The sequence below is a fragment of the Paenibacillus caseinilyticus genome, from assembly GCF_027533645.1.
GTDB lineage: Bacteria > Bacillota > Bacilli > Paenibacillales > NBRC-103111 > Paenibacillus_G > Paenibacillus_G caseinilyticus.
Genome location: NZ_JAQAGY010000006.1, coordinates 173014 through 227972, shown reverse-complemented (window position 1 = coordinate 227972; position 54959 = coordinate 173014). Strand labels below are relative to the sequence as shown.

The window sequence follows — 54959 nt, the reverse complement described above, 5'->3', positions numbered from 1 at the left end:
AGGGAAGCGCAGAAGACCGGTCCGGGGCCTTGTGCTGGCGGTGGAGGGAGGTCTTGTCTTCCGGTCTATGAGGAGTGTCAAGCGGCTGCTCCCGCTAGATTCCGCAGAGCTGGAGCAGAGAGGTGATGTGCCTTTTCTACCGGCCCCCGGAGCAGAGGAGCCCTGCCGGGGTGCCGCCACCGCAAACTTAGCCGGCGTACGGATCCCGTGCACCTACCGCTCCCAAGGTATTCCGGCAACGTAAAAAAGCACCTGATTGCTCAGGTGCTTTTTGTTTGCTGACGCGAAAATTAAACGCGAGTAACTTTGCCGGATTTCAGTGCCTTTGCGCTAACCCAAACGCGCTTCGGCTTACCGTTTACCAGAATACGAACTTTCTGAACGTTGACGCCCCAAGTGCGTCTTGTCTTGTTGTTCGCGTGGGATACGTTGTTGCCGGTACCCGGACCTTTACCAGTGATAAAACATTTGCGGGACATTGCTTACACCTCCTTAAAACCAACCGCTTTCAAAAACACACTCAAATATCATAGCACACGAAGATAAAGCCCGTCAACGTGGAACGCCTGATTTTCTTCCTCTATTGCCCAAGCCGGGATTGGGAGCCTGAGACCGCCCCCATTTTGCAGCGCATAGACCCTGCCTTCCGAGCCTTGGCGGGCCCGGGCCCGGGGGGATTGTCCGTTCTCCGTCCCCTGCCGGATGCGCTTCTTCATTTCTTCCAAAAGATATAGTACAATGGAACGTAGTCCATCCTAATCTGGGTGATAAAGGAGCTGTATGGAGATGGCTGTCGAATTGGCTACACAATATGGCAAGGTTTATGTGACGGATGAAGTGATCTCCGTGCTTGCAGGATCCGCTGCTTTGGATTGTTATGGACTCGTCGGGATGGCGTCCCGAAACCAGTTCAAGGACGGGATCGCCGAATTGCTGCGCCGTGACAATCTGAGCCGCGGTGTGGAAGTCCACCGTGACGAAGATGGCGTACTGACTATAGATTTGTATATCGTTGTCAGCTACGGCACCAAGATCTCGGTCGTGGCCCACAATGTTCAAACCAAAGTAAAGTATATGCTGGGGGAAGTGGCGGGTCTGCAGGTCGATTCCGTCAATATCTTCGTGCAAGGCGTACGGATTGCAGAGTAAGAACGGGACGGTCATGCAGCAGTTGTCAGACGAGCCAGGTGACTGACGCGCCGGGCAGGGTAATCGCAGGAAGGGGAATGGTTTTTTTGAGTAAGCGCTTAAACGAAATGAACGGGCAAGACTTTATACGGATGGTAGAGGCGGGGGCTTACCGGCTCCGGACGAACGTCGACCGCGTGAACGCACTGAACGTGTTCCCGGTGCCGGACGGCGATACGGGGACGAATATGAACCTGACGCTGACCTCCGGGGTGGAGGAGCTTCGGCGCCGGCCTTCGGACCATCTCGGCAAGGCGGCCGAAGCCCTCGCGAAGGGGCTGCTCATGGGGGCCCGCGGCAACTCGGGCGTGATCCTGTCGCAGCTCTTCCGCGGCTTCTCCAAGGCGGTGTCCGATCTGCCTGCGGCCAGCAGCCAGCAGGTGGCTGCAGCGTTCCAGAACGGCGTGGATATGGCTTATAAGGCCGTGGTCAAGCCGGTGGAAGGCACGATCCTTACCGTAGCGAAGGAGGCCGGGAAACAGGGACTGCTGTCGGCCAAACGCCAGCCGAGCGTGGCCGCTGTGATGGCTGACATCCTGAACAAAGCCCAGGACGCACTCGACCGCACACCGGACATGCTGCCTGTACTGAAACAGGTCGGCGTGGTCGACTCCGGCGGGCAGGGCCTGGTCCTGATCTACGAAGGCTTCCTCGCGGCCCTGGAATCCGATGAGCCCGGTATCATTGAAGAGCCGGCCGATATGCCGTATGCGGCCTTCGGCGCGGTCCAGCCGCTCGACGAGGCGGCGGAGCCGTTCGGTTTCGCTGCGGGACGTACGGCGGGCGGCGTTTATGCGAACGCTCATGACTTCACCAGCGCCCAGTCGAAGCTGGCGACGGAAGACATCGAATTCGGTTACTGTACCGAATTCATGGTCACGCTGAACGCCGGCAAGGCGGCCAGCCGCGAGTTCGAAGAGGGCGTGTTCCGGGAAGAGCTGTCCGCCTTCGGCGATTCGCTGCTTGTCGTGGCCGACGAAGATCTCGTCAAGGTGCATATTCATGCCGAGTACCCGGGCACCGTCATGAACCTGGCGCAGAAATACGGCGATCTCAGCCGGATCAAGATCGAGAACATGCGGGACCAGCATACCCATATCCTCAGCGGGGAAGCCGGCCATATGGCGGCGGAGGAGCGGAAGGCGGAGCGGCAGATCGCCGAAGCGCAGGGGCAGGGGGCTGCCGATACGCGCAGCGAAGCCGAATGGAAGAAGTACGGCTTCGTGGCGGTGTCTGTCGGCGAAGGCATCTCCGGCATCTTCCGAAGCCTGGGCGTCGACCGTGTGCTTCATGGCGGACAGACCATGAACCCGAGCACCGAAGATATCGTGAAGGCGGTAGCCGAGGTGGAGGCCCGTACGATCTATGTACTGCCGAACAATTCCAACATCATCCTTGCCGCCCAGCAGGCGGTGGAGCTCGTTGAGGATAAGCAGCTTATCGTGATTCCGAGCAAATCGATTCCGCAGGGCATTGCTGCCGTGCTCGCCTTCAATGAAGAAGCGGCGGCGGAAGAGAATGCGGAGGATATGGGCCAAGCACTGCAGGGCGTGCAAGCCGGTCAAGTGACGTATGCCGTCCGGGATACGCAGATGGATGGGATAGACATCAAGCAGGGCGACTATATCGGCATCCATAACTCCCGCATTGTATCAGCGGAGCCTGACATGCTGGAGTCCTGCCGCAGGCTGATTGACAGCCTGCTCGGCGGCGGAGCCGAGATTCTCACGCTTTACAGCGGCGAGGATGCCGTAGAGAGCCAGACGGCGGAGCTCGTGGACTATGTGCAGCAAACGTATGCCGATGTGGAAGTGGAAGTGCATACCGGCGGCCAGCCGCTGTACTATTACATCATTTCGGCTGAATAGGATAGAGCAGGACAAAGAGCCCCCTCCGGATGACCGGCTGCCGTGCAGCCGGCCCGGAGGGGCTTTGGGTTTGAAACCGGCATTTGGATGCCGGTCTTATGATTGTTGATGAAGAGGGGGAGGCTTTTTTGGGCAGAGTTCGGATTGTAACGGACAGTACGGCGGATCTTCCCGCCGATATCCGCAGGGAGCTCGGCATCGAGATGGTGCCGCTCAAGGTGCTCTTCGGCTCCGAGGCGTTCGCCGACGGCGTCGATCTCGGCCCCGAGCAGTTCTACGGCAAGCTGGAGGGGGCAAGCAGCCTGCCGACGACTTCCCAGCCTTCGCCGGCCGAGTTTCTGGAAGTCTATGAGCGTCTGGCGCAGGAAGGGGACGGGCCGATCATCTCGATCCATCTCGCTTCGGTGCTCAGCGGTACTTACCAATCTGCCGTGCTCGCCGGCACTATGGTCGAGAGCGGGGCGGATATCACTGTCATTGACAGCAGGTCGGCTTCCTGGGGCATCGGCATGATGGTCATCTCGGCTGCAGAGGCAGCGCGTGAAGGCAAGAGCAAGGAAGAGATTCTGGAGATCGTCCGCAAGCTGCAGGAGGAGACGAAGATCTACTTCCTCGTCGATACGCTGGAGTACCTGCAGAAGGGCGGAAGGATTGGCCGGGCTGCGGCGCTGGTGGGCTCGCTGCTCAACATCAAGCCCATTCTGTCGCTGAATCCCGGCGGCGAGGTGTATTCCCTCGACAAAGTGCGGGGACAGAAGAAGGCGATGGGGCGCATCGTGGAGCTCATCCGCCAAGATTTTGGCGACCGGCCTTTCCGGCTGATTCCGGGCTACACGACCAACCAAGAGACGGCAGCCGACCTTCAGGCGCTGATCTCGCAGCATTTTGATGTGACTGAAGTGCAGTACGGACCGATCGGTCCGGTCATCGGCACCCATGTAGGACCAGGAACCGTAGCGGCGTTCGTCTTTCCGCGGTAGGGCCGTATGCTTGATCTATACTCCCTTCCGGTGACGAAAGTGGCCGGCGTCAAAGGCAAGAAGCCCGAAGAGCTGCTCGGACTCGGTATTTCGAGTGTCGGGCAGCTTCTCGATTATTATCCTTTCCGCTACGAGGATTACACGCTTCGCGATTTGACGCAGGTCAAGGATGGGGACAAGATTACCGTACAGGGCACCATCGTTGGCGTACCTCTGGTGCAGATGTACGGGAGGACCAAATCCAGGCTGACCTGCAAAGTGGTGGTCGACCCTTTGTTCGTAACGGCGGTCTGGTTCAACCGGCACTATCTGAGGGACAAACTGACCGCGGGCGCCGAGGTGGTGCTCACCGGCAAATGGGATCAGAAGCGGCTGCAGCTGACCGTCACGGAAGTGGAGTTCCCGGGACAGGGGACCTCCCAGATCGGAACGCTTCAGCCGGTATACTCGCTGACGGCCGCTCTCACGCAGAAGTGGTTCCGCCAGACGATGAAGCAGGCGATGGTGCAGTACGGCGAGCTGATTCCCGAGGTGCTGCCGCAAGACCTCCTGCAGAAGTACGCTCTGCTGCCGAGAAAGCAGGCTGTCCACCTGCTGCATCTGCCGGGAAGCATGGAGCAGGGCCAGCGGGCGAGGCGCCGCATGGTGTACGAGGAGCTGTTCCTCTTCCAGCTGAAGATGCAGGCGTACCGGGCGCTGAACCACGAGCGGGCCGACGGGGTGGCGCATCCGGTCGATCTGCCCGCCGTGCGGGCCTTCGTGCGCTCGCTGCCGTTCACGCTGACCGACTCGCAGAAGAACGTGCTCGCAGAGATTCTGCAGGATCTGCAGCATCCGCACTGCATGAACCGGCTGCTGCAGGGCGATGTCGGCGCCGGGAAGACGGTCGTCGCAGCCTCCGCGCTGTTCGCCGTCGTGAAGGCCGGCTACCAGGGAGCTCTCATGGTGCCGACCGAGATCCTGGCCGAGCAGCACAAGCGCTCCCTCGACCGGCTCTTCGAGCCGTACGGCATCCAGACCGCCCTGCTGACGGGCAGCCTGACCGACCGCCAGCGCCGGGAGGTGCTCGCTTCGCTGCAGATGGGCATGATCGACGTTATCGTCGGCACCCATGCTCTCATCCAGGAGGACGTGTTCTTCCGGCGGCTCGGGCTGGTCGTGACCGATGAGCAGCACCGCTTCGGGGTCAACCAGCGCAGCATTCTGCGCCGCAAGGGGATGAACCCCGACGTGCTGACGATGACGGCGACGCCGATTCCGCGGACGCTGGCGATTACGGCCTTCGGCGACATGGACGTCTCGACGCTGCGCGAGCTGCCGAAGGGCCGCAAGCCCATCAAGACGTATTCGGTGACGCATGGGATGCTGGAGCGCGTGCTCGGCTTCATCCGGCGCGAGGTGGCCGCCGGCCGGCAGGCTTATGTGATCTGCCCGCTCATCGAAGAGTCGGAGAAGCTCGACGTGCAGAACGCGATTGACGTGCACGCCCAGCTGCAGTTCGAGTTCCCGGACTACAAGGTCGGCCTGCTGCACGGGCGGATGACACCGGGCGAGAAGGATGAGATTATGCGGGAGTTCAGCGAAGGCCGGGTGCAGGTGCTCGTCTCGACCACGGTCATCGAGGTCGGCGTGGATGTGCCTAACTCGACGCTGATGGTCGTCTATGACGCGGACCGCTTCGGCCTATCGCAGCTTCATCAGCTCCGCGGGCGCGTCGGGCGGGGGGAGCACCAGTCGTACTGCGTGCTCATCGCCGATCCGAAGAACGAAGTCGGCAAGGAGCGGATGAAGGCGATGACCGACACGAACGACGGCTTTGAGATCGCCAGGCGTGACCTTGAGCTGCGGGGGCCTGGGGACTTTTTCGGGACGAAGCAGAGCGGGGTGCCGGATTTCCGGCTCGCCGACATGGTGACGGACTTCGAAGTGATGGAACAGGCCCGCGATGATGCGGCGGAGCTGGTGAAGCGTCCGGAGTTCTGGACCGGCGCCGAGTACGGCCCGCTGAGGGAGTTCCTGCAGCGGGAGCAGATTCTCAGCAGCGAGATGTTGGACTAATTTATACGCTTGTTGTAAACATGGCCGGGCCCTCCGTCATAAACTTACTGTGGGATGAAAGTCAGCGCACAGGAAGCACATCAAACGGAGGTGCACGGCATGAGCTATACGAAGCATGGCTTCGATCCGGCCCAAGTGGAGCGGATCAAGCTGAAGATGAAGAACCCGGACACGAAGGAACGGGTCAAGATGATTCTGCAGGGCGTCACCAAGTACGATCTTCAGGACCGGACGAAGGTGCGCCGGTTCGTGGGCCTGCTGACCAAGACGCTCGGGGAGCGGGTAACCGACCAGCAGACGGAGCATCTCGTGAATTTCGTGCTGAGCCAGAAGATTGATCCGAGCAACACCTTTCATCTGATCAAATTGTGGAGTATGTTCCGCTGACGCGGAGCATGCTTTTTTCTATGGCATGGTGCGTTCATGGGATGGTGTGCATGGTGTGAATGGTGTATGGGTGTGCATGTGATGTGCGTGGTGTGAATGGCGTGCGTGATGTGCATGGTCCGTGCATCGGGTGTACGGTGTGCATGGTCTGGTGTGCTTGTCGTGAACAGTGGGCATAGCGTGGCAAGGCGGGGCGCTCTTGTTCACTGGTCCGGCACGGAGCGGAAGCAGGTGTGCTCCCAGAGAGGACAGACGGATACTCCGGCTTGCAGGGAGCGCGGGAATGCGGTATGCTTAATTATATACTGATCGGTACATAATGGAGGAGGGACAGCAAGATGGCGCGGCCAAGGGAATTTAACGAAGAAGAGGCGCTGGCAGCGGCCCTGGATGTGTTCTGGGATCTGGGGTACGAGGCGGCGTCCTTGACCCACCTCACCGAGCGGATGGGGATTAACCGTCCCAGTCTGTATGCCGTGTTCGGGGGGAAGAGGCAGCTGTTCCTGCGGTGTCTGGCCCTGTATGAGGAAACGTATTACGACGGGCTCCGGCTTCTGATAACGGAGGGCGGTCCGGGGGTGGACGGAATCCGTGCCGTATTGCGGCATGTGGTGGAGATGGGAAGGGATCCGAAGGCGCGCCGCGGTTGTCTGTTCGTCAATACGATGGCGGAGCTGGCGGGCCGGGATTCGGAGCTGGCGGAGGACGCGCGGCGCTTTCAGGAGCGCCTGACAGACTTGTTCGCGGGAGCCTTGGCAGCAGCTGCGGCGCCGGATCAGCTCCATGCGGACCCGAAGGTACGGGCGAACGCCCGCTTTCTTACGATGGCGCTGGCCGGCTTCTCCGTTCTGCTCAAGAGCGGTCCGCCCCCCGGGCTGCTCGAGGATGCGGTAGAGAGAACACTTGCGGCCATGACGGAATGAAGGAGTGGGAGAAGATGAGACTGCAGCAGCTAACACCGCGGGTATGGGCCGGATCGGTATGGCTTCCGGTCCCGGTGATGATCTGGTTTGTGAAGGACGAAGACGGCCTTACGCTGGTGGATGGAGGCGTTCTCCCGATGTGGGACGGTGTGCGGCAGGCTCTCCAAGGCAGCTTCGCGGGCGTCCCGCTGCGGCGCGTGCTGCTGACGCACGGGCATCAGGATCACATCGGCATCCTCCCTCCCCTCATGGAGGCCTATCCGGAGGTTCCGATTCTCGTTCATGGGGAGGAGATTCCCTTCCTGACCGGAGAGCGTTCCTATCGCTCCCTGCGGGAGGGCGTCTGGTCGCGGTATGCTCCGCCGGTGCCGGAGAAGAGGCTGGAAGCTTTGGATGTGGAGAGGAGCTGCGGGAGCTTGCGGCCTTACTATACTCCGGGCCACAGTCCCGGACATACGGTGTTCTACCACGAAGAGGACGATATCCTGCTGGCCGGGGACCTGTTCACACGCTACTTCGGCCGGCTGCAGCGTCCGCTTGGGGTCTTCACGGCGGATATGGAGCTTTCGCTGTGCAGCGGAGAGATCGTGGAGCAGCTGAAGCCCCGCTATACGGCCTGCGCTCACATGGGCGTTGTGCAGGATGCCCATAAGCAGTACCCCCGTCTGCTGGGCCGGAGGTAAATTCATGCAAGTCCCCTCCATCCGTATGCTTGGGCGGCGTCTCTATGATAGAATACTAGAAGAGAATAGGATCACGACTTCAAGAAGACGACGACGAACCACAACCATATAAGACAGCCCTGCTGCCGGGGCTGGATCCAGGGGGGACTAAAGATGTCCGATTCGAATCATCAAAAAGGGGCGATGTCCCGTCGCAAGCTGCTCACGGTAATGAGTACGGCTGCGGCCGGGTGGATGATCGCGGGTACGCCGCGGCTGGAGGCGGCCGCTGTGCCGGCTGCGGCCGGGAGCCAGACGCCCGTCTGGCTGAATGTTAAGACCTACGGAGCGCAGGGGAATGGCTACCAGGATGATCTGCAGGCGTTCCGTTCGGTGATAGAGGCGGCGAACCGGGCGGGAGGCGGCGTGGTGTACGTGCCTCCGGGCAGGTATATGTTGTCGGGGCCGATACCCCTGGGTTCGAATATCCGCCTCGTCGGCGACGGGCCTGGGTCTTCCGTGCTCAAGGGCATCAGATATGCGCTTCCGCTGCTGAGTTCGACTGGCGGCAAACGCATGGGGGTCCAAGGCATCGGCTTCGAGGGCATCGGCACGCTGGCGGAGGCGAAGACGTTCGAAGCGGCGGAGAAGGCCATTCACCTGGCAGACTGCGAAGAAGTGCTGATCGAGAACTGTGCGTTCTCTGCAATTGCGAATGGCATATGGCTGGCGGGCAGCCGGCATGTGACGGTCCGCGGCTGTTTCTTTCATGATATTCTGGCCTCCTCCAGCTTCTATGAAGGGTATGGGATTGCAGCCGAGGGCGGCGCCCACCTCACGATCAGCGCGAACCGGTTCCGTACGCTGCAGAAGCCGGCCGTGTATCTGTATGCGGGCTGTTCGTCCAGCACGGTGGAGGGCAATCTGCTGGAGGAGAGCCGGGATGCATTCATCGTGCTGTCCTCCTCGAGCAAAGCCTGCTCGCACAACCGGATAGCGGACAATACGGTCACGGCGGCCGGGCTCACGAAGGACCAGAGTTCGTGCACGCAGGGCATTGTGCTCCGCGGCTACTGTATGGACAACACGGTGACCGGCAACGATATCGCCAAGGCATCGGAGGCCGGCATTGTGCTCGAAGGGGACGGCAAGTCGCTCGACAGCCGCTTGTCGGGCACGATTCTCTCCGGCAACCGGATTGACTCGGTGCCGCGCGGCCTCATACTGTCCAATGCCGACGGCACGGTCGTCACCGGCAATGTGGTGCGCCGGGCGGAGGTCGGCATCCTGCTGGAGCCTTCCGCCTCCGGCGACGGGGCGCTCTGCCGCTATAATCTCGTAACAGGCAATATGCTCATGGCTTGCACGAAGGCGGGCATACAGCTTGCCGCCGGCTGCGAGGACACCGTGGTTGCCGGCAATAACGGCACGGGCAATGCGGAAGCGGTGAAGATCCACGAGCAGGTGAAGGTGCAGCCGGGCTTTTGACGGCCATTCATTCGGCGACGGCCGAGGAGGCAGAAGGGCGGCGAATGCGACGGGACGAACGGACGGCCCGCCAGCTTTCGAGCCGGCGGCAAGAGAAGCGCCTGCAGCCCTTTACGGATGTAATATCTATCACGTATCTCATATGAGCCCCTTGTTCCTTTTGGAGCAGGGGGCTTTGCTGTGCCCTTGCGATTTGCCGATTAGAGAATTGTAATTTGTGATTCCCGGCGGCGCCAGCCCATTTTCAAATTATTTCCTGTTGAAATGCGAATATTTGTTCGGTATCCTGTATACAATACATACGAACGTATATTCCCGTTTGGAGGGGTTGTTCCATGCAGCGTGTCATCCTGCTTGCAGATTGTCAGTCATTCTATGCCTCCGTGGAGAAAACCGCTAATCCCCAGTACAAGGACCGGCCCGTCGTCGTGGCGGGCGATCCGGCCCGGCGGTCCGGCATCATTCTCGCGGCCTGTCCGCTCGCGAAGAAGTACGGGGTAACGACCGCCGAGCGGCTGGGGGAAGCGCTGGGCAAGTGTCCGGAGCTCGTCGTCCTCCGGCCGCGAATGCAGACCTATATTGATGTTTCCATACAGATTACCGAAATATTCGAATCGTTCACGGATCTTGTCGAGCCCTTCTCTATCGACGAGCAGTTCCTCGATGTGACCGGTTCGCTGTCCTATTTCGGCTCGGCCGAGGAGATCGCCCGTCAGATCCAGAACAAGATTGAGGTCACGACGGGCGTGTGGGTCCGGGTGGGGATCGGACCGAACAAGATACTCGCGAAGATGGCTACCGATATCTGGGCGAAGAAGAACGATAGCGGGATCTTCCGGCTGGACGAAGACGGGCTCGAGCTGCTGTGGGAGCAGCCGGTACAGAAAATGTACGGCGTCGGCTCGCGGATGACGGCGCACTTCGCACGCATGAACATCCACACGATCGGCGATATCGCGAAGCTCCCGCTGGCGGAGCTCAAGCGGCGGATGCGGGTGCGTATGGGGAGGAACAGCGATATCCAGGCCGAGCTGTATTGGCAGACGGCAAGGGGCATCGATCCGAGCCCTGTGCGGCCGCGCACCTTCTTCGACGACCAGCAGGCGCTGGGGCACCAGATGACCCTGCCGCGGGATTACGGGCGCAAGGAGGACATCGACGTCATCCTGCTGGAGCTCAGCGAGGAGGTAGGGCGGCGCTGCCGGGCCAAGGGCTATATGGGCCGGGTCGTATCGGCGGGAGCCCGAGGGGCGGATTATGAGCGGGGAACGGGATTCTACCGGCAGACCACGCTGCCGGACCCGACGAATATCACCAAGGAAATCTACGACTCGGCGCGGAGCCTGTTCCATCTCCACTGGGACGGCCAGCCGGTGCGGCGGATCGGTGTGACGCTGGCCGGGCTGTGCAGCGACAAGGAGTATCAGCTCACGCTCTTCGACAATAAGGAGAAGACCCGCCGCCTGGAGCGGGTGACCGATGCCATCAACGACCGGTTCGGACGCACGGCGATCCTGCGCGCTTCCTCCGGGCTCCAGTCCGCCCAGGCACACGAACGCAGTGCCAAGATTGGGGGGCATTACAAATGAGCAAGAAGCTGCAGGGCAACGGCCGCTGGGAATCTTCGCGCATGATGCTGCCGGAGCACCGGGCCCAGCTCATCGAGCGGCAGCGCATCCAGTCAGGAGAGGCGCCGGCCGTACGGGCGCAGATGCCGACGAAGGAGGAGCTGGAGCTCATCCGCGACTATACGCTGCTGCCCATGATGCTGACGATCGTGGAGAAGAACCGGATCCAGATGGAGCTGTCCACCGTATCCATGAAGAAGCTGTACGTAACGGCGCTGCATGCCCTGATGCGGCAGATTCACATGGATCTCGTACTCGTGAAGAAGTCGCTGCGCGAGCGCAGCATCAAGGTGTACGACGACGAGGCGGTGGACAGCGCGATCCACTACCGTTACGTCTGCCGCGGATACGAGGACCGGCTGGCCATGACGCGCGATGTGGTGCGTTCGGAGATCAGCGTGCGGCTGGCCCGGTATGTGGCGGGCCTCTTCCGGCAGGAAGAGGGAGGGGTCTAGCCTGGCGTAAGGGAGGAGCGATGTGCAGCCGCCTAACCAGCGGCCTATGCTGCGGGGAGGCCTGAAGCTCTCCTGCCGGCAGGCTATCTTTTGGCCTTTTGGGGCCGCCCGGGCTGCCGGGGCGCCATCCGTCCGTACAATCTTTTGGGGCAAAAGGGATATGCTATACGTATCCTTTGACTCTCCTGGGGAGGCTGCTGCCCTGTTGAACTTCGCTTTCCATCTCGGATCGTATATGCACGTCAAGTGGTTCGTTCCCCACGGCAAAGAAATGCCCGCGGGGATGGCTGAGGTAATTACACCTTCGTTTCTCTTTTGGCTGGGCGTGACCCTGGCGGGTCTGCTGCTATCGGCGGTCTTCAACGAACCGCTGGAGCGGGTGCCCTTCATCCGGCGCATTCATGCCGTTCTCGACCGCTGGAGGCCCTATGAGACGCTGATTCTGCGGATCGGTCTTGGGGCGGGCCTGCTGCTGCAGCTCGTCACCGGAACCTACCTGGCCCCCGAGTTGGCGGCGGACGGCATCTGGGTCACCGCGCTGCTCGTCGCCGCCTTCGCCGGCCTGCTGTACCGCCAAGGGCTGGCGGTGAGCGGCGCGGCGCTGGCCGTCCTCTACGTGCACGCGCTGGCCGATTACGGGCTGTTCCACGCGCTCGATTACATGTTCTACGTCGGCATTATATACTACCTCCTTGTGGCGGAGAACCACCGGTGGCGGCCCACGGCGACCCCGGTACTATACTTGTTCACAGGGCTGTCGCTCGCTTGGGTGGGTCTCGAGAAGATGACGCTCCCCCAGCTCGCTTACGGGATTATGGAAGAGTACGGTATTCCGACCTTCGGCTTCAGCCTCGAGGACTTCGTGCTCATCAGCGCATTCATCGAGCTGGGGCTGGCTTGGACCTTCATCGTTGGCATCCTGAACCGGTTCATCTCGATCCTCGTCACCCTCGTATTCATTACGACGACCACCGTGTTCGGCTTCCGCGAGATTGTGGGCCACACGATCGTCCATACGCTCTTGATCATGTTCCTGATCGAAGGGCAGGGGGTATTCAAATCGCCCTTCCAGTTCCACCGTTCGCCAGTGCTGCGCTGCCTGTTCGTTCTAGTGAATTTCGTCGTGCTGCTGTTCGGCTTGATGGCGGTATATATTGCGATGGGGACCGCCGCAGCTCATGCCCACTAGAAGAGAGCCGTACGGCCAAACGACTGTACGGCTGTTTGGCGTACGCCCCGTATGGGCGGCCATGCTGCTTGGGCCAGCGGCCAGCGCAAGAAAGGAGAGGTTCACAGCCAAAACCACAAAAATGGTGTAGCAATTCTCGCGGGTTCCGGTTAACATAGAGATATGTTGTTCACGTGAACATTAACCGAGGAATGGGTGGAAATCATATGAAAAAGTTTCTGGATGAGAACTTCCTACTGTCGAATGAAACCGCTGTCCGTCTGTATCACGATTATGCCAAAGAGATGCCGATCATCGATTACCACTGCCATCTCAGCCCGCAGGAGATCTACGAGAACAAGACGTTCAAGAACATTACGGACGCCTGGCTGTACGGCGATCATTATAAATGGAGAGCGATGCGCTCGAACGGCGCCGAAGAGAATCTGGTGACCGGCGGCGAAGGCACGACGGATTACGACCGCTTCCTGGCTTGGGCGAAGACCGTGCCGCATACGATCGGCAACCCGCTCTACCACTGGTCGCACCTGGAGCTGCAGCGCTTTTTCGGCGTCTCCGACCTCATTAATGAGAAGAGCGCTCCCGAGCTGTGGGAGAAGCTGAACAGCCAGCTCACCGGCGAAGGCTTCGGTGCCCGGGACCTCATCAAGAAATCGAACGTGCGCGTAATCTGTACAACAGACGATCCGACCGATTCGCTCGAATATCATGTGAAAATCAAGGAGCTTCCGGATTTCGATGTGCAGGTGCTGCCTTCGTTCCGTCCGGACAAGAGTCTGGAGATCAACCGCCCTACATTCCTGCCGTGGGTACAGAAGCTGGCGGAAGTCGCCGGCCAGCCGGTAAGGGACTATGATGGCCTTCTCTCGGCGCTGGAGTCCCGCGTCCGGTTCTTCCACTCCGTCGGAGGCAAGGTCTCCGACCATGCGCTGGATTACGTGGCGTATGCCGAGACGACGAAGGAAGAAGCCGCCGGCATCTTCGCGAAGGCGCTGAGCGGGGAAGGCGTATCGCTCGAAGAAGAGAAGAAATACAAGACCTATACCATGGTGTTCCTCGGCAAGCTGTATGCCGAGCTCGGCTGGGCCATGCAGCTGCACATCAACGCCCACCGCAACAACAATGCCCGCCTGATGGGCAAGCTCGGTCCGGACACCGGCTTCGACTCCATCAACGACAGCGACATTGCTCAGCCGCTTGTCCGGCTGCTCGACGCGCTGGATGCCGAGGATGCTCTGCCGAAGACGATTCTGTATTCGCTGAATCCGAAGGATAATTACGTGCTCGGCACGATCATCGGAAGCTTCCAGGGCGGCGGGGTTCCGGGCAAGATCCAGTTCGGCTCGGCCTGGTGGTTCAACGATACGAAGGACGGCATGCTCGACCAGATGAAGGCGCTGGCGAACCTCGGCCTGCTGAGCCGGTTCGTCGGCATGCTGACCGACTCGCGCAGCTTCCTCTCGTATACGCGCCACGAATACTTCCGCCGCATCATCTGCAACCTGATCGGCGAGTGGGTGGAGAACGGCGAAGCGCCGGACGACATGGAGCTGCTCGGCACGATGGTACAGAACATCTCGTACAACAACGCCAAAGCCTATTTCGGCTTCTAAGAACGTCCGCTGGCGGGATGGCGATCCGATTTTTGCTGGCAGGCCGCCGCCAAGTCCCTGGCATCGGCGGCAATCGTACAACAGTGAGCGTGCTTCTTCGGAAGCACGCTTTTTCGCATATGAAGCCGGCCGAATCCGCTAAGAAGCCCTAGGCTTCATGGCGCCAGTGGCCTGAGCCGGCGGGCGGCGGCGGGCACTCAGCCGAATCCGGCGGGCGGGCTTGGTCAGAGGAGGTTGTCTGCCGCTTGCTTGGAGCAAGGGCATACTGGCCGCAGGGTACGAGCTTCACATTCCACTGCCCACGGACCTGCCGGTTCCCGGCTGTACCTGTCTCCAGCGGGCTCGTTCATTGGTCCAATGAGAGGCTCGCCCCCATCCTCCCGTCTGCTGCAAACGACAATTTGGCGGGACAGCTTTCGAGGAAAACGCAACTTTTCCCGGAGCATCTGCGTATTGGTAGGTATGCTTTGGGAGGAGACAGGCGAAAGGAGCGGAGGGACTGTGGTCCGATTGGAGTATCGGTTGTATAAGGAAGGCAGCCGGACGTTCCCCGTGTTGTATCACTACGACCGGATCGGCCGGGACGAGGCGGCGCTGCGGTTTGCATGCGACTATTTCGTCAAAGACGGCCGGGTGTACGAGAAAACGTCGTGCGCGGTGGAAACCGGCTGCTATGTCGTCTACGTGAAGGAAGCCGAAGACGAGCGGACGATGCCGTGGGGCAGTCCGGGGGCCCGGGGGTTCGCGGGCGTGCGTATGGAGCTGCGGGAGTACCGGGAAGGGACGGCGGATTATCCGCTGGTGTACGATTATGTATTCCGGGATACGCTGGAGGCCATGCTGCACCTGCAGGCGAATTATCTGTATACCGACGGACGGGAATGGAGCCGGACTTCGGTGGAGATCGACGAAGACCGCATGACGTATGTGTATTACGCCGTACCGGTCTGAGAGAAGCGACCGCGGTACCGCAGCGGCAGCGGCCAAGAAGTGCCGCAGAAGGACAGGAGTGACAAGATCATGGAACAGCACAAGGGCAGCAGGACGCACCGGATGGTGAAGCTGTTCGTTGCTTCCACGTTAGTGCTCGGAGGAGCGGCAGGATGCTCCAACTCGCGGGACTGCGTGGACAACAACCGCGACGGTTACTGTGACGATGGAGGAAGCGGAGGCTCTTCGGGCACCTCCCATTATTATGGAAGCTCGGGGGGCTCCAAGGCTTCGAATTCCACCTCGGGCAGTTCCTCGGGGATTTCCAAAGGCGGCATCGGCAGCAGCGGGCATTCCAGCTCGTAAGCGCTGCGCAGGGATACAAGGCGTGAGCCGCCGAAGGGCTGTAAGGGGGGGAAACCGGTGGAGGAGCGCAAAGAGAGCTCGCACCCTATGCACCAAATGAACTATACAGAACGCCGGGAAGCGCTGTACGGCCCGCTGAAGCGCGAGGGCGTATTCACGTGGGATGTCATGTACGGACAAGAGTACGCGCTGGCGGATCTGTACCGCCTCACGCCGGAGCTGCTGGCGGAGATGCGTGCGGCTGCCGGGAAGCTCGGCCGGATCTATGCCAAGACCGTAAGTATCGTGCAGCAGGGAGAGCCCGAGCTCTGGCGCGAGCTTGGGTTGCCCGAAGCGGCGTTCGGCGCGATCCGGCTCCGCTTCGACGAAAGCATCGCGACGCTGATCGGGCGGTTCGATTTTGCGCATACGCCGGGCGGGCTGAAGATGCTGGAGTTCAACAGCGATACGCCGACCGGCATCGTCGAGGCGTTCCATGTCAACGGCCGGATCTGCGAAGCCTGCGGGGCACAGGACCCGAACGAGGGCTGCGCGGCCCAGCTGCCGGATGCATTCGGCCGGATGCTGGACTTGTACCGCGAAGCGGGGTATCCGCAGGAGAGTATCGTCTTCTCGGCGCTCGACTGGCACGAGGAGGATGCCGGGACGACGAAATATCTGCTTGCCCACTCCGGCCTGCAGGGAGCTCGGTTCGTGCCGCTCGGCGATCTGCGCGTGCAGGGGGATCGGCTGTGGGCGGAGAGCCCAGGCGGCGAGGCACCGGCGGAGCGTGTGCCGGTGGATGTGCTGTACCGGCTGCATGCGCTCGAGAAGCTGGCGGAAGACCGGGACACGGACGGGTATCCGACGGGGGAGCACGTGCTGCGGCTCATCGCCGAAGGGAAGCTGGCGGTGGTCAATCCGCCTTCGGGCTTTGCGGCGCAGACGAAGGCGCTGCAGGCGCTGATCTGGAATCTGTACGAAGCGGGGGAGTTCTATACGCAAGAGGAGCGGGAGACGATCTCCCGGTACATGCTTCCCACGTATCTGGAGCCCATCTTCGCAGGTGACGAATCCTATGTCGTCAAGCCTATTCTTGGCAGGGAAGGCAGCGGCGTAACCATCTACGAGAAGGGAGCCGCAGCCGAGGCCAGCGGAGAAGAGGAGTATGCGCACCAGCCGATGGTCTACCAGCAGTACGCGGAGCTTCCCCGGGTCGAGGTGGAGACCTTATCCGGCCCGTACCGGGGCAGCTTGCTCTGGGGCTGCTTTCTCATTGACGGGCAGGGCTCTGCCGTGGTGGCGCGTGTGGGAGGCCGGATTACCGGCAATTTATCTTATTATCTGCCCTGCGCTTTGGCGTAAGGGCCCGGGAGTCCGCCTCCGCCCAGCCGTACGCAGATTCCCGGATAGAGGCACATTACATAAGCAAGGGGTTGGAGAAGTGGACCAATTCGGAACCATTTTGAATTTTTTGATCTATTTGGCGGTGACGGTACCGCTGGTTGGAGTAGGGATTCTCTTTTTTAACTTGACGACGCCCTACAGCGAGTTCGGGCTGATCCGGGACGGGGGCGAACTCTCGGACCCGGCCAAAGTGGCTGCAGGCAAAGCGGCTGCGTACGACCTCGGAGGTAAGATCATCGGCCAGGTGCTCGTCTTGGCTTCGGCGGTGTATCATTCGGTAGGAGTCCTGGATCTGGTAATCTGGGGACTGCTCGGAATTGCGTTCCAAATCATCATATTCTATTTATTCGAGCTGCTGACGCCGTTCAAGGTATTGGCCGAAATTCCGAAGGGCAACGTCTCTGTCGGAATCTTCTCCTTCTGCTTGAGCGTGGCTTCGGGATTGCTTATGGCATCCCTCATCAGCTACTAAGGAGGAAGCATATATGCTGCAGATTAATCAAATTCACCATGCCGCCATCATCTGTTCGGATTACGAGGCATCAAAGCGGTTCTATACGGAGATTCTCGGTCTGCCGGTCATACTCGAGACGTACCGAGCCGAGCGCCGGTCCTACAAGCTCGATCTGCAGATAGGAAGCGCCCAGATCGAGCTCTTCTCCTTCCCGGATGCGCCGGAGCGGCTGAGCTACCCGGAAGCGAGGGGGCTGCGTCACTTGGCTTTTGAAGTGGACGACCTCGATGCGGCGGCCGGGGAGCTGGTACGGCACGGTGTGGAAGTAGAGCCGGTCCGCACGGATGAAACGACGGGCAAACGCTTTACGTTCTTCGCCGATCCGGACGGCCTGCCGCTGGAGCTGTACGAGAAATAAGAGTCCTTTGAGGAATAGAAAAAGCGGCAAAAAAAGGGCGATTGTATGCCCCAAATAGACCGTCTGCGGACATAAAAAGCAAACCGGCATCGAAGGATGCCGGTTTTGTTTGATATATAAGAATTTATATCTCGCCGGGGCTCGATCCCGTAATCTTATATATCTCATAAACGCGCAACGTCCTGAAAGGACGGCGAAGCCGTTTATCTTGGTCCAAAAGGGGTTAATAGGTACATAACACAATGGAAAAACGCTTACAAAACTAAACCTTTTCTAACAAATGCCTAAATCATTCCAAACAAGCCTTTGATATAGTAGCGTTAACAGCAAAGAGAACAGCACGGGATGAGACCAAAACTTGGAGGTGCCCCATATGGAAAGCAGATTCTCGGTAGGTATGGTATACGGTATGTTACTCAGCATTCCCCTCTGGTTATCCGCGATCGGCTGGTTCCGCCTCGTTCTGTCCGGCATCACCATGTTCCTGAAATTGAGGTTCGCCTGATGCGCCGACGACGAACGACACAACCGCATACCTAAAAGGCCTCCGGAAGCTATGGGGGCCTTTTTGGTGTTTAGAGAACCGTGCTCCCGAGGGTCAGGGCGGCCATCTTCTCAAGCCATCCGTACAAACGGGCATACACGAGCAGGGCGATGAGAATCCATACGAGAATCTGCTCGGCCCAGTTTGTGGGGCGGTAATGCACGAGCAGGCCGCTGTCCCGGTCCCATGAGGCTTGGCCGTGCTTATGCAGCTCATGATGGGCGTTCAGCATGGTGAACATGGAGATCAAGGGAAGCCCGAGCCCCAGGCCGCGCCACAGCAGCTTCACGCTTCGCCTTGCCGCTTGCGGCAGGGCCGCTTTGCCGCCATCCGTGCGCCGTACCTTCACCCCGAAGAGCAGCTTGCCGGGCGTCGTGCCCCAGAGGGCCAGAAGCAGGATCTCCACAGGAAGCCAGAGCAGACCGAACAGCACGGAGAGCAGGAGGGAAGAGGCCGGAGGAAGAAAGGCTACAGGAACGTAAGCGAGCAGGGCATCCAGCGCCATGACCCACAGGAGCATATCCAGGCTCCTGGCCCAATAGCGCATCCACGGTCTGACGGTGGGATTATGGGGCTGTTCGAACGATGCCCACGGCAGCTCGCTCCAGTAGTCGGCGGGACGCCACGGATCTTCTCCGTCCGCTTGGAGCAGGGTTGTTCTCCGGATCGTTCCTGCACGGACGAGGGCTTTAATCTCCTCGAGATGGAAGGGCCCTGCCGTGCCTTCTTTATTTTTGTAATGCCAGGTTGGGTGTTCGGTCATCTTGGGTGTGTCGGTCCTTTCGTTGGCAAGCTTGCCATGTGCTTCAACCAGTTTACTCCATGGCGGCGGGGGACGGTACCGTTAAATTCTAGCAGCCTGCCAAGCCGTTCCAAGATCCAAAGAAAGTCTACTTTTGTCCAAAAAGGATCCATTCCCAAGGGTTGTAAGCGTTTATAAAATGAAGACAGCGTCAGGAAAGGGGGAAGTATTTTCTTTGGTATAGCCTAGCAAGCTTTCGCAGCGCCCAAAAGAGGTGTCCATCCCATGGATAGAAAAGAGGAGGAGATACGTATGAAGCGAAGAAGAGGCAGCCTTCTGTTGTTGTGGGGGCTCCTGTGTGCACTGCTGGCCGCTGGTGCCGCTATTCCATCAAGCGCGCTAGCGGCTGATCCGCCGGCGGGGTATGTGCTGTCTTACTTTGGCGGTGTTCCCTATGACGACAGTCTGCACTTGGCCTATAGTACGGATGGCCTGAACTGGACTCCACTGAACGGGAACCAGCCGGTATTCCGTCCCGGGATCGGCACGAAGCATATGCGCGATCCGTATGTGGGACGCAAGCAGGACGGCACCTTCATCCTGCTCGGCACCGACAATTGGAACAGCGAGTATCTCATGGCTTATGATTCCGCCGATCTCATCCACTGGACGAACGGGCGGCTGATCCGCATGAATACGACAGCCATGCATACTTGGGCGCCAGAGATGTATTACGATGCGTCCAAAAGGCAGTACGGCATCGTATGGTCCGGCAATACCGATCGTAACCGTACCTACGTTAACTACACGTCAGACTTCCGGACTGTAACGGCACCGAGCATCTACTTCGATCCGGGGTATGACGTCATCGACAGCCATATTCATCCGTGGAATGGAACCAACTATCTGTTCTTCAAGGATGAACGCGCGGCGGGCACGACAGCCAAGAGCATTCTCGCTGCCCGGTCGGCGGCGCTGTCTCCGGGCTCCTTCTCGGTCTACACAGGGGCTTCGATCACGGAGAACGGAACGGAGGGGCCGTTCGTGATTAAGGCGCGCAGCGGGAACCGCTGGTACCTGTATGCCGATTATTACTCCCGGGGCGGCATCTTCGGCGCCTGGACTACGACCGACCTGGGCAGCGGCAGTTGGACGAAGCTGGCCTCCGGCACATTCAGCCTGCCGGCAGGCGTAAGGCATGCCGCTGCGGTTGAAGTCAGCCAGAGCGAGCTGGACCGGCTGAAAGCGGCCAAGTGGGGTCCATACCGGCTGCAGTCCCATAATTATCCTGACCGGTATGTCCGGCACAGCGGCGAATCCCTGCGGATCGACTCGAATGTATCTCCCCTGGAGGATGCGCAGTATCGTATCGTTCCCGGATTGGCGGATCCGGAGGGAGTTTCGTTTGAATCTGTCAATCAGCCGGGATCGTACCTGCGCCATTACAACTACGAGATGAAGCTGGCACAAGCGGACGGAAGCGCGGCTTTCAAGGGAGATGCGACCTTCACGATGACCGCCGGACTGGCCGACGGCTCCAAGGTGTCGCTGCGCTCCTACAATTACCCTGAACGGTATATCCGGCACTACAACTATGCCTTGGTCCTGCAGCCGGCAGCGACGGATACCGATAAAGCCGACGCGACGTTCTCGCTCGTCTATCCTTAACGGCCGGCGGCCGGGGAAGCGCCGAGCTGCATTGAAGCGTACATGGCCCGCTCTGCAGCGCCTCCCCCTGGCTCTGCAGCCATCACAAACAGGCAGCCCCGCCCCGTACTCTCCGAGAGAGCGCGGGGCGGGGCTGCCTGTCGACTGCAACCATTGCTGTCTGCTAGGTGTGCGCAGCCGTCTGCGGCGCCGCCGCTTCCTGTACGAAGCGGCCGGTAAACTGGCGGACCCGCCAGGCATACTCTTCCGGCGCGGCGGTGTAAGCCATGCCGTGCCCTGCGCCGGGAACGAGGAACAGCTCCTTGTACCCGCGGCAGGCCTCCATCAGCCGGTGCACCATTGATGTAGGGACGAAGGTGTCCGCCCCGCCATGGATGAAGAGTACAGGCTTATCGGTCCGGCGAACCGCCTCGAGCGCGGAGGCTTCTCCGAAGGAGTAGCCCGAACGCAGCTTACATACGAGAGAGGTCATGCCGATGAACGGAAACGGCGGCAGCTTGTACATCCGCCGCAGCTGGTAGGAGAGCACGTCCTTCACCGAGGTGTAGGCGCAGTCGGAGACAATGGCTTTGACCTGCGGCGGCAGCTTCTCGCCGCCGGTCATCAGGACGGTAGCGCCCCCCATGGAGACGCCGTGGAGTACAATCTGCGCTTCGGTGCCGAAGCGGCGTACGAGCTCTCCGATCCACAGCAGCACATCCCGGCGGTCCGGCCACCCGAAGCCGATATAGGCGCCCTCGCTGTCCCCGTGACCGCGCGCGTCCGGCAGCAGCACATGGTAGCCGAGCTCCTCATGGTAGAGCTTCGCCAGCGCATTCATGTGGAGCTTGCCGCTGCCGCTGTAGCCGTGGGCCAGAAGCACCATCCGGTGTGTGGGCCGCTTCGCGGGCAGGAAGTACCCGCGCAGACGGAGCCCCTCCCCCGAGACGAGGTCCCAGGCCTCGATCGGCTGCGCGTCCAGCCAGACGGGATCACTGGCCGGAGCGTCCCGCAGATCCGGATTATCCGCCAGGAACGTTTTGGGCCGCCGGACAATGGCCATAGTGTAGAAATAATGGCTGGCTGCGGCGAGTCCGAGCACCAGCAGCAGCATGAGGATGAATACGACGGTCATAGGTCTGGTTCTCCTGTAGAGCGTAATGAGGGTTAGGTTGGTTAGCGAATGTCTTTTACTAGTGAATGTCTTTTTTCTTGAAGCGTCCTCCCTTGACGTCGTGGATGTTGCCGATCGCAAGGAACGCGGCAGGATCCAGTTCATCTACGATCGATTTCAGCTTCGCTTCCTCCAGACGGGTGATGACGCTGAAGATGACTTTCTTCTCATCGCCGGTGAAGGCTCCTTCGCCGCTCAGATAAGTTACACCTCGTCCAAGCCGGTAGGCTACCGCATCTCCGATCTCCTTATACTGGTCGCTGATGATCCAGACGGATTTGGATTGGTCGAGTCCCTCGATGGTCACATCGATGATTTTGAAGGCGATGAAGTACGCGATCAGCGAGTACATGGCATGGTCCCAGCCGAACACGAACCCGGCGCTGCCCAGGATGAACACGTTGAAGAACATGACCGTTTCGCCTACGGAGAACGGGGTTTTCTTATTGAGCAGAATCGCTACGATCTCCGTGCCGTCCAAGGAACCGCCCGAGCGGATGACGAGCCCTACGCCGACCCCGAGGATGATGCCCCCGAATACGGCCGCGAGCAGGGGATCGATGGTTAACGGCTGAACGGGATGCAGAAGTGTCGTGCCGATCGACATCAGAATAACGGAATACAAGGTCGATATCGCGAAGGTTTTGCCGATCTGCTTGTAGCCTATAATCAGGAAGGGCAGATTGAGCAGCACGAGGAACAGCCCGAGCGGCATATGCAGCAGGTGGGACAGAATGATCGATATCCCGACAATGCCGCCGTCAATAATGTTGTTCGGTACGAGGAAAATCTCGAGCCCGACAGATACGAAGATCGAACCCATGGTCATAAAGACGGTGCGGCGGAAAAATTTGCTCTTGGTGAGCTTCCGGTGCTGCTTTTGCGAAGATAATGCGGCATTCGACGGTGGATTCTGATTCATGGATACGGCCCCCTCATTGATTGGTCTATTCAGTTTGCCCACATAGGGCGGAGGCGCTAAGCCACATAAACCGAAGTGAACTTGAGAGGGGAGAGCAGCCGGGCCTTCAGCCGCTTACGCACATCGGAGCGGCGGAGCAGAAGAGGCCAGAGCAGTTCAGCGCCGTCTGCACCGTGTACCATCCGTTCCTTGAATGGCTGAGGGGCTCCCTTAAGGACAGGGCTCCACTTCAGCGTACAGGGTTTCACAGGGAGAAACTCGGGAACGGGCGAGGCATAGGTCTGCAGATGATCCTTGAAGGGAGCGGCGTGCAGCGGCGTGGGAGTGAATGAAGAATAGACGAACAGGATGAGCAGAGCAAGCAGAGCCAATCCGCTTTGGGTCAGGCTGCGGGTCAAATCCGTTCCTCCTTCCGGGCATGGGCGCTGCAGTTTTTGTTACTATTGTACCATCCGTCCGTTTTGGGAGTCAAAATTCGGGGATTTTTGATAGGGTTAGTGGAGTCATACGGATCCGGGTTCCATATATGCAGTTCTAGGATCCGAACTCCTCCTTCTATTGGAATACCGAGACAGTTATTTTCTATCTTCTATATCCTGTTTAATTGAGTCTCGAATATATTTTTTATGGATATGCAATCTTCTTTTCTTTCTTATCTTATTATATGTGAATACAAATAGGATTAGCGCTGCTATCAATAGAAGTTCTCTCCAATATTTAATTAAAAAAAATAGAACTAAGCCGACTTGCCACATTGGCGTTCACCTCTCTACCTAACCTTAACAAAAAAATCGGGCCCCGTCTCGCAACGAGGCCCTGTCATGGGGAAAGGGAAAACCCTCTTCGGAAACAAACTGTACCAGTAGGATGCACTATGAATGAATGGCTTAACCAGGCCCAAAAGATCGGCTGCCTTTCAGTTATCAGGGAAGCAACTTGGTTTTACGCAACAACTACCCAAGCTTCACCGTCTATACTATGTAGAATAAACTTGTGAGCCTCGCTAATTAATTGAAGCCAAAACCAGAAAATTCAGCAACTTGGATGACTTTCAACACTCTCCGTTTACGGAATGGGCCAGCTAGTCTAAGGCTATTTAGAGAAAAGGAATTATTATTGCTCCATTTGAAGTAACGAGAACATATGTTGAACACGCCAAAAGAGGAAGACGCCGCGTTGTTGCTCCTAATTCGTAGGCTATGCTTCCAAATATAGAAAGGTGGAATAGCGGTGGGATACTACGAAGTATACGAAAAAAAAATGGTCATGACAGGTTAACTGCTGTGGGTGCAGGTGTCTTCATTTATAAGGATAGAAAAGTTCTTTTGCAGAAACGAAAAAATACCCAACGGCGATAGTATATTTAATAGGAATCATTTATGTGTGTGATGATTTTTCAGGAAAATTATTATCAGAAACCAACGAAACATTAGAACTTAAGTGGTTTGATATTGATAATTTGCCGCGGGAAATAAGCCCACTGAACATAAAACCGATGGAAGCATTTGTTGAATTCATCAAACGCACATAGCATATATTTGTTAAGCTAAGACGTTAGGTGCCGCATAACCACGATGAGGCAGCCGGCACACAATCGACAGCTTCCTTACGTTAAGGGGAGAATAGCGTAATGATCAGGGAGCAGATCGCCGCGGCAAGCTCAGAGTAGGAGATAGTAGGGATTGATACAGGAGTTGCGTTGAATGCATATAAACCCTGGTGCGGGACTTATTTGTTGGAGGGAAATATGGGCGGACAATACCATGATTTTTTTCTTATTCCTAACACGACAGATTTGGAAGATTATCAAAATTTCAAAAATAATAGCATTGAAAGTGCCGTTATTCATGATGATTTGATTAATTACATTAATGACTCGTTAGTATGGATTCCAAGTAAAAATCCATGCGAGGGAGGAATTCCAAATGTTCGAGGGCTTAACAATTTCGGTCTTACACTATTTGACAAGCAATCTTCAGAGGTTTTGATTCTTATTTTCAGGTCTTGGAGAGATCTATTTAAGAATGCACCTGATATATTGGAGCTCACTGTTTATGGCGAGGATAAGCTAAGTGATTCGAAAGAAAAATTAGTGTTAGTCTTCAATCGGGATGAAGTAATTAAACAGTTTGATATGGTTATTTTAATGTCTGAACGTTTATCAGAAGGTGATTTTTATTTACTCCATTGTGGGATATAAAGATCTTTCAAACTTTATTGAACGTTAGTGATAAGCAGGGAGCAGACCGCCGCGGCAGCTGTTCCTTGTTCGCGCTTATGTTAACACGTGGAAAGGTAACGCTTTTATTACTGCAATCGACCATCTAATTTGCTGCGGTAAGATATTTAGGAAATTATGCCGATTTTTTTGGTCGCCAAATGGTCGCCTAATTAGAAAAAATTAACTGTACCAGTGATTTTTCGAAAAAACTGTACTATAAAAAAGCCTTATATATCAAGGGTTTTCGGGAACTGTACTAAAAAATCGGGCCCCGTCTCGCGACGAGGCCCTTTCATGGGAGAAGTGAGGCAGGTCTTCTGGCCTGTTAGGAGGTAATACGAGAAAAGCTGATTATTACGCGGTTTAAATAGGAAATGTTCTGAAACAATAGGAAGTGAAAAAAGCAAAAATTAATGGTTTGGGAGACAAATAGGGGACAATGGGGGACAAATGGGGGACAATGTTCCTCACTATTTATGTTTCACAAAGATTGCTGGCGCATGGTATTTCACTTGGAATGTAAAGAAAAATTTAACAACGTACGGGACGATTATATGTATAGATTCTTTTTGTTGTGATAGAATAAATCAGAATAAAATGGTAAGTATCAGTAGAGTTCTTCAGAAATCATTCCAGCGGGGCTTTTCGTGAAGGGAGGCCGTTCATTGATAGTGTCAAATATTCCGGATTTTATTGATGGGTACCATTTACCTGATGGCGAACATGAGTGTACAATGGAGGAAGTGGAACAAAGGTTCTTATTTACCGAGAAAAGAATACATCTATGGAAACTATTCAAAAGAATGTTGGATAGGTTGAATGATCTTGGAATCATGCCAGAGGTCATATTAATTGATGGAAGCTTTGTAACTGGTCGAGCAGAGCCTGGGGATGTGGATTTCGGAGCTTTGATTCCACCAGGTAAGGTAGTAAGTTCTCTTGCTTCTATTACTGATGATCATGATCAAGAAGCAATCCATATGTTTGTTCATCCCGATAATCAGCTTGCACTAAGGAACCTGTTTGGAGCGCACATGCTTGTTGTTCCAGATGAAGATTTATTAAATGCGATATCATTCTTATTTAGAACCGGCGGAGAACAATTTGGAGGGTTAAGGGACCCTGACCCAGAGAGAGATCCAGCTTGGGTGAAAAAACCACAGGCAAAAGGAATACTTAGGATCAACTTGTGAATAATTGTTAATGGGGGTGATGTAATTTATGGATAATCTTATAAGCGGAAATATTATTTATGAGACAATCGCCCAATTGAAAAAGGCTAGGAAGAGTTTAGAGAATCTAAGATCCAAATTTCAAGATCAACCTAATGTGTTAGGATTTTATGAACCTTCAGCTGTTTTCGTTGTTGATCGATTGGAGAATCAACTCTCTAACCTACTATCACAAGAGACAGGTGTTAATTTTAAACCAAGTTCTGAGACAGATAATAGTGCAGACCTTTGGATTAGGATAGAGGGTGAAGATTTCGAAGGAGGGAAGGGCCCAATTGGCCAAGTGGGCAACTTTCTTACAAAATTAAATAACGCCAATAGGAATGTAATAAGTTTGATTGAACATAAGAAAGGAATAAAGAAAAAAAACTCTGATATCCCTTCGTTTAATTTAGTTGCAACGGCTGCAGGAAGTTTAAAGCTGGGATTGAAAAAGCCAGATATTAATATTGAGATTGAAGAACAGAGTAACCAAATGGAACTCTTTTCACCAGAAGAGCAAGATCCTTGGGATAAATTTAAAAACGCAATAGAAGATTCTAGGGCTGCAACTCAAAGCATGAAGGTATTGGTTAAAGCGATTGCTTCTGTCCATAATGAGAATGCTCTAACGGAACTAATGGCAGATTTTGAAGACAAAGAAGTAATAAAAATAATACATTACGCAAAAGAACTTGCTCCATCTAATAGATCGTCAATAGATTTTGTTAGTATAGAGGGTAACGATATAGGGGTTTCTGAAAAAATAATTAGAACCGATAAAACTACTAGAAAAATCTTAACAGAGCACGCAAAAAAGCTATTGCCTTCAACAGAGTATATTGAAGGGACCGCAGTTATTGGAGTGGCTGACGTCCATAATAAAATGTTGATTGCAAGACCACTAAAGTATAATAATATAGTGCATGATGAGATTAGATGTCTATTTTTAAAGCCTGTAACTCCTGAAGAAATAAAAGAATTTCTTAACGAGATGGTCACAATAAGTGGTTATATCATTTATGATAAGAGCGGGAGACTTTTAAGGTTGGAAATTGACGAAATAGAAATAAAAGTAAAAGATGAATAACCCTTTCGATAAGAGGGAATTCATCTTTTTTTTGTTTATCTTGTTTTTGGTTTTCTCTTGTAAAATAACGAGTCAAATTTAGTCGCCGCGGCACGGTCAGCTGACTCGATCACGTGCCCGTAAACATTCATTGTCGTCCCTATTTTTGAATGTCCCAGGCGTTGAGAAATAATTTTAGCATGAACCCCTTGGTTAATGAGGAGGGTTGCAGAAGTATGCCTAAGATCATGGAATCGAATGAATTTCAACTGCGGATTTCTCTTGTGAAAATCCCTCCACCAGTCACCTGGTGTCTTCTGATTCAACGGTCGTCCAGACCAACCAGCGAATACGAAAGAGCGGTCGGGGTCACCCTCCCATTTATCGTAAACCTTGAGGCGCTCCTTTTTTCGGAATAACTGATATTCTCTTAACTCCTCTACTACAGATTCAGGAAGAGAGACGTTTCTGATCGAACTTCTGGTTTTCGGCGACTTGATAACCGGCTGACCGTTCTTCATCAGAGGGATGCTCTGCCGCACCTCCAACGTTCCTTTTTCTAGATTGATGTGTTTCCACTCAAGCCCAATGATTTCAGCTCGGCGAAGGCCGGTAGTTAGCGCAAGAGAGATCATAGTCCTAAGGTGAATTTTTTCATTTTGTAATGCCTCGAAAAGCTCGACAACTTCTTCTTCGCTGTATACTTCCATTTCCTTCGATGTTTCCTTCGGCTTTGTGACCCCGATCATGGGATTCTCTTTGATAACCTTCCACTCCACTGCCTTTGAAAATATGCTTTGTAGGACGCGATAAATGTAAGCTAGAGAAGATGGTCCTAGCCCTTCAAGTTTCCCGTCTGCACGCGATCCTGGCTTACTGAGACCATATAGAAAGTCTTGGATCTCGATTGTTCTTATCTGATCGATTCGTTTATTGTCAAACTGGGGGAGAATTCTCTTGTTAACGTGGAACAGATAATTCTTTATGGATGTTTCTTCTAAATTCTGTTCTACGAATTTCTCTCTCCAGTGCTGAACGAACTGTCCGAATGACATCTTACCTGGATCTATGTACTCACCGGATTCGACCTCCACTACAAATCTAGCTAACTCCTTCTCGGCCTCCCTGGGCCCCTTGGCCTTAATAGTCTTTGTCTTTTGAATTCTTTTTCCCTTGGCATCGTATCCTAATTCCACAATTAGTAAGAAAGAGTTCTTTCCACGTTTTCGGATTCTTGCCATAAACCTGAATCACTCCCAAGACTTCTTATCGAAAATATTAATCTGCTTACCATCACTGGACGACTTAAGACCTTCTGAAACGTCAAAATATTCATTAAAGAGATCAATCCAGTTTTTGATTACATTTTCTTTAACAAGCAGAGTCACACTCCCGCATGATTCACAGTATCTTGCATCCGATGGAACTTTAAGTCCGGAACAAGGAGAAGTCTCAGAAGTACAGGTATTATACAAGGAACATCCACACATTTTACAATAGGTGGCATACTCCGAAAATTCTGTGTTATGGCATTGAATACATTCAAGAAAACGATCATCATCGTCTGTTGGATATATGTTGTATGGATTCGACATGTCTACCCCCACGGCTGCTTCTTTGTGATACTCATTCACGTAATCTAAAAAAGAACTTATAGGACGATCAAACTGAAGGGAAAGGTCAAGATCGATCTCTTCAGATACGAAGGTAACTTCCTCATAACCATCCATAAAATTGTCAGTGAATTTTGGGAAAGGGACAACATTTTCCTGCAATTCAGCAAACATCTTAGTCAATACTGCTTCATCAAGTTTCTCTAGCCGTTTGCTGGCCGCTGAGTAATTAACATCACATTTATCAGCCAGATTTTTCGGGTTCAAGTCGGCGGGATTTTTAAATACGTAATCAGGCATCAAAAGCCGTGAAGCGAACCAGTTGGCTTCGACCTCCATGTGTTTTTTCGTTATTTCATCAAGAGCGTTCGGGGCCTCCTGGGTATTAAGGACAAAATCACCATGCAGTATGATGTGACCGATCTCATGGGCCAGCGTCCAGGTCTGTCTTCTCTCGATGATTGTGTTACTATACTTCTTCTTATTCATGTCAGTAGCAATAAAGATACCAAATTTGGATCCGAGTTTCATCATATACCCATCAGGGCCCTTTAGTTCGTCATAAAGAACTTTCCAGCCGCGGCCCTCAACGATCTTGTTTAGATCGATGGGGGGATTTGGGTTACCGAACTCAGCCAAGATAGCCGCGGCGATTTTATTTATCTCTGCGAATCTCGGTTTGGCAATTGTGACTGAACTAGTTGACGGTTGAATCGTACTCAGCCTCTTCCGTGTGAGTTTTATCTGTAGGGTTAGTATATATATTTTATTATTATCAATTTAGTAGAGATAGTAGATAGTATGTATATTTTTATTTTATCAATTTAATTAGTATCGTCTTCTTCAAATGCCTTTTTCATTTTTTTAACCATCTTTAGAAACTGCTCATACGCTTCAGGGGATAGATCATTCTTGGCTCGCATAATAAACTCAACGCCTGGATCAACTTCAATATCAACTTTTGGGGCACCTGGAGATTGTGCATCCATGCTATTTTGGATTATTTCTCGGATAGCGGAAAAGTGATTGCTCATATATCCCATTTTTTCCGCTAATTCTTCATATGTTACGTTTTTAAGATGTGGAGCAATTTGCATTAGAGTTTCAGGCGATGCTTTGTGAGCTCCAGCCTCAATTCTATTTATCGTGGCATTACTAAGCCCCACTTTATCTGCAAGTTCACGTTGGCTTCGATACCCACTTTTCAATCTCAATTGGGCGAAATATGCGCCAAATTCCTGTAGATTCATAACTTATTTCCTCACCTCTTCAACTAGTGCGATGTATTATATCTTAGCAGAAATGTGCCAAACATGAAACAACTTAGAGCAATAATGATAAGAACAAACAATTCGTTTCAATGTGGTAAAAATTATGTTGCACATATGTATCATCGGTGGTATATTCTTCTTGGGTCAAGTGTTACAAGCGTGAAAAGGAAAGGAGACAAGGGTGTATGCGAGTGGTTTTGAAAAAAAACATTATTTGCGAACTTCAGAGTGAATCAGGTATGACAGACCAGAATTTCGCCGTTCATATTGGCATATCGAGAAGTCAGTTATGGAGAGCAAAGTTGCCTTCTACTGATAAGCGGTTTTCATTGGGTCATGATTTTATTGCAAAAGTTTTGCACACATTTCATGACAAGAAATTCGAGCAGTTGTTTTCTATCGAACATGAGAGGATAACAACCAAAGGAAGGTGATCTAGTTGGATAATGAAAAAGAGGCTAAGCAAGAAATTACGGATTCTTTTGAAGAAATATCAGCAACTACAGAGGGCTCATCAAATCCGGCATCCTCTGCACGAACGATTGAATTGATTCAAACAGCTTCTGGATTTATCTCTCATGTAATCGAAAAAAAGCAAGGCACACCGAACGAGCTACGATTAGTGGCTTCAATTCTAAAAGCGGCTGCAGACAACTGGAACCACAGTGGCAGCTTATAACACTCCATATTCTTCCTAAAGGAGCAAATCAATTATGAGTGAAAAAAGATTAACCGTTTTTGAGTTAGCCGATCGCTGGGGTGTTCACCACGACACCGTTTACACGATGGTTCGAAAGAAGGAACTCCCACATTTCCGTGTTGGGAATCGGATCTTGTTTCGTGAGGCTTCGATTCAAAAATGGGAGCTCGAGCAGGAACTGCGGAGCACGAACGCTTCATAAAAAATGGGCCCACTACCGTGGGGATCGGCATTAGGCGGCAAGGGAAATCGGTCAAGTACCGGTTATGTACAACTCAATAGTACACATAAAGTCTGTCACATATCGAGCTCCTTTTAGTGACTTTGTTGCCACAATTTACACACCATCTGTGAAAGGAATGATTACCATGAGCATCGGACAAGCAATTCACGATTATCGCAAGTCCAATCGATTGACACAGGACGAGCTGGCCAAACAGCTTCCCATGGATCGCACAACACTGGCAAAGGTAGAATCCGGAAGCCGTGAGCTTCCTCCAGCATTAGAGCCGGTACTTGCACGAATGTGCTGGAAGTTTGCTCTTAAAATAGCCGATGAGCGGACAGGCGGTTTCATTTCCAACATTCTGGATGACCTCCCGAACCTCGACCTCCACCCAGCTGCCCTAAAAGATGTGCTGCTGAAGGAAATCAACGAACTAGAACAAGCATTAGGGGGGTTGGCCATGGCAAAACACATCGACCCGACAAAGCGCAAGGAAAGCGCTGAACGGGTCTGGCAAGAAATGCGAGACGTCATGGAGAAAGCTGTGGTTCTGCAGGGAGTGCTCGAAGAAGAGTTCGGGATCGACCGTAAGAGCATGATCGCAAAACACGAGGCGGAGGTGAAGCGCGGTGAACGATAAATTTTTGGCAATGCTTCGCGAGATTGGCTTGGAAGGTGGCGCGGTTTACGCGACGGGTATTCTGAAGGGGCGCCAGGTACGGCAACTGGTAGCGGACTGCAGAGCTCAGGAGACGATCGGACTGATGACGGACCGGATCCTCGCGGAATGCTCCGTGAAAAACGAAAAAGCCGCCTGGGGGGGCGACTTGATCAGTTTAACTTATGAATTTCCATCTGAATTCAGTATACCTCTCGGCACTGATATTGGCAAGGAGCATCACGTCAACCTCTGATGTTTGAGCATATCTGATTAGGGCCTGCTGATGCAGACCCTCAGAGATGCGCTTAAGCATCAGAAAGGAGTTGGTGTGTTTGGTTATCTCAAATAGTCCTCTGACCTGACATCCGTAGCACAGAGCTTAGGCGGCATAGGGAGTGATGCACATGCCAGAACAACCGATGCCCGTTTCACGCGGGCTGTTCGACCACAAGGAGCGCCTTGGGCCTGCGGTATGGGAATTCCTCTGGTGCATCGACGCTGTCACCACCGAGAGTGTCGATGAGCAGGGCATACGCTGGGGGTTCGTACATAACGGGGCCCCGGTCAAGCACGAACGCATTGCAAGTGAGCTTCACAGCAGCAGCCGGACCGTCCAGCGTAACATGGACCGGCTCAAGCATGAGAACTACATCCAAACTGTTCGAACGGGCCGTGGCGAAATCATCAAGGTTCGGAACAACAAGAAAGATGTGCCTATGCGAGTCGCCAAAAATGGCGCATCAGATACGCCAAATGTGGAATATCTACCACCGTCTGATACGACAAATATGGCATATCAGGGGGGCGGCGAAATGCCAAAAATGGCATATCATACCGATTCCGATATGCCAAAAGTGGCACATCAGAACCCCTCAGATACGACAGATATGGCATATCAGGGGGCGCGATACGACACATGTGGCATATCTAAAAGACTTACTATTACTACTACTATCACTGAAGAAGATATATTCAAGGGCCAGATTGAAATCCTTGACGCGTACTGCAAGCTGCACGATAAGCTGGACATCCACGTCAGGTCATCTGAGCGCGAAGCCATGGGTAAGATGATCGCCGGGGGGATGCCGATCCCCTTTATCATCCGAACTATGGGACTCCTTTACGAGGATAAGCGCCAAAGAGCAATTAAGAAAAAAAACCAGTTTAAGCCCCCGTCCTCGTTCACCTACTACGTCGGCGGGATCAACGACGCTTGGGAAAACGTGAGTTCGGTGTCACCCGAGCCTGCCGCAGTGCTGGAGGAGCCGATCAAGGCGCCGCCAAAGGAACCACAGCTGCGGAAGGGCAAATCAAAGCTGGAAGAGGCCATGGAGTTTCTTGACCAATTCAAAGATTAGGAGGATCGGGACGCATGACACTAGGCGAGATTGCGAAACTGTTCAAGCGGATCCGCAGACATTATCCGCAATTCGAAGTCATGGACGAGGGGATCTTGCTCGAATGGCAGAGGCTTCTGGCCGAAGCATCATCGGAAGAGGTCCATTCCAACCTGGACGTTCATATCCAAAACAGTGAATGGCCGCCCAAGATCGCTCACCTGCTTGGGAAAACCAGCGAGACGAGCATTTACTACGACACCCTTCGGGAAGGAACCCTCAAGAGGTTCGATGAGATCGACGAATGGCAGAAAAAGGCCGCACCGCCGCCGGCGGAGCTGAAGGAAAGGATGAGACAACTTGCAGCATCCAGAACACATTGAGATGCCTCACAGCAGTGAAGCCGAAATTGCCGTTTTGGGCGCCGTACTTCTCGAAAACGACGCTTTAATCACTGCTCAGGAAACCCTGATAGCTGATGACTTTTTCTTCCCGGGACATCGGATGATCTTCCAGGCGATGGTTGAACTGGCGGACGAAAACAAGCCGATCGACCCTGTCACTCTCGGGCACGTTCTTCAGCAAAAGGGGCAGTACGAGCGCGCCGGCGGGGCCTCCTATATGTCAAGGGTGGTTGGATCCACACCAACGGCCGCAAATATCGGCCATTACGCCAATGATGTCCGTGAGTACGCCATGCAGCGCCAGGCGATCAAGGCCATGCTCAAGCAGATGCAGGCGAAGAGCTCGGCGGCCGCAATGGCCGCAGGTATGGAAGAGGCCGCAGCTGCTATTTCAAACCGAGCTTCCCAAGGCAAAGAGTTTCAGAACATCAAAGAAGTGGTTTACGAAGCCTTCGATCAAATTGAAGCTCGGTTCAACATGAAAGCCTCTGGCGGCATCACCGGTATTCCTTCTGGCCTAGCCGATCTGGACAAGCTTACGTCAGGATTCCAACGGTCGGATCTCATCATCATGGCGGCGCGGCCGTCGATGGGAAAAACGGCACTGGCACTCAACATCGGGCAAAACATTGCCATTCGTTCCAAGGAGCCGGTTGTGGTCTTCTCGCTCGAGATGGGAGCGGTACAGCTCACACAACGCATGATCGCATCAGAAGGTAACGTCGACGCCGGGAAGCTCCGGACAGGCTTCCTCGAGGAAGAGGACTGGCAGAAAATTTCGATGAGCATCGGCGGACTGTCTGAATCTCAACTGTTTATCGACGACACGCCATCGGTCAACGTCCACGAGATCCGAGCCAAGTGCCGGCGGCTGAAAAAACAGGTGGGGAATCTGGGGGTCATCATCATCGATTACCTGCAGCTCATCTCTGGAGCCGGGCGGAAGGAGAACCGGCAACAAGAGGTCTCGGAGATTTCTAGGAACCTGAAGCAGTTGGCCCGGGAACTTGATGTACCGGTGGTTGCTCTCTCCCAACTCAGCCGTAGCGTAGAGCAGCGCCAGGATAAACGGCCGATGATGTCGGACCTCCGGGAGTCAGGGGCAATCGAGCAGGATGCGGACATCGTCGCTTTCCTCTACCGGGATGACTACTACGACAAGGAATCCGAGAAGAAAGACATCGTCGAGGTGATCATCGCAAAACACCGGAACGGCCCACTGGGTACGGTGGAGCTAGCATTCCTCAAAAACTTCAACAAATTCGTTGGTCTGGATCGAACACACCATGAGGCACCAGCAACGAAGAGCCAGAAAGGTGACTCTGAGAAACGCCGCTGGGCATAAGGGAGCGCGTGACATGAGAAGACATATGACGCCTGTAGAGCGTGAAATGGTCGGTCAGAGCGTAACAGCAAGCACCTACTGGGTATGGACAGAGAAAGCCGAACGGATCTACCCGGATCGAAAGGCAGGAACACCGGTATTCGAACATCACAGAAAACTGGCGCCGCAGTTGTGGGTGCATCGGGGATATGTGCGCGAGTCCGACAGCGCTTATCAGCTGCAGCTTGGGCTCGAAGCATAAAAAAATCCCCCGGCCTATGGGGATAGGTCACCGGGGGAGCAAATTGAGAAAACCTCATTGCCAAAATTATATCAATAATTTGGGGTGAGGGGAATGGGTCAAGTAACTTTTCAGATTCCAGGCACGAAAATCGATCAGGAGGCAACCCGCAAGAGGGTTGAAGAAAGACTCGAGACAGCCCGGATATTCAGAGATATCGGTTTTGTACAGAGAGAGACGAAAATGACGCCCAGCTATGCACCTCGTTTCCACGGTAACACTAACGCCATCAGCAAGCCTGTAGAGGACGTTGCGGTCTGGAACGTAGATACAGAGGATTTGGACCAGAAACGCGCTCAGGAGGTCGAAATAGCGCTGAGACGCCTATATAAAACGGAGTCGGACATCATCCGAACTCGATACTTGGACCCAGACGCACAGGGCTGTGACTTCCTTGCGGCCATAGAACTGAGCATGACGGATCGCACATACCGCCGGCACAAGGCGGAGGCGCTGCGGAAGCTAGCACGGATCCTTCGGCTCACCGTTTATCTGGAACCAGTCTCAGAAGCAGTTTGAAAGGAGCAGCACGATCCGCATGATGAGAAAAATAATCATCGAGGTTGAGGAGGAAATCCTCAGTCTCAAAGATCACGAACAGATCGTCATCCATATCGGGGATCGCAAGTTCGTTGTCCAGCCGGCGACGGAGGACGACCTCGATAAGATTAATAAAGGCATCATCTGCATGGATTAAGAGAGGAACGTGCGAACACATGAAGATTACCATAGACAAATCGGTATTGCTGGAGCCGCTGAAGCAGCTGGCCATAGGCGCTTCAGCGAAGAACGTTTCCCCTATCCTGAGCTGCATTCTGCTTATGGTCAAAGACGGGGACTTGGTTCTTGCCTCTGGGGACACACACTTCTTCATCCGAACGGAAATCCCAGGGATCGACTTTGAACTGAAACGACCCGGAGGGATCGCCATCAGCGCTAAGGAGATCGTCGAAGTGGTAAACCGAATGCCCTCCAAGTCTATCGATATCGAAGTAGACGGGACCCAGGCTAAATTCATGTCTGGGAAGACGAAGATGCTGCTCCAAGGCTTCGATCCCGAGGAGTACCCCGAACTTCCCGTCCACAATTTGAACAGCAGCTTCATGATGCCGGCGAAGGAGTTCAAAGAGCTGATTCGCAGAACGGCCTTCGCGGCGTACAAAAAGGAAGACTACTCTATCCTGACGGGGATTAAGGCGGAATTCGGACTTGAGGGGATCACCTTCTGGGCGTGTGACAGGCACCGGATGGCCCGCGTTACAATGCCGATCCGAACCAGCATTCAGCTGGATACGGTAATCTCCGGGGAGCACATGAAGAAAATAAGCAGCATCGTGAACGACTCCGAAGATGTCACCATTACAAGCGACGACCGAATGACAGTGATTATCTGCGGAAGATACACCATGTACTCTTGGGCTCTGGACGGTACGTATCCAAACGTGACCAGACTGTTAACGCCAGCCCAGCATACGGCCTTTACGGCGAGCAAAAGCGACCTTATCGAAGCACTGGAGAGAGTGAGGATCACCGCTGAAAAAAAACAGAACGGAGGGTTCATCACCGAAATGCGCACCGATGGCGATGAGTTCATCATTGAGAGCCGGAATGAAATTAACGAGAAAACGGAGGACAGCATCCAAATCGGCGACTTCAAGGGCAAAGGGATTCGGTTCGGGTGCGACGGGAAGTATGCTCTCGAAGCACTCCAGGCGATTGACTCGGATACCGTTAATGTCCGGTTGCCCGGGCCAAAGGAGTTCATCTACTTTTCCGGCGCTGACGAGAACACGGCTTTATACCTAGTGGCACAAATCGTATTACGGGAGGGTGCATAACATGATCGTAAAGCTGAGCAGGCAAGAATCCGAGTTTTTATGCAACATCCTCGACCAGTGGGAGCATGAGGAAGACACGAAGCTGGCCGAGTCGGTCTATGCCAAGCTGAACCCAGCGGTCCAGCAGAACCATGGCCAGCTGGAGATGGATCTGCAGGCCGGAGCCCTCATCATCGCACATGATTGATTACCAAGCCTTCGAGCGCCGGCGACTCCGGCGCATCTCCTTCGGCATAAAGCACCAGGAAGTATATGCCGAAGGGATTCTATTCTACAAGCTGCTCCCATTGTTTTGGACCGAGGTGGGTGTGCTGATGGAGATGAATGGTGGATCGAGCACGACACACCTGGACACAGCATTAACGAATCTGATGAGCCGGACGCGCTACATCCCCGAAAGAAAGAGACTCGTAATCGAAGAAGCATTTGACCACTACGTATTTCTTCTCCAGGCATGCGGGCCGAAGGTGGCAGGGTGCTTCCTGGTTGACATGATGGAATCGTTGTAAGTAAAAAACAAAATGGAGGTATGACCATGAAAACGGATGTTAAGTTCTGGCGATACTCGATCCCCTCAATCGACGGGCAAGGCTGGGGAATATTCCTCCTCGATTCCACGGGGATGTTCGCGGCTGTGTCCGATTACGGGAACTATGCTTACTTCTGGCCCCTTAAAAATACCGGCTACAATGATTTTCGGGAGTTCTTTGGCGAGGCAGACGGATATTACCTAATGGGCAAGGTCGCGCCTTCAAGGAAGCGAGAATATCAAGGAGATCGGACAGAGCAATCCATCAGAGAAACTATCCTCCGAATGCGTCGGGATGACGCGTTAACAGAGGCAGATGCCCGCATGGAATGGGAGCTTCTTTCCTCAACCGATTTTCACTATTTAGAAGGGTTTTCGATATGGTACCAGCAAACAAATCTCCCCGATGCACACGAAGAGGCTGTCTACGACTACTCAGCCGATGAGCTCGCTTTTTCAAAGATCTTGTACCCAAGGTTCTGCGAGATAGTAGCTAAAGAGCTTGAAGATGAACGGCTTCTAGCCATGGAAAGGGGCGCTTGAATGCCTCCTGATAAGAAGCAAGCGCAAGGACATGCTGATATGCTGCTCGGCAATTTGAGCCAAGAGGTCGGAAAGTATTTACCTGACCATGTACGGGGACCGGGTCTCGAGCTAATTCGCCTGGCATTGGTTGAGGCATACGTCAGGGGATGGAAAGATGCATATAAGTATTTTGTAGGGGATGATCATAATGCCAAATAAAATGGGCTGGTATACGAGGCAAGAAGTTTTAGATACTGGGTTACCGTACTATGCCAGGCAGCGTTGGACTTCTGAGCCGCACATGTTCGCTGTACTGCTTACCAAGTCACGATGCTAAGAATTCGGGGTACCGATTCTCCGTAACGGCCAAGAATTACCGTCAGCATTCCGGTATGCAGCTTCCTGCGGCACCGGAACTGGAGACACCGCTCACCGGTACTATCCACTCTACGACCGTACAGATGTATTCCACATGGGGGAACTGGACTTGAAGAAGCTCTACAAGCATGAACTTTGGGCAAGGAGCCACCAAGAGGGAGAAGTTCCTCGAAATGATGGAGGCTCATGAATCAAAATGAACGGAAGAACATGGGAGGGAGGCGAAAAAAGCATCCCGAAGGATGCTCATTTCGTTAACGTTGGAAAGCCGTAATAAACAAAGGAGTACAAGCCTATCATCAATCCAAGCATGCACAAGGCTTTGAAAACTTGGCCTCTTATTCCGAAAATAAGGCAAGCAATAATAACGATGATTTCTGGGACAATCAAGTATAAAAGGGAAGATGCAATTTTGAAAACACCTGCCACAAGCAACTTATTTAGCTCATCAAAGGCTTGATCCATCTAATGTAAAACCCCATTTCTAATTTTATTTCTATATATCGGTTTATCAATGTGAAAATTTCAATGCTTTGATTTTGAATATTGATTTATCGGAGAGGGGATTGCATGAAAGAGGTGGAGGATACTTCTGATTTCTGGCCAAACGGTGGAGATAGTGCGGGCGAGGATATCTGTCCAAATCATGTTGGTTAATTGGCTGAATCCGTTTCGTTGAATGTACTCGGTTCCGGCATCAGGTTTGGCTATAGGGTTTGGTGGCACTTAGGGATATATTGTGTATGCCGATGAAGAACCGAAATCGAATGGTTATATTTGTAATATGGAAGAACATGAGGGAGTGTTAGAAACTATGGGAGATGTTTCGGTTCTTTCTACGATTCTCGTGCGCTACGAGACGAGTGGTCTGAGCGATCTCGAAGGCGCAGACTTCTGCGAAGGTACTGTCTGCCTAATCCGATAATTCAAATAACGACATTTCAGATTCTGGAAATGTCGTTACTGTTTTACATATAAAGGGACTTTATTACCGCTCGTGTAATTAATATTATACATAATCTTATAAAATTATTATTATTCTTTCTTATTACGATAAACTTTTACAAATTACAATATAATGTTAATTTAACAAAAATTAGTAATATATATCTATTAACCTTCCGGCGTTAATTTGATATATTCTAATTGTTGGAATAATAGTAAAAATAATATAATTATGGGAGGAAATTTAAAATGAATTTTTGTAAAAGAGCATTCACTTTTTTAGTCGCTGGAGTATTAGGAACAGCTACTCTCGCTATGCCGATCTCAGCTTCCGCCGCTGCTCTCGGCTCTACTCCCACCTTTACTAAAGGCAGTTGTGGGGACGCGTATGTTGATTGCCAATACGTAACTATGTCAACCGGTGACAAAATTGAAAATTCCTCCGATGTCTATGCTGAGAAGGGGGCAGCTATTTATTTCGAGGTCTATACTAACCGGGACAGCTTGTTCAATATGTTTGCCTATGTAGTGGATGGTAATGGGACTGTAATAAGCAAACAAATTAACGCAGCTCAAAAAGGGGGGAGCAACTACTATGAATTTGCTTCCCCTGGAACCGGTTACTATCATGTAAGAGTAGAATGTGGAGATCGAACATCTGGTAGATGTTCGGGCCGTGCAATGATTAGTACTGATAAGCGATAGAAAAAATACACCCTTCCTAAAAAGTGGAAGGGTGATTTTTTTATTTTTGAATCATTGAGTCGGCTACACTGGAGAGAAGTACTAGCTCAGCATTGTTTGGTGATTTTCTCATACCGATATTATAAGTTAAAGCCCCATATTTGAACTCTAGAGTCGAGTGTATACCGCGTTCTTTGAAATAGGCATATGTTCCATCAACTAATCGGATCTTAGTGTATCCCGAGTTATAATCGTCTTTTTTATCAGAAAACACAATTATTTTAAAAATATCGTTTGTACTTTCATTACGATAAGTTAATTCCAATTGGTTACTATTTGTATCGATCTGTCCAAAGTTTGATGTAAACTCAATTGGAATTTTTTTGGGTCTTAGTACATTAGATTTAGTTAGCTTTTCATAATTTCTAGTTGCATCTTCTACGGCAAGAGGTAGATTTTCATGCGTTGGAGCACTAATAGTAGTAACCTCAGTAAAAGCAGATTGAATACTTCCACCCCAAAGAATAGTTAACAACAGTATCGCTTTCAAATTAGACTTCCTCCTTTATTTTACTTTTACATGTTTCCAATAACTTTAAAAAAATATTCATCCATAAGCCGTCTCAGGCGATTTTTTGCGCTGTCTACGGATCGATTGAGCGGCCGGCTTCGATCTGGTAGCTACTGATACGCTGATCATCGAACCGGTGGTCACAGCACTGGTACCGACGGGGCTGGCGACGACCATACCCGCAGGATACGAGGGGTGGGGTTACTGATATTCAGTATCCAGACTACGGAGCATGCATTATTCTTACCGATCATCGAATGATGAATTATATATCGAATTGTCCGAAGATAACGGCTGATGAACATTCGCTGAATAATCAGGCACATAATAAAGACCCCTTCTCACGAAGGGGCCAAAATCAGTACCGCCTCGCTAGCGGCACTGTTTATTACCCAGATATAAAGATGATGAAACAAACCCTCCACACGTCATTTTTGTAAACCATCCAATTTAGACGGCGTGTTCGTTGGCGTTGTCTCAACGTCGCATGACCAACGACACTAGTTGTGGTTTTTAAATAGATCTCATTATTTTTTGCCTTTGCCATTAATAGTAGCGTTATAATATGATAATTAATGAAATGTTTTTTTATGGGGGTTTATTTTTTGGTTGATATTTCGAATATACTTAGTTCCCTTGCATCTACTCAGAGTCAATTTCAACCTGCGATAATTACTTCAACAGCGACCTTAGTCGGTGCTTTTTTTGGTGCATCTGCAGCTCAATATTTCTCCCACAGATTAAGCCTAAAGAGGGAGAGAGAGAAATACTATAAGGATGTATACCAAAAATTAATATCACCGATTATTTTTGATATTTTCAGTTATTACGATATAACAACTGCTCCTAGAAAGGGACACGATATAAAATTATCAGTTGATGAACACAAAATAAAGGAGAAGATTTACAAACATATAACAAACAATATTATGTATGCAACTCCAGTGCTTATAGACAGTTATTATGGAATCAAACGTGATGAGTTTTATGATGATATGACAGGTTTTTATCCTGATGTTCGTGAAATGAGATTTTTATCTTTGTTTTTAAATGAGTCAATAATAATTATTGAAAAAGCGCAATTATCTAATCAAAACTTTAAAAAGCAACTAAAAAAATATAGGTTTAATTATTATTTTTGGTCAATCTTAATAATAAGACAATCAGACAAATTTGCTGCTACTCAGTTAATTAGTGAAGTTGTTCTGTTTTTTTCTCACAATAAATCTTACTCTAATTCTGCTTTTAATAAACTTCTAAAGTTAGCAGATCCAGAAAGGCCTCTAAAAAAGATAAAGAGAACTTTTCTAAAGCTCCAAAATAGGGGGTTCCAATATAATGAGATTAATGAAAAAAAGCTTGCAAAATTGATATCAAAGAAAGGCGAAGAGAGAGGGAAATTTCTTGAATTATTAAGAAATATCGATAATAGAGAAATTTTTATTTATCACAGCAAACAGTTAATTCATGTGGCAAAATTATTTATAATCACAAATCTGGAATTTGAGTATGTAAATGATACTTTACGAATTAACTTTGAGTTAAAAAATAACAACGATAGATTTAGAAATTTTTCACCAGACAACTTTGTACTAAGGAAAAGTGATAAGGTCTATAGATCGCAAAGAGACATACCACTCTTTTTAGATACTGAAAATCAAGATGTAACATTATTGGATTATGAGGCACGTTGTGTTCAGTTGGAATATAAAATAGGATACGGTAATCACCTAGAGAATGAATATTACTTGTGCTTACTACTGGAAGAACAGTCGCATTTTATTTGTTATTTTTAAAGTCGGGAAAAGTGGCCGATTCCTGACCGGAAAATGACCGATAGATGGCCGTTCATTTGGCGGCGACCGTGTTATAGTGATAGCATCGAATATTGAATATTAACCAAGAAGAGCTGCTCCCATGCGGCTCTTTTTGCATTTCAAGGGATGTGGTAGCGACGATACGTCTGCTGGGAAAAGCCAAGCAGGATCCGCCAGCCCCAAAGCAACCTGAAATGTGTAAAGGGTGCGTCTGGGGGCGTTGGGAAGGGTCCAAACAATTTTGTTCGAAGCCAGTTACCTGCTCACGAGAAAAGAAACCGGGAGGAATGACCGATGGAACAGAAGGCTGACATGATCGATTCGATTCAAACCGAGATGAGGGAGCATGGATACGCGGTGAGCCGTGGGGCGCTGGAGCTGGTTTTACAGGCCCGCGAGGATTACGAGGCACGCAACCGGCCGCCGACCCTTCATGATCTCATGGATTCTCACTTGTATGCTCAGTGAGGGGTGACTGCCCATGAATATCGTCCAGCCGATCCGCGACCCTGATAAGATCATCGACATCAAGAGATACTTGCGGGAGTCGAACAAACGAAACTACATCATGTTTTTGGTTGGCATCAATACGGGGCTGCGTATTTCCGATATCCTCAAGCTTCGGGTAGGAGACGTTCAAGGTGGAACGATCAGCATTCGGGAGCAGAAGACGAGGAAGCAAAAACGATTCATGATCAACCCGGCCCTGAGAAAAGAGCTCCAGGAATATACGAGTGGCATGCAGGCGGATGAATATTTGTTCCCGAGCCGGCAAGGCATGAAGCAGGCGATTGGCCGGAGCACTGCATATAAGATGCTCCGGAAGGTGGCCAGGATGTTCGGCCTCGAGGAGATTGGCTGCCACACGCTGAGGAAGACGTTCGGCTACCACTTTTACAACAAGACAAGGGACGTCGCCCTGCTGATGGACATATTCAATCACTCCGATCCATCCATAACCCTGCGGTACATCGGAATCAATCAGGATGCCGTCGATAGGTCGATGGGTAGCTTCAGGTTATAGGCGTCTCAGGATGCCATATAAGACCTTGATGATGATGAGGTCCGAGTGTTCGATTAACCTGTTTTGGTGTCTCAGTGCGGCGCTGTGAGCGCGTGGCGGACTCCTATAACGGGGGCTCAAACCACCTGTTCACTTCAAATAGCTGTTGTAGAACTCGATTAGGGAAACAGTAATGAATCCTTGATGCATAAGGGCTGAAGCCGATCATGCGAGTGCAACACAATATAAGATATGGGTAACTCAATGATTAGATTTGTGCATAAAAAAACCACCCTAAGGGTGGTTTTTATTAGGTGCTCCTGATAGCCTCATGAACAAACTTATAAAACTGAGCAACTTCTGCTTGATTAGGCACTGACCTTTCAGCTGTAGGGCCACCGTTAGCAGCAGTGACATCAGCTCTAGCCTTAATCCATGCAATTGTGACCTCAGTTGCAAGTTCACGAATCGTTTTTGAGTCTGCCATTTATTGGACCTCCCTTCTCAGTAATTTTAATTCGACGCAATTAGGCATACTCCTCCAGAATTGATGCCTAAAATTGTTTTTTAAAGCAAAAGAGTGAATTTCATGGGTCCCTCTGGGTCCCGGAAGCATGCGGGTGCGCATGAGCCCGAAAACGCGCTAGCGACATATGAAATTTCGTTTCTGCGCTGCGGTATGCAAGGCGTATGAATAATTATGCATAGACTTTGAAGCCTTGATGCGCAAGGCTTTTTTGCTGTTTTTGAGTATCAAGGGGGAGGTGAATTAGCAGGAAATGCGCAGCGAGAAAACGACCGAAAGCGAAATGACATTTACGACCAAGCAAATGGCCGACGTTTTGAATCTGAGTGCGCGCCGGGTGCAGCAGCTGGCCGAGGATGGCGTGTTGATTAAATCGGCCCGCGGGAAGTACAAAGCCGCCGAAAGCATCCAGAATTACATCAAATCTATTCAAGATCGAGGCGGAGGCGGCGACGGGGAAGCCGATTATTTTCACGAGCGAGCGCTGCATGAACGGGCAAAGCGCGAGAAGGCCGAGCTGGAGCTTGCCGTCAAACGGGGCGACCTGCATCGGTCAGAAGACGTGGAGTTTGTCATGAACGATATGGTGGCAGCTTTCCGTTCGCGGATTCTTGCTCTTCCCTCCAAGTTATCGCCACAGTTAATCGGCAAGATGGATTTGGCGGTCATCCAAAGCTTGCTGACCCAGGAGGTTCACGAAGCCCTTACCGAACTGTCGGATTACGATCCTCACGTTTTCCACGAGAAGAATGAGGATTACATCGGGCAGATTGAGGATGAGGACGATTAAACGCCGGACGCTGCGGCTGTTCCGGGAGATCGCCAAGCTGGCGGCGCCTCCGCCACAGTTAAAAGTCTCAGAGTGGGCGGATGAATACCGAAAGCTTTCCCCCGAGGCATCAGCCGAGCCTGGCCAATGGCGCACGGACCGGGCCCCTTTCCAGCGCGAGATCATGAATGCCGTGAATGATGCGGGCATCGAGTGGGTTATCGTCATGAGCTCGGCGCAGGTCGGTAAAACGGAGATCATCCTGAACACCATCGGGTATTTTGTGGACTACGATCCGGCCCCGATGATGCTGATCCAGCCGACAGAGGGGATGGCCGAAGCGTTCTCAAAGGACCGGCTGGCGCCTATGATCCGGGATACCCCTGCACTAAGCGGGAAAATCCGAGACGTGAAAAGCCGCGGAAGCGACAACACGATACTGCATAAAAAATTCCCCGGCGGGCATGTGACGCTGGGGGGCGCAAATGCGCCGGCGACTCTCGCCAGCCGTCCGATCCGCGTGGTGCTGTGTGATGAGGTGGATCGGTACCCGGCTTCCGCCGGCACCGAGGGCGACCCGGTCTCCCTGGTCTCCAAGCGGACCACGACATTCTGGAACCGAAAGATCATCCTTGTCAGCACGCCAACGATTAAGGGCGCTTCGCGGATTGAGTCGGCCTATGAAGACAGCACCATGGAACGGTGGCAGCTCCCTTGCCCAAGCTGCGGGCAGTACCAGCCTCTGACCTGGGGGCAGATTCACTTTGCGGACGCCACCCACGCATGCTCCCAGTGTGGGGCACTGCATGGCGAGTTCGAATGGAAGGCCGGAACTGGCAAGTGGGTGGCCAGGAAGGATCACGCAAAGATCCGTGGATTCCACCTCAACGAGCTGGCATCCCCTTGGAAACGCTGGAGCGAAATCATTGAGGATTTCCGCAAGGCCAAAAAGGATGGTCTTGAGTCCCTGAAGGTTTGGGTCAATACAGCCCTCGGCGAGACATGGGAAGAAGAAGGTGAGAGCCTTGCGGAAGACAAGCTCTTCGAGCGTCTGGAAGAGTATCCGCATGCGGTGCCGGATGAAGTCAAGCTGCTGACGGCAGCTGTAGACGTCCAGGATGACCGTTTCGAAATCGAGGTGGTCGGCTGGGGCGCCGGTAAAGAGTCTTGGGGCATCGAGTACCACGTCATTCGCGGGGACCTCAAATTGCCGCAGGTATGGAATGAACTTCGGGAGTACCTTTCCCGGTCCTGGACGAAGGGGAATCAGATGAAGTACAGCATCACATGTACTTGTATGGACTCCGGCGGCCACTTTACCACGGACGTATACCGATTCTGCGCGAAGCTTGAGAACCGCAGGGTCTATGCAATCAAGGGGCAGGGCGCCCAAAACGGCGAGTATGTGCCGTTCCTTAACGGTCATATGCGCACCAAGCGGGAGAAGGCGATCCTATTCAGCCTCGGAGTCGATGAAGGGAAATCCAAGGTGTTTTCACGCCTGCAGGCTGCGGATCCCGGTCCGAACTACTGCCACTTTCCGAAGGAGAAAGGGTACAACCAAGACTATTTCAAGGGATTGACGGCAGAGAAGCAGGTCACACGGTACCGGGAGGGCATCCCGTACAAGGTATGGAAGAAGGTACGCGAGCGAAACGAGCCCCTTGACCTTCGCGTGTACAACACAGCTGCTCTTGAAATTCTGAATCCAAAGCTTGAAGAGATCGATACTGGTCAAAAGGGGCAGTCCCCAATGCTACGAGGCAACGCTAAGTCAGGTAGAAGGGTGCTCAGTAAAGGAATATAATTGGTACGGAAGGAAGTAGCATGACAATCAAGAATATATAGTCCGAGGTGAGAGTGTCATGGATAGTTTCCTAGGAACATTGATATTTCTGCTACCAGGACTAATGCTATATTTCTGGCTGCAGTCGTTTGGAATTAATCCCGTGGTTAAGCATACACCGACTGAATTCACAGCAGTTTCTGTACTATTATGGTTCCCAGTCTCCTTGTCATCAGTGTTAGTGATCAACCTTTTGTACAGCTGTGGATGGATAACCGGTTACAATACTATATGGACTACAGATGATCTTAAAAATGCATCTAGTGGTCTGGGATTTATTGCCGGGTTCCTCGGATTAAGTGTAATCATAAGCTTCTTGTATGGTTGGCTGTGGGCAAATCATCTACACACCGTTTTTATGGATATTATCAACTATGTACGTACGAGAAGAAATATTGCCAAGCTATCTAAATCCCCATCTGTTTGGGATGAGCTTTTTCTCAATAATGATGTACAGGTAATTGAAATGGGACGGATTGATAAAGCCGATGGACCAACCATAACAGGATGCATAAAAAAAGCGTCCAGGACATTCGAGCCCGAACGCTACTTATCTGTTGAAAATGAAGATTATTTCAAAAGGCTTATTCACGACCACGGTATTCCGGTTATAAACGTATTGTATGACACAAAATCAGGGAGCTATGTGAAGATTTACGACACGGATAAAATTTATGAAGCGATAGCAAAGGAAGAATCGGAATCTGCTGAATCGATCGCCCAAGCAGAAGAGGTCACTTCTTCGGGTTAGGTACGTTTATGATTGGCTTATCAACTGACTCTGTCCGGATAACTGGTTGAGGCTGTTTGTTGTAGAACTTCATTTTTTTCAACTCACTTTTTCTTTGGTGGCTGAGTTTGACTAATCTTTATTGTTTGTTTATCTACGGACCTCTGTTCGCTTGCCCTTGGTGGAACAGCAATAGTACGCTTGTCCACTGAATCCGCAAATCTTCTTAAATTCTCATTTCGCATATATAAAAAAACCTCCTTTCTCAAGAATGTTGTGGGTGGCACCATGAACATTCGACGAGATACGGGGGTTTTCCTGTTTTTAGGGAAAATGAATGATAACTATGGGAAGGGAGGTGAAAAGGAACATATGGCATGGACACTGGAGACCGCACAGACCCATCTGAACGCCTGGCTCGAGGCCGAGCTTGCCGTATCTGCAGGGCAGAGCTACCGCATTGGGACCCGGCAGCTTGAACGGGCTAACCTGGCAGAAATCAGAGAGCAGCTTTATTTTTGGCGCCGTGAAGTGGAGCAGCTTCAGTCAGGACGCAAGGGGGGCGCGAGGGTAAGGCGCATCGTTCCGAGGGACCTATGAGCCCTCTGAATAGACTCCTTGCCGGCATTGCACCTTCATGGGCTCTCAAACGCGAGATGGCCAAGAAGACATTAACCCTCATGAACAGTGGATACTCCCACCACGGTGCCAGCAGGACGAAGAAATCATTGCTCGGCTGGATGTTCGGCGGGGGATCACCGGATGAGGACATCCTGGATAATCTGGACACCCTACGGCAGCGCTCAAGGGACCTCTATATGGGCGGCGCGGCGCTGGCTACCGGCGCCCTGAAGACGGCCAGGACAAACGTCGTGGGTACGGGGCTGCGGCTCAAGCCGACGTTGGACGCTGACTTTCTCAGATTAACCGAAGAGGAAGGTCGGGAACTCAAGCGAACAATTGAACGAGAGTTTGCCTTATGGGCGGACTCAACCGACTGCGACGCAACACGGATGAACAATTTCTATGAGCTGCAGCAGCTCGCCCTCTTATCGCAGCTCATGTCCGGCGACTGCTTCGGTCTTTTGCCGATGGTACCGCGGCTTCATTCCGTGTACGATCTGCGGGTTCGGATCGTTGAAGCAGACCGATGCTGTGATCCTCCGGATAAGAAAGGCCGGGACATCAAGGGCGGGGTGGAGTGTGGACCGGATGGCGATGTGATCGCCTACTGGATCCGAAACAGCCATCCCTTGGGCGAGTCCGCTGGCAGACCGCAGTGGGTCAGGGTAGAGGCCGAGGGCAAGGAAAGCGGGCGCTGCAACGTGGTGCACCTGCTGGAAACCGAACGTCCGGAGCAGCGGCGCGGCGTGCCGATCCTTGCGCCGGTCATTGAATCACTCAAGCAGCTGGGCCGATACACGGAAGCCGAGTTGACGGCAGCCGTCGTCTCCGGCTTTTTTACTGTGTTCATCAAATCCAACACGCCAGAAAATGCGATGGGGGAAGGCATTCCCGGGTACCAGCAGGTAGACCTGGAGGATGAGAGCAGTTTAGAGCTCGGAAGCGGATCCGTTCTATCCCTGCAGCCAAACGAGAGCATCGAAACGGCAAACCCCGGGCGGCCTAACACCGCGTTCGACGGGTTTGTCACGGCAGTCCTGCGCCAGGTCGGCGCGGCACTGGAGATACCCTACGAGCTGCTCGTCAAGCACTTTACCGCATCGTACTCGGCCAGCCGGGCGGCACTGCTCGAGGCGTGGAAAATGTTTCGCATGCGGCGGGCATGGATGGTCAGCGGATTCTGTCAGCCCATATACGAAGAGTGGTTTGCCGAGGCGGTGGCCAAGGGGCGGATTGATGCCCCGGGCTTCTTTGATGACCCGATAATCCGTAAAGCTTACACGAAAGCAGAATGGCATGGCCCATCTGCAGGGCAGATTGATCCGTTGAAAGAGGCGAATGCTGCCAAGGTGCGGGTCGATGAAGGGTTCTCCACGAGGGAGCGCGAGACCGCCGAGCTGACGGGGGGCGATTTTGAAATGAATCACCGGCAGCGGGTGCGGGAAGAGAAGATGCGGCGTGACGACGGATTAATGGGAGGTGCGAACAGCGCAAATGAAATTCTGGAACGTGAGCAAGACGAAGAGTAACAGCGGGAAACTGATCCTGCACGGGGCAATCAGCGATTCCAGCTGGTGGGATGACGAGGTTACCCCAAAGCAATTCGCCAACGATCTGGCCGGGCTCGGGGAGGTCAGCGAGATTAATGTGCATATCAACAGCAAAGGCGGGGACGTATTCGCCGGCCTTACGATTTATCAGATGTTGAAGCAGCATGCAGCCAAGGTAACGGTGCACGTGGACGGCCTTGCCGCCTCGATCGCCTCCATCATTGCCATGGCTGGGGACCGGATCGTTATGCCCAAGGGTGCCATGATGATGATCCACAATCCTTGGACCAGTGTGTGGGGGGCCGACGCGAACGGCCTACGCAACACCGCCAACGTCCTGGATAAAATTCGGGATTCGCTCGTGGAGGTGTACTCAGCTCGCACTGGCAAGACAAGCGAAGAGCTGATCGCCCTTATGGATGCGGAGACATGGATGACATCCAGTGAGGCTGTGTCGCTGGGCTTTGCTACGGAGCACGAGCAGAGCACGCCAATCTCAGCCATGATGCACGGCGGGCTCGCCGTATTTAATGGCATCGGGTTCGATCTATCGGGATTCGCCCGGCCGCCGCGCCTGCCGGAGGCGCCGGAGCAGCCAGTGGCTGCTTACGCACCGGTACCAGCGGCCACTCAACTGCAGAACAAAGGAGGCGATCAGCCGGTGCTGACCGTAGAATCGCTGAAAAATCAATACCCGGATATCTTTAATGCCGTCCTGAAACAAGGGGCTGAGCAGGAGCGGACCCGAATGCAAGCTCTGGATGATCTGGCAGGCCCGGGACGTCAGGCGCTGCTTAATAAGGCCAAGTACGAAACTATGGCTTCGGCCGCGGACACGGCGATGGAAATCGTAAAGGCTGAGGGCCAGAAGATGACCCAAATGATGAAGAAAATGAAAAATGATGCGGATGAGTCCGGCATCCAAGACGTCGAAAGCGAGGCACCCGACAAGAAGTCCGGGGACGAGGCAGAGGAAACCGCCCAGGCCCTTGCCGGAATTATGAATAAGCGCGGAGGTGGCCGGTAATGGCAGAACCTATGATCGAGAAACACAGCCTGAGTTATGACAATTTATTCGCAGGCTCCCAGGCGAAGATTGTGACGGACAAGGTCACGCTGAAGGCGGGTAGAGCCTACCTGCGGGGCTCGATACTCGCGCTGATCACTGCTGAAAATAAGGCGGTTTTGGTGGATTCCACGAAAACCGATGGGTCGCAGGTTCCCTTTGCGGTTCTTGCCGATGATGTTGATGCCACCTTATCCGATAAGACGGCAGCCGTGTACCTTACGGGTGAGTTCAACGACAGCAAGCTGACCTTTGGCGGCACGGATACCTTGGCGAAGCACAAAACAGAGCTGCGACGCATCGGTATTTTCACTCGCAAAACTAGCAAATAGGGGGACTTAGCGACATGGGAAAAGTGAGCATTTACGAACCGAGGACACTTCTGGCGGCCATCCGCCTGCGCCAACCGGTACAAACGTTTCTTACCAAATACTTCAGAGAAATGAAAACTTTCACTACGGAGACCGTCGACGTGGACTTCTACAAAGGGCGCCGGAAGATGGCTCCTTTCGTATCGCCCCGATTGCCGGGTCAAACGTATGAGCGGTCCGGCTACGAGACCAAGGTTTACAAGCCGGCTCTCATTAAACCTACCCGCCCGATCACCACGGACGATCTGAGAAACCGTTCATTCGGTGAGAATATCTACGCGACAAAGTCTCCTGACGAGCGGGCAAAGGAGATGCTGGCGAACGATCTTTTCGATCTCGATGAATCGATTACCCGGCGGGAGGAGTGGATGCGCGCTCAAGTTCTCTTTACGGGTCGCGTGGATATGATCGGCGATGGAGTCGATCAAACGCTCGATTACGAATTTACCAATAAGGTGGCTCTTACTGGAGCACACCGGTGGAGCGACCCCAGCAGCAACCCACTTGATGACCTGACCACCTGGCGCCTTGCAATAATCCAAAAGTCGGGAACGAGCCCGGATGAGGTCATTCTGGCATCTGATGTGGCCAATGCGTTCATGACCCACCCGTTTATTCTTAAGCTCTTCGAGAACAAGGGCATCACATTGGGACAAATCGATCCGCGCACCCTCCCGAACGGCGTGACCTACCTTGGCCGCGTTACCCGGCTTGGACTTGATCTCTACAGCTACGATGAGTGGTACCTGGACGAGGATACTGACCCGAACAACCCGGTTGAAGCGCCGATGGTGCCAAGCGGCACGGTGTGCATGCTTTCCACCCGTTCACGGTTTACCATGGCTTATGGTTCTGTGACCATCATCAAAGGTGAAGACTTCGCTACCTTTGAAGGGGACCGGATTCCCGACAGTTGGGTAACCAAGGATCCAGCACAGCGCTGGCTCCAGGTCAACAGCCGTCCGCTGCCAATCCCGTACGAGGTAGACAGCTGGTATGTCGCTAAAGTCTTGTAAGGAGGAGATCCGGCATGATGAGAGTAATCGCCAAGTGGCCGATTCAGAGGGCAGAGGAAGTCGTGCAGCCCGGTCAGGAGGTCTTTGGCCTAACTGGGGAGGAGATCGAGCGGATGCTCGAGGCGAAAGTAATCACGGTCATTGTTGCGGATCCGCCGCCAGTCCCCCAAGATCCTCCGCCCGAGGGACAGGGGAGCAACCCGCAGGAGGGCGGTCAGCCAGCCCAGGCAACCCTAGCAGCGGACGCTGTGCCGCCTGCTCCGGCTGTCGCCGATCCGTCACTGAGCAGCGAAGCGCCGCAGGTAAATGATGTACCGGCGGCGGTAGCTGCGGAAAAAGAGGAAGCTGCCCCTGCGGCTCCTCCGAAGAAAGCCCGGAGAAAGGCAAGCAATGACAAGCCTTAAGGACTTTTTGGCCGGGGATGTGGCAAACGTCTTTTTGAACGACAAAGAGTTCGCCGATACGCATGACGTCAACGGCCGGCAGGTCACCTGCATGGTCGACTCTGATCTGATCAACCACCGGGCCCAGCCGTATGCCGAAGGGGTGTACCTCGCTCAGGTGGTTTTGTTTATCCGGAGCTCGGAATTTCCTAGCAAGCCGGCGGAAGGACAGCGCCTGAAGCTGGACGGCAAGTTTTTTGATATCGCCAAGGTCGCGGAGGATGCCGGCTTGCTGGAAATCACGCTGGAGGCGAATGAGTCATGATCACGGTCTCGCAGGAGGACCTGAAACGGGCCGGAAAGACCATGGCCGACGTTGAACGGGCGATGCCGAAGCTATACTCGGCCGCGCTCAACCGTACGATTCAGGGGATGAGGACGGAAGCCGGCCGCAAAGTGCGCGAGACGTACGACGTCAAGCTGTCCGACGTGCGGCCGACGCTGAGCATTAAGCGGGCGTCGCCTGGGGACCTGGTTGCCATACTGGATTCCAGGGGGCCCAACACCCCCCTGATCCGATTCAAAACCACCCCTAGAAAGCCACCAAAAAGGCAGCCGAAGGTGCTGAAAGCATCTGTAAAGCGCAGCGGCGGCAAGCCGATCCCGGGCGCCTTTGTGACCCAGGTCGGCGGGCATATCGGAGTCCTCAAGAGGAAGGGCAAAGCCCGGCTGCCGATCGAGGAGCTGTTCGGTCCGCCGGTGCCGGTAATGCTGAGGGAACCTGGCGTCAAGGAGCACCTGGAGGCGGAGGCTGAGCGCCGGATGAGCCAGCGGCTGCAGCATGAGCTGAAGAGATTACTGGGAGGTGACGGCAAGTGACCCCGGTAATTTTGATCGACGCCCTGCGGGACAGGCTGCAGGCACTTCTTGCTGAGTATCAAATGGAGACCAAGGAAGGACAGCGGCGCAGTCCGCAGGTCGTAACGGGATACCTTCCCCAGCAGCTGGCTGGGGAGGAAAATCCATCGGAGTACCCGTTCATTATCGTCAGGCCGTTCAAAGGCAAGGACGCCATGGAAGGCGGGCATATGAGTGTTCGCCTGATCTTCGGGACGTACCGTGACGATGATGACGGGTTTTACTATGTTATGAATTTGATGGAACGAGTAAGGCAGCATTTGCAAAAGCGTAGAGGGCTGGGCGGAGTGTTTCGCCTGGAGCTCCCCTACGAATGGCAAGTATTCGAGGAACAGCCCATGCCGCATTGGGTCGGCGAGGCCATTACGCTGTGGTCCATACCCACCATTCAAGAGGAGGTCGAAGGGATATGAAGTCGCGCAAAAAGCCTGCGGAGACCGCGGCTCCGCCGCAGGTCATCTATATAGGACCGAACCTGCCGGGCGGCAGGCTGACGCAGTACACCGTATTCAGCGATGGCATTCCCGAGTACCTCGTCGATTTGACCGAGGCGCATCCGGAAATTAAAGAGCTGACGGTACCGGTCACCGAGCTGGCCCGCGTGCAGGCAAACATTTCGACGCCAGGGACAACCGAATACACCGCATACCGAAAGCTCGGAGGAAGGGGATAACACATGGCAGCATTTAAACACGGAGCAAGCACGAGCGAGGCCCCCACATCGATACTCGCCCCGGCCACCGCGGCCGCCGGCATTCCGGTCTTCTTCGGCACGGCCCCGGTCAACCAATCCACATCGGCAACTGCTCCGGTCAATGTCCCGATGCTCTGCTACAAGTGGGAGGAGGCTGTCGCGGCCATCGGTTACAGCGACGCCTGGGATGATTATACGCTCTGCGAAGCGATGGACTCCCATTTCGGAAAATACCAGCTGGCCCCTGCAGTGTTCGTGAACGTTCTGGATCCGTCCACGCATAAGACCGCAGTAGCCGACGCCGTTCTGTCGCTTTCGAGCGGCGCGGCAACGATCGAGGCTGAGGGTGTTCTGCTGAGTACGGTCGTCGTGAAATCGGAAGACAAGGCGACCACCTTCCAAACGCCGCGGGATTATACCATCGGCTTTAACGGCAGCGGCCAGGTACTCCTCACCGTCAAGAATGGCGGGACGATCCCGGTGGCTGCGACCAAGCTGAGCGTGAGCTATTCGAAGCTGAACCCGGCGGCCGTCACGGCTGCGGAAATCATCGGCGGCGTGGATTCCACCACCGGCAAATCGAAGGGGCTGGAGCTGCTTCAGCAGGTATTCCCCCGTTTTGGTATCGTGCCGGGACTGGTTTTGGCTCCGGGCTTCTCTGTGGATCCGACAGTGGCAGCTGTCATGGTCGCCAAGGCGGGCAACATCAATGGGCATTTTAAGGCCCTTGCTGTGACCGATATTCCAACGGATATCATCACGAAGTACACGGACGCGCCGTCATGGAAACGGGATAACAACTATACCTCGGAGCGT

Annotated in this window: 66 protein-coding genes and 1 pseudogene (1 of these 67 running past the window's edge); 56 read left to right on the top strand and 11 right to left on the bottom strand. The window is 53.2% G+C overall.

What is annotated here, in order from left to right; all coding sequences use genetic code 11:
- Window positions 1–290: 290 nt before the first annotated feature.
- A complete protein-coding gene (rpmB, locus tag O9H32_RS11945; RefSeq protein WP_014371462.1) occupies window positions 291–479 on the bottom strand; it encodes a 50S ribosomal protein L28 in 189 nt (62 codons plus the stop codon).
- A gap of 307 nt (window positions 480–786) precedes the next feature.
- Between rpmB and O9H32_RS11940 the strand changes: the two genes are divergently transcribed.
- The 18 genes from O9H32_RS11940 to O9H32_RS11855 all read left to right on the top strand — a co-directional run bounded on the left by O9H32_RS11940 (window position 787) and on the right by O9H32_RS11855 (window position 18498).
- Entirely contained in the window at window positions 787–1149 is a 363-nt protein-coding gene (locus O9H32_RS11940) for an Asp23/Gls24 family envelope stress response protein (RefSeq protein ID WP_269866320.1), read from the top strand.
- Between the two features lie 77 nt (window positions 1150–1226).
- Window positions 1227–3056 (top strand): DAK2 domain-containing protein, encoded by a 1830-nt coding sequence (locus O9H32_RS11935; protein WP_269866319.1) that lies wholly within the window; start codon window positions 1227–1229, stop codon window positions 3054–3056.
- Between the two features lie 128 nt (window positions 3057–3184).
- Complete coding sequence (locus O9H32_RS11930; protein WP_269866318.1) at window positions 3185–4036, top strand: DegV family protein; 852 nt, start codon at window positions 3185–3187, stop codon at window positions 4034–4036.
- A gap of 6 nt (window positions 4037–4042) precedes the next feature.
- Window positions 4043–6094, top strand: coding sequence for an ATP-dependent DNA helicase RecG (gene recG / locus O9H32_RS11925; RefSeq protein ID WP_269866317.1), 2052 nt, complete (start codon window positions 4043–4045; stop codon window positions 6092–6094).
- 99 nt (window positions 6095–6193) lie between these two features.
- Window positions 6194–6481 (top strand): stage VI sporulation protein F, encoded by a 288-nt coding sequence (locus O9H32_RS11920; protein ID WP_269866316.1) that lies wholly within the window; start codon window positions 6194–6196, stop codon window positions 6479–6481.
- Window positions 6482–6819: 338 nt separating this feature from the next.
- The gene (locus tag O9H32_RS11915; RefSeq protein WP_269866315.1) at window positions 6820–7404 is read left to right on the top strand and encodes a TetR/AcrR family transcriptional regulator; all 585 of its coding nucleotides are present in this window, start codon (window positions 6820–6822) and stop codon (window positions 7402–7404) included.
- 14 nt (window positions 7405–7418) lie between these two features.
- Complete coding sequence (locus tag O9H32_RS11910; RefSeq protein ID WP_269866314.1) at window positions 7419–8087, top strand: MBL fold metallo-hydrolase; 669 nt, start codon at window positions 7419–7421, stop codon at window positions 8085–8087.
- A gap of 153 nt (window positions 8088–8240) precedes the next feature.
- Window positions 8241–9554 (top strand): right-handed parallel beta-helix repeat-containing protein, encoded by a 1314-nt coding sequence (locus O9H32_RS11905; protein ID WP_269866313.1) that lies wholly within the window; start codon window positions 8241–8243, stop codon window positions 9552–9554.
- Between the two features lie 335 nt (window positions 9555–9889).
- Window positions 9890–11143 carry a DNA polymerase IV gene (locus O9H32_RS11900; protein ID WP_269866312.1) on the top strand — a complete coding sequence of 418 codons (1254 nt, stop codon included), beginning with the start codon at window positions 9890–9892 and terminating at the stop codon, window positions 11141–11143.
- The gene (locus O9H32_RS11895) at window positions 11140–11637 is read left to right on the top strand and encodes a hypothetical protein (protein ID WP_269866311.1); all 498 of its coding nucleotides are present in this window, start codon (window positions 11140–11142) and stop codon (window positions 11635–11637) included. The genes O9H32_RS11900 and O9H32_RS11895 overlap by 4 nt, the downstream gene beginning before the upstream one ends.
- A gap of 283 nt (window positions 11638–11920) precedes the next feature.
- On the top strand, window positions 11921–12826 hold the full coding sequence (locus O9H32_RS11890) for a hypothetical protein (protein ID WP_269866398.1): 906 nt from the start codon (window positions 11921–11923) through the stop codon (window positions 12824–12826).
- Between the two features lie 206 nt (window positions 12827–13032).
- Window positions 13033–14439, top strand: a complete 1407-nt coding sequence (gene uxaC / locus O9H32_RS11885; RefSeq protein ID WP_269866310.1) for a glucuronate isomerase — start codon at window positions 13033–13035, stop codon at window positions 14437–14439.
- Window positions 14440–14940: 501 nt separating this feature from the next.
- The gene (locus O9H32_RS11880) at window positions 14941–15390 is read left to right on the top strand and encodes a hypothetical protein (RefSeq protein ID WP_269866309.1); all 450 of its coding nucleotides are present in this window, start codon (window positions 14941–14943) and stop codon (window positions 15388–15390) included.
- A 69-nt stretch (window positions 15391–15459) separates the two neighbouring features.
- Window positions 15460–15735: a hypothetical protein gene (locus O9H32_RS11875; RefSeq protein ID WP_269866308.1), complete on the top strand. Its 276-nt coding sequence runs from the start codon at window positions 15460–15462 to the stop codon at window positions 15733–15735.
- Between the two features lie 87 nt (window positions 15736–15822).
- Window positions 15823–17079, top strand: coding sequence for a glutathionylspermidine synthase family protein (locus tag O9H32_RS11870; RefSeq protein ID WP_269866397.1), 1257 nt, complete (start codon window positions 15823–15825; stop codon window positions 17077–17079).
- Window positions 17080–17158: 79 nt separating this feature from the next.
- Window positions 17159–17593 (top strand): DUF350 domain-containing protein, encoded by a 435-nt coding sequence (locus tag O9H32_RS11865; RefSeq protein ID WP_319946933.1) that lies wholly within the window; start codon window positions 17159–17161, stop codon window positions 17591–17593.
- Window positions 17594–17606: 13 nt separating this feature from the next.
- Window positions 17607–17993 carry an SMU1112c/YaeR family gloxylase I-like metalloprotein gene (gene gloA2, locus O9H32_RS11860; RefSeq protein ID WP_269866306.1) on the top strand — a complete coding sequence of 129 codons (387 nt, stop codon included), beginning with the start codon at window positions 17607–17609 and terminating at the stop codon, window positions 17991–17993.
- A 373-nt stretch (window positions 17994–18366) separates the two neighbouring features.
- Window positions 18367–18498, top strand: a complete 132-nt coding sequence (locus O9H32_RS11855; RefSeq protein WP_269866305.1) for a hypothetical protein — start codon at window positions 18367–18369, stop codon at window positions 18496–18498.
- A gap of 70 nt (window positions 18499–18568) precedes the next feature.
- Here O9H32_RS11855 and O9H32_RS11850 read toward each other — a convergent pair whose 3' ends face one another.
- A complete protein-coding gene (locus O9H32_RS11850) occupies window positions 18569–19300 on the bottom strand; it encodes an RDD family protein (RefSeq protein ID WP_269866304.1) in 732 nt (243 codons plus the stop codon).
- Between the two features lie 291 nt (window positions 19301–19591).
- Here O9H32_RS11850 and O9H32_RS11845 point away from each other — a divergent pair, with 291 nt between their 5' ends.
- Window positions 19592–20947: a glycoside hydrolase family 43 protein gene (locus tag O9H32_RS11845; RefSeq protein ID WP_269866303.1), complete on the top strand. Its 1356-nt coding sequence runs from the start codon at window positions 19592–19594 to the stop codon at window positions 20945–20947.
- 163 nt (window positions 20948–21110) lie between these two features.
- Here O9H32_RS11845 and O9H32_RS11840 read toward each other — a convergent pair whose 3' ends face one another.
- Genes O9H32_RS11840 through O9H32_RS11830 form a run of 3 tightly spaced genes read right to left on the bottom strand, consistent with a single transcriptional unit; the run spans window position 21111 to window position 23420 of the window.
- Entirely contained in the window at window positions 21111–22061 is a 951-nt protein-coding gene (locus tag O9H32_RS11840) for an alpha/beta hydrolase (RefSeq protein ID WP_269866302.1), read from the bottom strand.
- Between the two features lie 58 nt (window positions 22062–22119).
- Complete coding sequence (locus tag O9H32_RS11835; protein ID WP_269866301.1) at window positions 22120–23022, bottom strand: YitT family protein; 903 nt, start codon at window positions 23020–23022, stop codon at window positions 22120–22122.
- Between the two features lie 56 nt (window positions 23023–23078).
- A complete protein-coding gene (locus O9H32_RS11830) occupies window positions 23079–23420 on the bottom strand; it encodes a hypothetical protein (RefSeq protein WP_269866300.1) in 342 nt (113 codons plus the stop codon).
- Window positions 23421–24721: 1301 nt separating this feature from the next.
- On the opposite strand from O9H32_RS11830, the gene O9H32_RS11825 reads away from it, so the two are divergent.
- From O9H32_RS11825 to O9H32_RS11815, 3 genes are all read left to right on the top strand, one after another.
- Window positions 24722–25222 (top strand): hypothetical protein, encoded by a 501-nt coding sequence (locus O9H32_RS11825; protein WP_269866299.1) that lies wholly within the window; start codon window positions 24722–24724, stop codon window positions 25220–25222.
- A 692-nt stretch (window positions 25223–25914) separates the two neighbouring features.
- Complete coding sequence (locus tag O9H32_RS11820) at window positions 25915–26436, top strand: DUF6932 family protein (protein ID WP_406627301.1); 522 nt, start codon at window positions 25915–25917, stop codon at window positions 26434–26436.
- Window positions 26437–26464: 28 nt separating this feature from the next.
- Window positions 26465–27544: a hypothetical protein gene (locus O9H32_RS11815; RefSeq protein ID WP_269866297.1), complete on the top strand. Its 1080-nt coding sequence runs from the start codon at window positions 26465–26467 to the stop codon at window positions 27542–27544.
- Between the two features lie 35 nt (window positions 27545–27579).
- Here the strand turns inward: O9H32_RS11815 and O9H32_RS11810 are convergent, their stop codons facing one another.
- The 3 genes from O9H32_RS11810 to O9H32_RS11800 all read right to left on the bottom strand — a co-directional run bounded on the left by O9H32_RS11810 (window position 27580) and on the right by O9H32_RS11800 (window position 30386).
- Complete coding sequence (locus O9H32_RS11810) at window positions 27580–28764, bottom strand: tyrosine-type recombinase/integrase (RefSeq protein WP_269866296.1); 1185 nt, start codon at window positions 28762–28764, stop codon at window positions 27580–27582.
- Window positions 28765–28773: 9 nt separating this feature from the next.
- Window positions 28774–29775 (bottom strand): ImmA/IrrE family metallo-endopeptidase, encoded by a 1002-nt coding sequence (locus tag O9H32_RS11805; RefSeq protein ID WP_269866295.1) that lies wholly within the window; start codon window positions 29773–29775, stop codon window positions 28774–28776.
- 185 nt (window positions 29776–29960) lie between these two features.
- Window positions 29961–30386 carry a helix-turn-helix domain-containing protein gene (locus tag O9H32_RS11800; RefSeq protein ID WP_269866294.1) on the bottom strand — a complete coding sequence of 142 codons (426 nt, stop codon included), beginning with the start codon at window positions 30384–30386 and terminating at the stop codon, window positions 29961–29963.
- 206 nt (window positions 30387–30592) lie between these two features.
- Here O9H32_RS11800 and O9H32_RS11795 point away from each other — a divergent pair, with 206 nt between their 5' ends.
- From O9H32_RS11795 to O9H32_RS11725, 15 genes are all read left to right on the top strand, one after another.
- Window positions 30593–30841 (top strand): hypothetical protein, encoded by a 249-nt coding sequence (locus O9H32_RS11795; protein ID WP_269866293.1) that lies wholly within the window; start codon window positions 30593–30595, stop codon window positions 30839–30841.
- Window positions 30842–30846: 5 nt separating this feature from the next.
- Window positions 30847–31086: a hypothetical protein gene (locus tag O9H32_RS11790; protein WP_269866292.1), complete on the top strand. Its 240-nt coding sequence runs from the start codon at window positions 30847–30849 to the stop codon at window positions 31084–31086.
- A 34-nt stretch (window positions 31087–31120) separates the two neighbouring features.
- The gene (locus tag O9H32_RS11785; protein WP_269866291.1) at window positions 31121–31309 is read left to right on the top strand and encodes a helix-turn-helix domain-containing protein; all 189 of its coding nucleotides are present in this window, start codon (window positions 31121–31123) and stop codon (window positions 31307–31309) included.
- Between the two features lie 166 nt (window positions 31310–31475).
- Complete coding sequence (locus O9H32_RS11780; protein WP_269866290.1) at window positions 31476–31973, top strand: helix-turn-helix domain-containing protein; 498 nt, start codon at window positions 31476–31478, stop codon at window positions 31971–31973.
- Window positions 31963–32247, top strand: a complete 285-nt coding sequence (locus O9H32_RS11775) for a hypothetical protein (protein WP_269866289.1) — start codon at window positions 31963–31965, stop codon at window positions 32245–32247. Before O9H32_RS11780 ends, O9H32_RS11775 begins: the two co-directional genes overlap by 11 nt.
- A 151-nt stretch (window positions 32248–32398) precedes the next feature.
- A complete protein-coding gene (locus O9H32_RS11770; RefSeq protein ID WP_269866288.1) occupies window positions 32399–33352 on the top strand; it encodes a hypothetical protein in 954 nt (317 codons plus the stop codon).
- 14 nt (window positions 33353–33366) lie between these two features.
- A complete protein-coding gene (locus O9H32_RS11765; protein ID WP_269866287.1) occupies window positions 33367–33714 on the top strand; it encodes a replicative helicase loader/inhibitor in 348 nt (115 codons plus the stop codon).
- Window position 33715: 1 nt separating this feature from the next.
- On the top strand, window positions 33716–35080 hold the full coding sequence (dnaB, locus tag O9H32_RS11760; protein WP_269866396.1) for a replicative DNA helicase: 1365 nt from the start codon (window positions 33716–33718) through the stop codon (window positions 35078–35080).
- Between the two features lie 13 nt (window positions 35081–35093).
- Window positions 35094–35321 carry a hypothetical protein gene (locus O9H32_RS11755; RefSeq protein WP_269866286.1) on the top strand — a complete coding sequence of 76 codons (228 nt, stop codon included), beginning with the start codon at window positions 35094–35096 and terminating at the stop codon, window positions 35319–35321.
- Window positions 35322–35414: 93 nt separating this feature from the next.
- Complete coding sequence (locus O9H32_RS11750) at window positions 35415–35879, top strand: ArpU family phage packaging/lysis transcriptional regulator (protein ID WP_269866285.1); 465 nt, start codon at window positions 35415–35417, stop codon at window positions 35877–35879.
- Between the two features lie 19 nt (window positions 35880–35898).
- Entirely contained in the window at window positions 35899–36057 is a 159-nt protein-coding gene (locus O9H32_RS11745) for a hypothetical protein (protein WP_269866284.1), read from the top strand.
- 19 nt (window positions 36058–36076) lie between these two features.
- A complete protein-coding gene (gene dnaN, locus O9H32_RS11740) occupies window positions 36077–37198 on the top strand; it encodes a DNA polymerase III subunit beta (RefSeq protein WP_269866283.1) in 1122 nt (373 codons plus the stop codon).
- 1 nt (window position 37199) lies between these two features.
- Window positions 37200–37385, top strand: coding sequence for a hypothetical protein (locus O9H32_RS11735; RefSeq protein ID WP_269866282.1), 186 nt, complete (start codon window positions 37200–37202; stop codon window positions 37383–37385).
- The gene (locus tag O9H32_RS11730) at window positions 37378–37707 is read left to right on the top strand and encodes a hypothetical protein (protein WP_269866281.1); all 330 of its coding nucleotides are present in this window, start codon (window positions 37378–37380) and stop codon (window positions 37705–37707) included. Before O9H32_RS11735 ends, O9H32_RS11730 begins: the two co-directional genes overlap by 8 nt.
- A gap of 26 nt (window positions 37708–37733) precedes the next feature.
- Window positions 37734–38270 (top strand): hypothetical protein, encoded by a 537-nt coding sequence (locus tag O9H32_RS11725; protein ID WP_269866280.1) that lies wholly within the window; start codon window positions 37734–37736, stop codon window positions 38268–38270.
- Window positions 38271–38876: 606 nt separating this feature from the next.
- Here the strand turns inward: O9H32_RS11725 and O9H32_RS11720 are convergent.
- The gene (locus tag O9H32_RS11720; protein ID WP_269866279.1) at window positions 38877–39095 is read right to left on the bottom strand and encodes a hypothetical protein; all 219 of its coding nucleotides are present in this window, start codon (window positions 39093–39095) and stop codon (window positions 38877–38879) included.
- Between the two features lie 729 nt (window positions 39096–39824).
- Here O9H32_RS11720 and O9H32_RS11715 point away from each other — a divergent pair.
- Window positions 39825–40280: a hypothetical protein gene (locus O9H32_RS11715; protein ID WP_269866278.1), complete on the top strand. Its 456-nt coding sequence runs from the start codon at window positions 39825–39827 to the stop codon at window positions 40278–40280.
- A gap of 40 nt (window positions 40281–40320) precedes the next feature.
- Here the strand turns inward: O9H32_RS11715 and O9H32_RS11710 are convergent, their stop codons facing one another.
- Entirely contained in the window at window positions 40321–40809 is a 489-nt protein-coding gene (locus O9H32_RS11710) for a hypothetical protein (RefSeq protein ID WP_269866277.1), read from the bottom strand.
- A gap of 121 nt (window positions 40810–40930) precedes the next feature.
- Here O9H32_RS11710 and O9H32_RS11705 point away from each other — a divergent pair.
- From O9H32_RS11705 to O9H32_RS11690, 4 genes and pseudogenes are all read left to right on the top strand, one after another.
- Window positions 40931–41038 (top strand): annotated as a pseudogene (locus tag O9H32_RS11705) (hypothetical protein); the annotation flags it as partial.
- Between the two features lie 397 nt (window positions 41039–41435).
- On the top strand, window positions 41436–42626 hold the full coding sequence (locus O9H32_RS11700) for a hypothetical protein (RefSeq protein WP_269866276.1): 1191 nt from the start codon (window positions 41436–41438) through the stop codon (window positions 42624–42626).
- 315 nt (window positions 42627–42941) lie between these two features.
- Window positions 42942–43115, top strand: a complete 174-nt coding sequence (locus tag O9H32_RS11695; protein ID WP_269866275.1) for a hypothetical protein — start codon at window positions 42942–42944, stop codon at window positions 43113–43115.
- A 13-nt stretch (window positions 43116–43128) separates the two neighbouring features.
- Window positions 43129–43671 carry a site-specific integrase gene (locus O9H32_RS11690; protein ID WP_269866274.1) on the top strand — a complete coding sequence of 181 codons (543 nt, stop codon included), beginning with the start codon at window positions 43129–43131 and terminating at the stop codon, window positions 43669–43671.
- Window positions 43672–43960: 289 nt separating this feature from the next.
- Here the strand turns inward: O9H32_RS11690 and O9H32_RS11685 are convergent, their stop codons facing one another.
- Window positions 43961–44137, bottom strand: coding sequence for a hypothetical protein (locus tag O9H32_RS11685; protein WP_269866273.1), 177 nt, complete (start codon window positions 44135–44137; stop codon window positions 43961–43963).
- Between the two features lie 292 nt (window positions 44138–44429).
- On the opposite strand from O9H32_RS11685, the gene O9H32_RS11680 reads away from it, so the two are divergent.
- From O9H32_RS11680 to O9H32_RS11615, 14 genes are all read left to right on the top strand, one after another.
- Window positions 44430–44966 (top strand): hypothetical protein, encoded by a 537-nt coding sequence (locus O9H32_RS11680; protein ID WP_269866272.1) that lies wholly within the window; start codon window positions 44430–44432, stop codon window positions 44964–44966.
- Window positions 44953–46752, top strand: coding sequence for a phage terminase large subunit family protein (locus O9H32_RS11675; protein WP_269866271.1), 1800 nt, complete (start codon window positions 44953–44955; stop codon window positions 46750–46752). The genes O9H32_RS11680 and O9H32_RS11675 overlap by 14 nt, the downstream gene beginning before the upstream one ends.
- 58 nt (window positions 46753–46810) lie before the next feature.
- Entirely contained in the window at window positions 46811–47542 is a 732-nt protein-coding gene (locus O9H32_RS11670; RefSeq protein ID WP_269866270.1) for a DUF6338 family protein, read from the top strand.
- A 351-nt stretch (window positions 47543–47893) separates the two neighbouring features.
- A complete protein-coding gene (locus tag O9H32_RS11665) occupies window positions 47894–48121 on the top strand; it encodes a DUF6148 family protein (RefSeq protein WP_269866269.1) in 228 nt (75 codons plus the stop codon).
- A gap of 56 nt (window positions 48122–48177) precedes the next feature.
- Window positions 48178–49674 (top strand): phage portal protein, encoded by a 1497-nt coding sequence (locus tag O9H32_RS11660; protein ID WP_269866268.1) that lies wholly within the window; start codon window positions 48178–48180, stop codon window positions 49672–49674.
- The gene (locus O9H32_RS11655; RefSeq protein ID WP_269866267.1) at window positions 49640–50722 is read left to right on the top strand and encodes a head maturation protease, ClpP-related; all 1083 of its coding nucleotides are present in this window, start codon (window positions 49640–49642) and stop codon (window positions 50720–50722) included. Before O9H32_RS11660 ends, O9H32_RS11655 begins: the two co-directional genes overlap by 35 nt.
- Window positions 50722–51093, top strand: coding sequence for a head decoration protein (locus tag O9H32_RS11650; RefSeq protein WP_269866266.1), 372 nt, complete (start codon window positions 50722–50724; stop codon window positions 51091–51093). Before O9H32_RS11655 ends, O9H32_RS11650 begins: the two co-directional genes overlap by 1 nt.
- Before the next feature lie 14 nt (window positions 51094–51107).
- The gene (locus O9H32_RS11645) at window positions 51108–52148 is read left to right on the top strand and encodes a major capsid protein (RefSeq protein WP_269866265.1); all 1041 of its coding nucleotides are present in this window, start codon (window positions 51108–51110) and stop codon (window positions 52146–52148) included.
- Window positions 52149–52162: 14 nt separating this feature from the next.
- Window positions 52163–52552: a hypothetical protein gene (locus tag O9H32_RS11640; protein WP_269866264.1), complete on the top strand. Its 390-nt coding sequence runs from the start codon at window positions 52163–52165 to the stop codon at window positions 52550–52552.
- A complete protein-coding gene (locus O9H32_RS11635) occupies window positions 52539–52856 on the top strand; it encodes a hypothetical protein (protein ID WP_269866263.1) in 318 nt (105 codons plus the stop codon). The genes O9H32_RS11640 and O9H32_RS11635 overlap by 14 nt, the downstream gene beginning before the upstream one ends.
- Window positions 52853–53410 (top strand): phage tail protein, encoded by a 558-nt coding sequence (locus O9H32_RS11630; protein ID WP_269866262.1) that lies wholly within the window; start codon window positions 52853–52855, stop codon window positions 53408–53410. The genes O9H32_RS11635 and O9H32_RS11630 overlap by 4 nt, the downstream gene beginning before the upstream one ends.
- Window positions 53407–53862, top strand: a complete 456-nt coding sequence (locus O9H32_RS11625; protein ID WP_269866261.1) for a hypothetical protein — start codon at window positions 53407–53409, stop codon at window positions 53860–53862. Before O9H32_RS11630 ends, O9H32_RS11625 begins: the two co-directional genes overlap by 4 nt.
- Window positions 53859–54122: a hypothetical protein gene (locus O9H32_RS11620; RefSeq protein ID WP_269866260.1), complete on the top strand. Its 264-nt coding sequence runs from the start codon at window positions 53859–53861 to the stop codon at window positions 54120–54122. Before O9H32_RS11625 ends, O9H32_RS11620 begins: the two co-directional genes overlap by 4 nt.
- A 3-nt stretch (window positions 54123–54125) precedes the next feature.
- A protein-coding gene (locus O9H32_RS11615; protein ID WP_269866259.1) for a phage tail sheath family protein crosses the window boundary here: on the top strand, window positions 54126–54959 show its 5' portion. It continues 627 nt past the right edge of the window; the window shows 834 of its 1461 coding nt (coding positions 1–834); the start codon lies at window positions 54126–54128; the stop codon falls past the right edge of the window.

What these genes read in the sequence shown, in the direction of transcription:
- rpmB (WP_014371462.1), bottom strand. Translation starts at nt 479, where the DNA reads ATGTCCCGCAAATGTTTTATCACTGGTAAAGGTCCGGGTACCGGCAAC.
- O9H32_RS11940 (WP_269866320.1), top strand. Translation starts at nt 787, where the DNA reads ATGGCTGTCGAATTGGCTACACAATATGGCAAGGTTTATGTGACGGAT.
- O9H32_RS11935 (WP_269866319.1), top strand. Translation starts at nt 1,227, where the DNA reads ATGGTTTTTTTGAGTAAGCGCTTAAACGAAATGAACGGGCAAGACTTT.
- recG (WP_269866317.1), top strand. Translation starts at nt 4,043, where the DNA reads ATGCTTGATCTATACTCCCTTCCGGTGACGAAAGTGGCCGGCGTCAAA.
- O9H32_RS11920 (WP_269866316.1), top strand. Translation starts at nt 6,194, where the DNA reads ATGAGCTATACGAAGCATGGCTTCGATCCGGCCCAAGTGGAGCGGATC.
- O9H32_RS11915 (WP_269866315.1), top strand. Translation starts at nt 6,820, where the DNA reads ATGGCGCGGCCAAGGGAATTTAACGAAGAAGAGGCGCTGGCAGCGGCC.
- O9H32_RS11910 (WP_269866314.1), top strand. Translation starts at nt 7,419, where the DNA reads ATGAGACTGCAGCAGCTAACACCGCGGGTATGGGCCGGATCGGTATGG.
- O9H32_RS11905 (WP_269866313.1), top strand. Translation starts at nt 8,241, where the DNA reads ATGTCCGATTCGAATCATCAAAAAGGGGCGATGTCCCGTCGCAAGCTG.
- O9H32_RS11900 (WP_269866312.1), top strand. Translation starts at nt 9,890, where the DNA reads ATGCAGCGTGTCATCCTGCTTGCAGATTGTCAGTCATTCTATGCCTCC.
- O9H32_RS11895 (WP_269866311.1), top strand. Translation starts at nt 11,140, where the DNA reads ATGAGCAAGAAGCTGCAGGGCAACGGCCGCTGGGAATCTTCGCGCATG.
- O9H32_RS11890 (WP_269866398.1), top strand. Translation starts at nt 11,921, where the DNA reads ATGGCTGAGGTAATTACACCTTCGTTTCTCTTTTGGCTGGGCGTGACC.
- uxaC (WP_269866310.1), top strand. Translation starts at nt 13,033, where the DNA reads ATGAAAAAGTTTCTGGATGAGAACTTCCTACTGTCGAATGAAACCGCT.
- O9H32_RS11875 (WP_269866308.1), top strand. Translation starts at nt 15,460, where the DNA reads ATGGAACAGCACAAGGGCAGCAGGACGCACCGGATGGTGAAGCTGTTC.
- O9H32_RS11870 (WP_269866397.1), top strand. Translation starts at nt 15,823, where the DNA reads ATGCACCAAATGAACTATACAGAACGCCGGGAAGCGCTGTACGGCCCG.
- gloA2 (WP_269866306.1), top strand. Translation starts at nt 17,607, where the DNA reads ATGCTGCAGATTAATCAAATTCACCATGCCGCCATCATCTGTTCGGAT.
- O9H32_RS11855 (WP_269866305.1), top strand. Translation starts at nt 18,367, where the DNA reads ATGGAAAGCAGATTCTCGGTAGGTATGGTATACGGTATGTTACTCAGC.
- O9H32_RS11850 (WP_269866304.1), bottom strand. Translation starts at nt 19,300, where the DNA reads ATGACCGAACACCCAACCTGGCATTACAAAAATAAAGAAGGCACGGCA.
- O9H32_RS11845 (WP_269866303.1), top strand. Translation starts at nt 19,592, where the DNA reads ATGAAGCGAAGAAGAGGCAGCCTTCTGTTGTTGTGGGGGCTCCTGTGT.
- O9H32_RS11840 (WP_269866302.1), bottom strand. Translation starts at nt 22,061, where the DNA reads ATGACCGTCGTATTCATCCTCATGCTGCTGCTGGTGCTCGGACTCGCC.
- O9H32_RS11835 (WP_269866301.1), bottom strand. Translation starts at nt 23,022, where the DNA reads ATGAATCAGAATCCACCGTCGAATGCCGCATTATCTTCGCAAAAGCAG.
- O9H32_RS11815 (WP_269866297.1), top strand. Translation starts at nt 26,465, where the DNA reads ATGGATAATCTTATAAGCGGAAATATTATTTATGAGACAATCGCCCAA.
- O9H32_RS11810 (WP_269866296.1), bottom strand. Translation starts at nt 28,764, where the DNA reads ATGGCAAGAATCCGAAAACGTGGAAAGAACTCTTTCTTACTAATTGTG.
- O9H32_RS11800 (WP_269866294.1), bottom strand. Translation starts at nt 30,386, where the DNA reads ATGAATCTACAGGAATTTGGCGCATATTTCGCCCAATTGAGATTGAAA.
- O9H32_RS11795 (WP_269866293.1), top strand. Translation starts at nt 30,593, where the DNA reads ATGCGAGTGGTTTTGAAAAAAAACATTATTTGCGAACTTCAGAGTGAA.
- O9H32_RS11785 (WP_269866291.1), top strand. Translation starts at nt 31,121, where the DNA reads ATGAGTGAAAAAAGATTAACCGTTTTTGAGTTAGCCGATCGCTGGGGT.
- O9H32_RS11780 (WP_269866290.1), top strand. Translation starts at nt 31,476, where the DNA reads ATGAGCATCGGACAAGCAATTCACGATTATCGCAAGTCCAATCGATTG.
- O9H32_RS11770 (WP_269866288.1), top strand. Translation starts at nt 32,399, where the DNA reads ATGCCAGAACAACCGATGCCCGTTTCACGCGGGCTGTTCGACCACAAG.
- O9H32_RS11765 (WP_269866287.1), top strand. Translation starts at nt 33,367, where the DNA reads ATGACACTAGGCGAGATTGCGAAACTGTTCAAGCGGATCCGCAGACAT.
- dnaB (WP_269866396.1), top strand. Translation starts at nt 33,716, where the DNA reads ATGCCTCACAGCAGTGAAGCCGAAATTGCCGTTTTGGGCGCCGTACTT.
- O9H32_RS11755 (WP_269866286.1), top strand. Translation starts at nt 35,094, where the DNA reads ATGAGAAGACATATGACGCCTGTAGAGCGTGAAATGGTCGGTCAGAGC.
- O9H32_RS11750 (WP_269866285.1), top strand. Translation starts at nt 35,415, where the DNA reads ATGGGTCAAGTAACTTTTCAGATTCCAGGCACGAAAATCGATCAGGAG.
- O9H32_RS11745 (WP_269866284.1), top strand. Translation starts at nt 35,899, where the DNA reads ATGATGAGAAAAATAATCATCGAGGTTGAGGAGGAAATCCTCAGTCTC.
- dnaN (WP_269866283.1), top strand. Translation starts at nt 36,077, where the DNA reads ATGAAGATTACCATAGACAAATCGGTATTGCTGGAGCCGCTGAAGCAG.
- O9H32_RS11735 (WP_269866282.1), top strand. Translation starts at nt 37,200, where the DNA reads ATGATCGTAAAGCTGAGCAGGCAAGAATCCGAGTTTTTATGCAACATC.
- O9H32_RS11730 (WP_269866281.1), top strand. Translation starts at nt 37,378, where the DNA reads ATGATTGATTACCAAGCCTTCGAGCGCCGGCGACTCCGGCGCATCTCC.
- O9H32_RS11725 (WP_269866280.1), top strand. Translation starts at nt 37,734, where the DNA reads ATGAAAACGGATGTTAAGTTCTGGCGATACTCGATCCCCTCAATCGAC.
- O9H32_RS11720 (WP_269866279.1), bottom strand. Translation starts at nt 39,095, where the DNA reads ATGGATCAAGCCTTTGATGAGCTAAATAAGTTGCTTGTGGCAGGTGTT.
- O9H32_RS11715 (WP_269866278.1), top strand. Translation starts at nt 39,825, where the DNA reads ATGAATTTTTGTAAAAGAGCATTCACTTTTTTAGTCGCTGGAGTATTA.
- O9H32_RS11695 (WP_269866275.1), top strand. Translation starts at nt 42,942, where the DNA reads ATGGAACAGAAGGCTGACATGATCGATTCGATTCAAACCGAGATGAGG.
- O9H32_RS11690 (WP_269866274.1), top strand. Translation starts at nt 43,129, where the DNA reads ATGAATATCGTCCAGCCGATCCGCGACCCTGATAAGATCATCGACATC.
- O9H32_RS11685 (WP_269866273.1), bottom strand. Translation starts at nt 44,137, where the DNA reads ATGGCAGACTCAAAAACGATTCGTGAACTTGCAACTGAGGTCACAATT.
- O9H32_RS11680 (WP_269866272.1), top strand. Translation starts at nt 44,430, where the DNA reads ATGCGCAGCGAGAAAACGACCGAAAGCGAAATGACATTTACGACCAAG.
- O9H32_RS11675 (WP_269866271.1), top strand. Translation starts at nt 44,953, where the DNA reads ATGAGGACGATTAAACGCCGGACGCTGCGGCTGTTCCGGGAGATCGCC.
- O9H32_RS11670 (WP_269866270.1), top strand. Translation starts at nt 46,811, where the DNA reads ATGGATAGTTTCCTAGGAACATTGATATTTCTGCTACCAGGACTAATG.
- O9H32_RS11665 (WP_269866269.1), top strand. Translation starts at nt 47,894, where the DNA reads ATGGCATGGACACTGGAGACCGCACAGACCCATCTGAACGCCTGGCTC.
- O9H32_RS11660 (WP_269866268.1), top strand. Translation starts at nt 48,178, where the DNA reads ATGGCCAAGAAGACATTAACCCTCATGAACAGTGGATACTCCCACCAC.
- O9H32_RS11655 (WP_269866267.1), top strand. Translation starts at nt 49,640, where the DNA reads ATGAAATTCTGGAACGTGAGCAAGACGAAGAGTAACAGCGGGAAACTG.
- O9H32_RS11650 (WP_269866266.1), top strand. Translation starts at nt 50,722, where the DNA reads ATGGCAGAACCTATGATCGAGAAACACAGCCTGAGTTATGACAATTTA.
- O9H32_RS11645 (WP_269866265.1), top strand. Translation starts at nt 51,108, where the DNA reads ATGGGAAAAGTGAGCATTTACGAACCGAGGACACTTCTGGCGGCCATC.
- O9H32_RS11640 (WP_269866264.1), top strand. Translation starts at nt 52,163, where the DNA reads ATGATGAGAGTAATCGCCAAGTGGCCGATTCAGAGGGCAGAGGAAGTC.
- O9H32_RS11635 (WP_269866263.1), top strand. Translation starts at nt 52,539, where the DNA reads ATGACAAGCCTTAAGGACTTTTTGGCCGGGGATGTGGCAAACGTCTTT.
- O9H32_RS11630 (WP_269866262.1), top strand. Translation starts at nt 52,853, where the DNA reads ATGATCACGGTCTCGCAGGAGGACCTGAAACGGGCCGGAAAGACCATG.
- O9H32_RS11620 (WP_269866260.1), top strand. Translation starts at nt 53,859, where the DNA reads ATGAAGTCGCGCAAAAAGCCTGCGGAGACCGCGGCTCCGCCGCAGGTC.